Source organism: Pseudomonas sp. P7758 (genome assembly GCF_013386485.1).
GTDB lineage: Bacteria > Pseudomonadota > Gammaproteobacteria > Pseudomonadales > Pseudomonadaceae > Aquipseudomonas.
Map to the genome: position 1 here is coordinate 1 of NZ_JACARS010000048.1, position 53,486 is coordinate 53,486.

The following is a 53,486-nucleotide window of genomic DNA, read 5'->3' on the forward strand; positions in this document are numbered from 1 at the left end:
CATTCCGGGCGTTTGCCAAAAGTGACTCGCTGTAAGAGCGAAACCATAGGCGGCCGTTACCTAAATAATGGATATGTACCCCGAACAAAAACCTCAGAGCACCAAGCTCAAATCCAACCGCCCATCACGCACCGGCGGACACCAGTAATACCCCCCAGTCAACGGCTTGCTAATGCGATACAACCCATCAACAATCCCATCCTCAAGCCCACTCATCCGCCGCAGTTGCGCTTCAAACGCATCAAACGAATGCCCAAACGCCAGGAACATCAACCCCGCCTGACCATTCTCGGCCCATGGCATCGACCGCCGCACCACAAACGCCTCAGGGGTAAAACTCTCCTGAGCCGTACGCTTGGTGTGCGCCGACTCCGGCGCGTCCTCCAGCTCCTCGTTATCACCATGGCGCCGACCAATAATGTGGTCCCGCTCCAGAGCCGGCAACGCCGCAAACCCATCCAGATCATGCTGCCACTGCTGGATCGCCGCAAAACTCGCACCACCCTGCGCCACCGCAGCCTCCACCGCAGCATCATCATGCGGATTCTCAGTGCCATCCTCATAGTCGGTCAGATCAAACCCGGTCTTGTAGCGAAACCCCTCGGTCATCTGCACCAGACCAAACCCCGGCGCCAGGGCCTTCTCGAACGCCCGGCTGCGCAACAGCAACTCACCGCGATCCACACCGTGCAACCAGACCCACAGCGCCTGCTGGGTCGACGGATTCTCCGCCCCCGGCCCGCTCACATGAGGGAACGCCCGCAACCCGTCAATCCGGGCGCCAAGGGCATTGACCAGCGGCTCACCAAAACCGACCACCGCACTGGCGTCCACCAACTGCACCAGCGCATCCAGTGCGGCAGGCACGGCATCCAGCGACTCAATGGCAAAAAACAGATGGCGTGCCTGCAACGGCACCGGTGCGGCAAGAATGCCCGGCTGGTACTGACTCATGTGAACTCCTTCAAGAAAGCCGCGCAGTTTACCCGGCGAGCTCACGGTTGTGCTCAAGGTTTTCCAAGGTTCGCGGGTTAATGCGTCTAGCCCTTGCCACACGGGGCGTTGATGGGTGAATCTCTAGTCACGTTTTGCAACCACTCCAGGGGTAGCGACATGACCACCGACAACCTGCTCGCCCAGCTGTTTCCCACTGCCGCCGAGATTCCCGAGCAATTCCGGCTCGCGGCGCCCATCGAACAACGTGATTACCTGGTCGGCGGCCAGTTGCATGTGTGGAACGGCCCCTTGGCCGAAGTGCGCAGCCCGGTGCAGTTGCGCGGTGCCGACGGTGACACGCCGGTCATCATCGGCAGCACCCCGCTGCTGGACGCCGACACCGCCTTGACCGCCCTCGACGCTGCCGTGGCCGCCTACGACCGTGGCCAGGGCGCGTGGCCGACCATGCGCGTGGTGGATCGCATCCAGCATGTCGAAGCGTTTTTGCGGCGTATGCGCGAACAGCGTGATGCAGTGGTCAAGCTGCTGATGTGGGAGATTGGCAAGAACCTCAAGGACTCGCAGAAAGAGTTCGACCGCACTTGCGACTACATCACCGACACCATCAACGCCCTCAAGGAACTCGACCGCCGCTCCAGCCGCTTCGAGCTGGAACAGGACACCCTGGGGCAGATCCGCCGGGTGCCACTGGGCGTGGCGCTGTGCATGGGGCCCTACAACTACCCGCTGAACGAGACCTTCACCACGCTGATCCCGGCGCTGATCATGGGCAACACCGTGGTGTTCAAGCCGGCCAAGCTCGGCGTGCTGCTGATTCGCCCGTTGCTGGAGGCGTTCCGCGACAGCTTCCCGGCCGGCGTGATCAACGTGATCTACGGCAGCGGCCGCGAAACCGTCAGCGCGCTGATGGCCAGCGGCAAGATCGATATCTTTGCGTTTATCGGCACCAACAAGGCCGCCAGCGATTTGAAGAAACTGCACCCGAAACCGCACCGGCTACGCGCGGCGTTGGGCCTGGATGCAAAGAATCCCGGGATCGTGCTGCCGCAGGTCGACCTGGACAATGCGGTCAACGAAGCTGTCACCGGTTCGCTCTCGTTCAACGGCCAGCGTTGCACCGCGTTGAAGATCCTGTTTGTGCATGAGGACGTGGTCGACAGCTTTATCGAGAAATTCAACCGCAAGCTGGCGACCCTCAAGCCTGGCATGCCGTGGGAAGACGGTGTGTCGCTGACGCCACTGCCCGAGCAGGGCAAGGTGGATTACCTCGGCGGCCTGGTGACCGACGCACTGGCCCATGGCGCCAAGGTGGTGAACGAGAATGGCGGCGCCAGCCGTGGCTCGTTTTTCTACCCGGCGGTGCTGTACCCGGTGAACCCGCAGATGCGCGTGTACCACGAGGAGCAGTTCGGTCCGGTGGTGCCGATCGTGCCTTACCGCGACCTGGAGACGGTGATCGACTACGTGCTGGAGTCGGACTTCGGCCAGCAACTGAGTATCTTCGGCACCAGCCCGAGGGAAGTCGGGCGCCTGGTGGACGCGTTCGCCAACCAGGTGGGCCGGATCAACATCAATGCCCAGTGCCAGCGCGGGCCGGACAGTTTCCCGTTCAACGGGCGCAAGAACTCGGCCGAGGGCACGCTGTCGGTACATGATGCGTTGCGGGTGTTTTCGATCCGTACCCTGGTGGCGACCAAGTTCCAGGCGAGCAACAAGGAACTGGTCAGTGACATCCTGCAGGAACGCACGTCGAGCTTTCTGACCACTGACTATATTTTCTGAGCCCGAGCCCGCTCCCACATTGGAACTGAGTGAAGCCTGAACAACGAGGTTACCCTGATACCAATGAATCTCCCTCTCTTCGCCCGCCGCTTGCTGCGTCCGTTGTTGGACCCGTACCGGCGCTACCGTCACGCCAAGTTGATCCACGCGGTGCGGGTTTCCATTGGGTTGCTCGCAACGATCCTGCTCACCACCGGCATCAACCTGCCCCATGGTGAGTGGGCCTCGGTGACGATGCTGATCGTGATCGGCGGTTTGCAGCACCACGGCAATATCGGCAAGAAAGCCGTCGAGCGCGCCTACGGCACGTTGATCGGCGCCAGCGTCGGTTTGCTGCTGGTGCTGCAACAGGCGTATCTGGGGCAGCCACTTTTGACCTATTTGCTGATGTCGGTGGTGTGCGGGTTCTTTTCCTATCACGCCATCGGCAAGGGCGGATACATCGCGTTGCTGTCGGCCATCACCGTATTTATCGTTGCGGGCCATGGCGATAATCCGATATCGGACGGGTTGTGGCGCACGGTCGACATCCTGATCGGCATCGTCCTGGCCCTGGCGTTTTCCTTCGCCCTGCCGCTGTATGCGGTGTATTCCTGGCGCTACAACCTGGCCAGTGCCTTGCGCGATTGCGCGGCGATTTATAGCCGGATCATCAGCGGCCAATCGGTCACCGATGATGAACACCTCAAGCTGCTGAATCGCCTGAACGCCGCGATGCTGCAACTACGCTCGCTGATGCCATCGGTGTCCAAGGAAGTGCGGATTTCCATGACCGAGCTGGACACCCTGCAGCGGCATTTGCGGATGTGCATCAGCACCCTGGAGATCCTCGGCAACACCCGCCCCGACCCACGGGACAAGGAAGCCCTGGCGCGCATGCAGGTGGCGTTGAAAGCCGAGCACCGGCAGATTCGGGTGCAGTTGATCGGGATGGCGCGGGCGTTGCAATCCGGGGCCACCGACCGGCTGGAACGTCCGAGCACCACGCCGACCCACGAACAGACCTTTGAAGTGCCGGTGGTCAACGCGTTGGACGGTTACCGGTTATTGACCCTGCAACTGGCAGCCAATATTGACGCCATGCGCCAGCGCCTGGCCAAGAGCGCCAGCCACTGGAAAATCTGATCAGCCCCGGTGCAGCGCCTGTATCAACAGCTGCTGCAACGCCTGTAACCGGGGCGCGGGGCTGTCCTCGGCAAAGCGCAACACGTTCGCCACTTCGGGCAGCGGCATCCGCTGGTCGAAGGGGCGATACACTTCCACGCGCTTGTCGAGATGGTCACTGCTGAGCAGGCCGATGCCCAACCCGGCGGCGATGGCCGATACCACACCCTCCACCGACCCACATTCCACCACCACCTGCCAGCGAATGCCCAAGGCGCTCAGGCGTTCCTGGGCCAGTTGCCGGTAAAAACAGCCGGGGCCGAAGGTGATCAGCCGCACGCATTCGTCAGGCGCAGGCTGCCAGCCGGGCCGGGCGCACCAGCGCACCTGTTCGGTCCACAGCAATTGGTCCCGCGCTTCGATACGCGGGATGAAATCCTGGTGCAGCGCCAGGTCCAGCTCACGGTCCACCAGGGCCTGGCGAAGCGCGTGGCTCTGCTCCACCACAATTCGCACATCCAGTTGGCGGTGTTGCCGGGAAAACTGGCCGAGCAAGTTCGACAACTCGGCCATCGGCACCTGTTCGGTGGCGCCCAGGCGGATGGAACCTTGTAACTGCACCGGATTGAAATGCGTCAGCGCCGCGTCGTGGGCGCCTGCGCAACGACATCCGTGGGGCCGTGCTGCAGGTGGTGCAAAACGCCGGGCACTTTCTGATGGAGGATGCGCCGGAACGGGTGAGTGAGTACCTTGTAGACTTTATCGGCCAGGTTCACAGTAAACGCTGACTGCCATTTGTCGGGATTACACAAGCCAATAGACTTCACACTTTCTCTTACATATTTTTCACGTTTTATTCACATCCAGAGACGTAGGGTAAAGCCTCATCCGTTACAAACGTTGTAGTTAAAAACCCGCCGCCCCAGCGGGTTTTTTTTGCCCGGGATTTGAGTGGCCACACGGTTTCTGGAGAGAGGAGTCGAAGCAAACCGGCTCATTGCGAGCCGGTCTTGATGGGTCAACGAGCCACCTTGTTGACAGGCAACGCCGCTTGCTCACGTATCGCGCGCTGGGTATCGAGCACCCGCGCCAGGGCCGTTTCGGCTTCAGGACTTTGCTGCGGCACACGAATCGCCGCCGACACCAGGGTAATCAGCTTGGCCATGACCTCGGCATCCGTGGCCGGGCGTCCCAGGCTCATGGAGTTCATCAGCAAACGCAGCTCGGTACCGGCCATCACCCCGGAGATCGCCTTGAGGGCAAATTGCAGGCGCACCCCCAGCTCGTTGCGCGGCAAGTCCGGAAGCGCCAGGGCGAAGGCTTCGAAGAAGCGCTGGAACACCGGCTGGTAATGCACCTTGAGGTATTCCTGGATAAACGGCGACGTGTCGCTGTACACCCGCCCCAGGAACCGGATGAATGAACGCCCTTCCCCGCTGGCCGGGTCGCTGCGTTCCAGGCCCATGGCCGGGGCGAACAGCACCCCGAGCAAGGTGTCGCAATCCAGCGGGCCGTCGGATTCGGCTTCGCACCGGGCGAGCAACTCCAGGCGCTGCTCGTTGAGCGGCTCCAGGCGCTGCATCAGCAGGGTTTTCATCAGGGAGTCCTTGTCCCCGAAGTGGTAATTCACCGCAGCGAGATTGACCTGGGCCCTCTCGGTTATCTGCCGCAACAAAACAGCGTCATAGCCGTATTTGATGAAAAGAGCCTCTGTCGCATCCAGCAATCGGGTCTTGGTAACGTTTGGAGCGCTGAGTTTCTTCGCGACCATAGGGATTGGGGTTCCACTGCGGAAATATTGTTTTAAAAATTAATTTGATTTTTTATACCGGGGCCGCTGCCTGAAAGCAAGTAGTGACACAGCGCCATACTATTCAAAGCCAACAGCAACGGGCTCATTGAGGGTAGCTGATGGATTTTTTCAGCGCCGGAAACGTCCCTTTGAAGAATCGTTTCAAAGGGTAAAACCGCTCTATATCCATGGCTGGCGGAACGGCTGGATCGCGGTTAGTATTCAAACAATATTTTAAAAACAAGAAATAAAACCAGTCCGTGACGTGTACCAGGCAGCTCCTGAACTTGTTACAAGGATTTTCGGGGGAAGCACGGCGCTGTCGAGGCTGCAGGCGTAGTCATGATGACAGATACCCCCGCGCACCCAGGCTTTATCTCCTTGCAAGGCATCGGCAAAAGCTATCAGCTGGCCGGTCAACACCTGTCGATTCTCAATGATGTATGCCTGGCCATCGAAACCGGTGACAGCTGCGGCATCCTCGGCGCCTCCGGCTCCGGCAAAAGTACCCTGCTCAATATTCTCGGCCTGCTGGATTTGCCCGACTGCGGCCAGTACCGCTTTGCCGGCCATGACATCTTCAGCGCCAGCCCCGATCAACTGGCGGCGATCCGCAATCAGCAGATCGGTTTCGTCTTCCAGAGTTTCAACCTGCTGCCACGCCTCAGTGCCCTGGACAACGTCGCCCTGCCCCTGAGCTACCGCGGCGTGTCACGCCACGACTCGGTGGAACAGGCCCTGCGCATGCTCGACCAGGTGGGCCTGGCCGAGCGCGCCCACCATCGCCCGGCCGACCTTTCCGGCGGCCAGCGCCAACGGGTCGCCATCGCCCGGGCATTGGTCGGCAACCCGTCGGTGATCCTCGCCGACGAACCCACCGGCAACCTCGACAGCACCACCGCCCAGGAGATCATGGACCTGTTGCTGGCGCTCAATCGCGAGCAGCAGGTGACGCTGATCATCGTCACCCACGACCCGCACATTGCCGAACGCCTGAATCGCAAGATCCTGGTGCGCAATGGCGTGGTGCAAGAGGCCGGGCGCCTATGAGCCTGCGGGTCGAACAAAGCCTGAGCCAGTTGCTGCACGAGGCGTTTGTCAGCCTGCGCACCCTGGGCAAGCGCTCGATCCTGGCCTTGCTGGGCATCGTCATCGGCAGTTCCTCGGTGGTGGCGCTGATCAATATCGGGCACAACGCCGCCGAAGACGCGGCGATGATTTTCAAGGACATGGGCACCGACACCCTGGTGGCGCAATTCCCGCCCAGGGGTGCCAGCACTGCGCAAATGCCCGCCAGCCTGGACCTGGAAGCCGTGCGCCGCAGCGTTCCCGGCATTGCCCATATCGGTGCGGTCTCGCTGTTCAGCGGGCCAGTGGTGTTCCATGGCCGTACCTGGAACGCAAGCCTCGTCGGCAGTACGCCGGACCTCAAGGATGCCATGCGCCTGTCGGTGCGCGACGGGCGCTTCCTGTCGAGTTTCGATGCTGGGGAAACCTATGCGGTCGTCGGTGACCAGGTCGTTCAGGCCTTGAGCGTGCCCGGCGACCCGCTGCAACTGGGCGACCGGGTACGTATCAACGATTACCTGTTCCTGATCGTGGGCATTCTGCACAGCCAGCCCCGGGCAATGCTGATTCCCGTACAGGCCAACGAATCGCTGTTCGTCCCCGCCCCGGGCATGCGCCGGATCTACGCCAGCCCGCAAATCGGCAACGTGATCATCCGTGCCACCCCCGGCCAGGATATGGAACGCCTCGCCCAGGACTCAGCCGTGGCACTGCGAGCCCAGCTCACCGACCACGATGTCGACATTCAGGTGCCCCAGCAAATGATCGATGGCATGACCCGCCAAAGCCGGACCTTCGCCTACCTGCTGCTGGCCCTGGGCGCGATCTCCCTGGTGGGCGGCGGCGTCGGCGTGATGAACGTGATGCTGATGAACGTCTCGGAGCGGCGCCGGGAAATCGGGATTCGCATGGCCCTCGGGGCGCGCCAGCGCGACATTCGCAACCTGTTCCTGCTGGAAGCCGTGACCCTGACCGCCGTGGGTGCGGTATGCGGCGCGGTACTGGGCATGACCGCCGCGTACCTGTATGCCAGGCTGTCCGGCTGGCAGTTTTCCCTGGCGGTGGCCGCGCTGCCGCTCGGGGTCGGCAGCACGTTGCTGGTGGGGCTGTTTTTCGGGATCTATCCGGCGGTGTCGGCCTCGCGGCTGCAGCCGGTGGAGGCCCTGCGCGATGAATAAACGGCTGCTGTTGTTGACCGCCTTGGTAAGCCTGCACAGCGTGGCCGCCGACGTGGTGATTCGCCCCTCCGCACCCAGTACCACCCGCAGTGGCTATGAACGCAGCGTGTCGCTGAATGCCCAGTCCACCACCCTGACCCTGGGGGATGCGGTGTACCTGGGCCTGCGCAACAACCCGGCGATTCGCAGCGCGTACCTGCAACGGGTGGCGCAGAAATTCGACCTGCGGGTGGCTGAAGACACGTTCAACCCCAAGCTGACCCTGAACAGCTACTACCGCACGACTAAAGGCACTGAAGACAGCTCCCGCAACGCTAACCTCGCGCCTAATGCCACCTTGCTCGGTGAGTACGGCACGCGCCTGAGCATGAACTGGACCCAACAACTGAACAACGCCGATCGCGCCGGACGCTACCGCAGCGACGGCCTCGACCTGTCACTGATCCAACCGCTGATGCGCGGTGCCGGCTGGGACGCCACCACCGCCCCGCTGCGCCTGTCACGCCTGTCGGAACAGGCCAACCGCCTGAACCTCAAGGCCAACGTGGCGCAAACCATCAGCAACATCATCGCCACCTACCGCGAGTTGCTGCGGGCCCAGGAACAACTGAGCATCGTGCAGGACGCCCTCAAGCGCTCCGGCACCTTGCTTGAAGTGAACAAGGCACTGATCAGTGCCGGGCGCATGGCCGAGTTCGAGATTGTGCAGACCGAAGCCGATATCGCCACCCAGCAACTGGGGGTGGAAGAAGCCCAGAACCAACTGGACACCAGCCGCCTGGCCCTGCTGCGCCTGCTGGCCCTCGACCTGTCGACACCGATCCGCGCCACCGAGGCCCTTGAAGCCAGGCCCATGGACATCGATAAACGCCAGGCTTTCGTGCTGGCGCAGAACCAGCAGCCGGAATACCTCGCCACCCTGCTCGGCAGCCAGCAGGCCGACCTCAACCTGGTGATCGCCAAGGACTCCGGCCGCTGGCAAGTGGACCTGGTGGCCGGTGCCAACCAGATTCGGGCCGCCACCAATGACGATAACGGCTACAACAGCAATCGGCGCTGGGACAGCTACGCGGGCGTGCAGGTGCAGATTCCCATCGGCGACATCAGCACTCGCCAGGCCGAGGTGCACGCGCGGGTCGATGTGGAAAACCAGGAGATCATCATCGCCGACGCCCGCCAGCAACTGGAGCGCGACGTCAACGATGTGGTGCGCGACCTGGGCACTCGCTGGCGCCAGTATGAAATTTCCCAGCGGGCGGTAGAGTTGTCCAAGCGCAAGATCGAAATCGAACGGGAAAAACTCAGCGCCGGGCGCTCCACGAACTTCCAGGTATTGAGTTTCGAAACCGACCTGCGCAACGCCGAGAACTCGCGGCTCAATGCGCTGATTGCCTATTTGAACGCCCAGACTCAGCTCGACTTGACCTTGGGCATGACGCTGGAAAGTTGGGAAATCGCCCTCAATGACTACTAATAAGAAGCGCCTGTTGGGTGCCGTGTTGATTGTGCTGGTGGCTGGCGTCGGCATTTCGCTGCTCAGCCGTCAAAGCCCGGCCGCCAACCAGCCCGGCAACGCCGACCAGTGGCTGGCGGTGAAGGTCGACCCGCTGGTGCATCAGATCGGCCTGGTGGGCAAGATCGAGCCTGACACCACCATCACCCTCACCGCGCCGTTCGACGGTAATGTGCAGGCCAACCTGGTGGAACAGGGCCAGCGGGTCGAGGCCGGGCAGGTGCTGCTACGCATGGACCCGGCCACCCTCGAAGTGCAACTGCGCGACGCCCTCTCCGCCCAGCTCAAGGCCCGGCGCACGGTGCAGGAAATGCAGGACTGGGACAGCGGCCAGCAAGTCGGGCGCGCCCGCCGCACCCTGCGCACTGCCGAAATGACCGCCAGCAACACCCAGCGCAAACTCACCGAAAGCGAAAACCTGTTCAAGCGCGGCATCATCCCGCGCAACGAACTCGACGACCTGAAACAGCAGGCCACCCAGCAACAACTCGACCTGACGGCCGCCCGCGCTGAGCTGCAACAGACCGTTGAACAAGGCAAGGGCGAATACCGGCAGATCGCCGATATGGAGCTGACCAACGCCACGGTGAAATATGAAGCCCTGCGCACCCTGCTCGATGGCAAGGAGGTCAAGGCACCGTTCTCCGGCATTGTGGTGCCGGCGCCGGGCAGTAACTCATCGACCCAGGGCGGCGGGAGCAATAGCGCGCCGGTGCAGGCCGGGAGCAAGGTCAGCCAGGGCCAGGTGCTGTTTGGACTGGCGAATATCGAGAAACTGAAAATCGTCGCCAAGGTGTCGGAGCTGGACATCAACCAGTTGCACCAAGGGCAGGCGGTGGAGGTGATGGGCGACGGGTTTGATGGGGAACGGCTGACGGGATCGGTCAGCGTGGTCAGTGGCTTGGCGATTGCCAGCGACAGCCAGGGTAGCGCGCAGTTTCCGGTGACCCTGTCGATTCCCAAGCTGACCCCGCAACAGTTGCAACGGGTAAGGTTGGGGATGAGTGCGCGGTTGACCATTGTGACCTACAACAATGACCAGGCGATTGTCGTACCGGCCCAGGCGATCAGTCGCGGGGATGGGGTGATGACGGTGGAATATCGGGCAGCGATGGATAAACCGGTGGAGCGGGTGACGGTGACCACCGGGCAGTCGACGGCCCAGGGGGTTGAAGTGTTTGGGTTGAAGCCTGGGTTTGTGAAGGTCGGTCCATGAACCCGACCTGTAGGAGCTGGCTTGCCTGCGATAGCAATCTCTCAGTTGATAAAGATGCAGCGGACCCACCGCTATCGCAGGCAAGCCAGCTCCCACATTAGATTTAGAGGTGTGCCAACCTCGCGGCCAGCGCCTTGGCCTGAATCGCGACATCCGTCACTGCGGTACTTTCCCACCACATCCCGCGCAACGGCGGGCCCATGGCAAACAGCCGCCGGCTGACATTCCCGTGGGCATCCAGCACCGCCCCCGACACATCCGCCGCAATCCCCAACGCCAACGGCCCGGGCTGAATCAGCCCGCGCTTGAGCAACTGCCGGGGCAACGGCCGGGCCACGCGCCGCCAGTCATATTCAATCCCGCTGGAGTTGATCAGCGCTGCCCCCGACACCTGCACCACATCCTGCTCTCCACGATGACGCAGGCGGATCGTCACCTCACCTTGCGAAGGTACCAGCCCCTTGTACGAAGCCGCCCGGATCCGCAGCCGCCCTTCCCCATGCAACCGCGCCACCAACTCGGCACTCAACGGCGGCGAACGGTGGTGGTGGCTTTCCCACCAGGGCCGCACATGCCGCACGAACTGACGTTTCTCGCCCTCGCTGGCCTGGCTCCACAACCGCCCGATGTTGGCACGCACGGTGTCCAGCGGCGCTTGCCAGTCAATCCCCTGCTCCAGCGCGAGCCGGCATTGGCGCCGCACCTCCCGCAGCAATTGCCGGGGGCTGCGCAGGCTGTGGTCTTCTCCCAGGAAGTCGACCCAGGCCGGCGGCTGCCGACGGACATGGGGCAACAGGCCGTGGCGCGAAAAAATCTCGATGGGCCCGCGATGGCCGGCCTGTTCCAGGGACACCACGGCGTCCACCATGGTCAGCCCGGAACCGATGATCAGCACGGTAGATTGCGGGTCCAGTTGGGTCATGGCCGATACATCCCACGGGTCGACGGCAGCGGCATTCAAGCCGCTGGATTCGGTCTGTGGCGTGCGTGCCGCCGGGAACATGCCGGTGGCCAATACCGCACAGGCACCGCGCAGTTGCTGGCCGTCGCTCAAGGTCAGACGTGTGGCGTGTTCATCCACCTCAAGGTCTGTCACCTCGGCGCGAATGTGCTCGACGGTCGACGCGGAAATCGCCTTGGCCTCGGCCAGCCGCTGCTGCGCGTACAGGCCAAAAATCCCGCGGGGCGGAAACAGTTCGCTGATGGGCACGTGCTGCTGGTCCGACTCGGGCCAGCCGCCGCCGGCGATGTAGGCGGTCAGCCACTGGGTCAGGTCATCGGCGTTGTCCGGGTCGACGCTCATGCGCGCGGCGTTGCCGTTCAAGGTGTGCCCAAGCTCTACCGCACTGTAGGCCTCGCCGCGCCCCAGTTCCTGGCGCGGCTCGATCACCAGGATCTGCCGCGTGCCCGGCAGGCGCAGCAACTGCACCGCCAGCATCGTCCCGCTCAGGCCGCCGCCGACAATCAGCACATCGGCGTTGCGAATGGCGCTCGTCGCCTGTCCGCGTTCGGTTTCACTCATGAAATTGCGCCCTTACTGTCTGCCTGAATGGTTGTGGTAAAAATCGCCCCGTGCAGTATCCAGCACATCCACCCGGGACGCCTAGTTCAGCCCGACTGCGGGAAGCCCAGGCTCTGGCCGCTAATCAGCCATTGCTCCAGCACCGTCGCCAGGCCGCCTTGCCAATGGGTGCTTTCCCCGCTCCACAATTCGGTCTTGCCCGAAGGCTGCCACCAGCGACAGAGCCGTTGTGAGGTGTCCACAGGGTCGATCCGTCGCACCATCGCCAACGTCTGGAACCCAGGGGCATACGCGTGGGTAGGCCGGATGCGCCACACTTGTTGCTGCAGGGCAGCGGGCTCGAGGTCATCCGCCAGGGTCAGGATCTGGCCACCGATCACCTGGGCGGCCAGGGCCAGCAGCAATAGGCCGGGTTCGAAGGCACCGCTGAGGGCCAGCCGCGACTGCTCGGTAAAGCCCTGCTGACGCAAGCCATCAGCCAGGCGCTCGACATCCCGCAACGCATCGATCCAGCGCCAGGCATACCACTGGCCGTCACGCTTGTGGCGCAGGGCGCTGTGCAACGGGGTCACCTGTGCCCAATGGCGCAACTGCGCCAACGCCTCGGGCAACACCGTAACCCGTTCGGCGGGCCATTCCACATCCAGCGCAAGTTCAAGTTCATGCACGCTCATAGGGTGATGCTCCTATTGGTGAAACAAGCATGCGGTGGTCCGCTGGCCGGATTTATGTGGGCGGCGGTGGGACGGCTCGACTCGCTCGCGAAAACGGTGCGTCAGGCAACATCAATGCTGAATGTCAGTCCGCATTCGCGAGCAAGCCCGCTCCCACATTTGTTTTATGTACACCCGACAAATCACGATAGCTGGCCCCCGGATGGTTGTCCGCCAACCGCGCGCCGTCCCCAAACAATTTCTCCCGCAGGGTGCCCTGGGCATATTCGGTCTTGTACACGCCGCGCTTCTGCAACTCCGGCACCAGCAACTCGACCGCGTCGATAAAGGTCTCGTGGGTCAGTGCATAGGCCAGGTTGAAGCCGTCCACATCGGTCTCTTCAACCCATTCCTGCAACAGATCGGCCACGGTTTCCGGGCCGCCGACGAACAGCGGGCCGAAGCCGCCGATGCCGACCCAGTCTGCCAGTTCATTCGGGGTCCAGACCTTGTTCGGGTCGGCAGTGGAGAAGGCTTCCACCGCCGATTGAATGGCGTTGGTATGCACATGCTTGAGGGGTTCATCGGGCTTGAACTGGCTGAAGTCGATGCCGGTCCAGCCGGAGATCAGGGCCATCGCGCCTTCGTAGCTGACATAGGATTTGTATTCGTCGAACTTGGCCTTGGCCTTGGCATCGGTCTCGCCAACGATCACCGTCTGCAAGTTGAAGATCAGGATTTTCTTCGGGTCACGCCCCGCCTCGGCCGCACGGCGGCGGATATCGGCAACGGTTTTCTTCAGCAGCACTTTCGACGGTGCGGCAACGAACACGCATTCGGCCTGTTCGGCGGCGAACTGTTTGCCACGGCTCGACGCCCCGGCCTGGTACAGCACCGGCGTGCGTTGTGGCGACGGTTCGCACAGGTGAATGCCGGGCACCTGGAAGTGTTTGCCGACGTGGCGGATCTCGTGGATCTTGCTCGGGTCGCTGAAGATCCGCCGTTCGCGGTCGCGCAACACCGCGCCCTCTTCCCAGCTGCCTTCCCAGAGCTTGTAGCAAACCTCCAGGTATTCCTCGGCGTAGTCGTAGCGCGCATCGTGTTCGGTCTGGGCTTTCTGGCCGAGGTTCTTCGCGCCGCTTTCCAGGTACGAGGTGACGATGTTCCAGCCGACGCGGCCCTTGGTCAGGTGGTCGAGGGTGGAAAGGCGCCGGGCGAACGGGTACGGGTGTTCGAAGGACAGTGAAGCGGTGAGGCCAAAACCCAGGTGTTCGGTGACCAGCGCCATGGGTGCGATCAGCGACAGCGGGTCGTTGACCGGCACCTGGGTCGCCTGGCGAATCGCTGCGTCACCGTTGCCGTTATAGACGTCGTAGATGCCCAGCACGTCGGCGATGAACAGGCCGTCGAACTTGCCGCGCTCGAGAATTTTTGCCAGGTCGGTCCAATATTCCAGGTCCTTGTACTGCCATGAGCGGTCACGCGGGTGGGCCCACAGGCCCGGCGACTGGTGGCCGACACAGTTCATGTCGAAGGCATTCAAACGGATTTCACGAGGCATTAAACGTTACTCCGGGGGGCGACACCGTTGAGGTGGTAGTTGCCGACAATCTGGTATTTCCAGCGCAGGGGATCATCAAGGGTCGGCGGCAGCGCAGTACGCTGGCCGGTGAGTTCGAATTCGGCGTTGCTGACAGCGATGAGGGCCTCGGCAGCCGCTATCTGGGCTTCTGTGAGGGCCACCGGGCCTGGGTGGGTTTCGGCACGCTCAAACAAAGCAGCTGCTACCTCCACGCGAATCTGCAAATCGCCAAAGCGGCTGATCACGTAGGGGTCATCACTTTTCTCGACAAAGCGCCGGGTGCTTTCCAGCAGTTGGCGCGCCTGATTCAGTGCGGTCATGGATGCAGCTCCTCAGTTCCAGGCATGGCGTGCGGGCTTGACGCCGTTGAGCACGAAGTTGCCGATCAGGTGGTATTTCCAGCGGGCCGGGTCGTGCAGGGTGTGGGTACGTGCGTTGCGCCAGAAGCGGTCGAGGTTGTGCTTGCCGGACACCGAGCGGGTGCCGGCCAGTTCGAAGAGTTTGCTGCTGGCGAGCAAGGCGGTTTCCGCCGACAGCACTTTGGCCTGGGCGACGACCAACGAGGCATTGGCCACGGTGTCTTCGTTGGGGTTGGCCAGGGCCTGGTCGACGGCAATGCCGGCCTTGGCGAGGATCGCTTCGGTGCCGTGGACCCGCCATTCCAGGTCGCCGATGGCGGCGATGGTGAACGGGTCTTGCCAGCCGTGATCCTGCTGGCTGTCGATCCAGGGCCGGGCCTGGCGTGCATGAATCTTGGCTTGTTCCAGGGCCCCGAGGGCGATGCCGGTGTCGACGGCCGCCTGGATGATCTGCGAAATCGGGCCGTTGGCGGTGGGTTGGTCGAAGGCCTGGTGCGCGGGGATCACCGCACTCAGCGGCACCTTCACACCGTCGAGGGTCACGCCGCCGCTGGCGGTGGTGCGCTGGCCGAAGCCGTCCCAGCTGTCGATCACTTGCAGGCCCGGCGCGTCCCGTTCGACAAAGGCGATGAACGCCTGGTCTTTTTCGTTGACGCCCACCGTCGGCACGATATGGGCGAACAGTGCGCCGGTGCAGTAGAACTTCTCGCCGTTGATGTACGCACTGTCGCCGTCAAAGCGCACTTGTGTGTCAAACGTGCCGGCGTTCTTGCTCTTGGCTTCGGAGAAGGCATTGCCGAACCGATAGCCCAGCAGGACCTTGGCGAAGTAGTGCTGCTTTTGCTCCTCGCTGGCGGTTTGCAGGAGGATGTCGACGACGCCCAGGTGGTTCTGCGGAATCTGCCCCAGGGACGGGTCGGCGGCGGAGATCAGCTTGATCACCTCGGCCACCGTCACATAGGACACTTCCGCGCCGCCGTAGGCCTTGGGAATGGTGATGCCCCACAGGCCGCTGGCGGAAAATTCATCCAGCTCGGCCACCGGCAGGCGTCGCTCGCGGTCGCGCACGCCGGCGTCCACGGCAAAACGCTTGGCCAACTCGGTGGCAACCGCAATGGCCTCGGCGTCCGAACGGATGATGTGGGCAGGTTGTAGGGGTTGGGCTGACATGGGCCGACTCCAGGCTCCAGAGAGATACTGGAGTGATTGCAGGAGTCGTGCCCGAATGCAATGTGCAACGAAATCAGCGGGTTGCCGGTATATCAGGGAAATCGTTGGCGGGTCAAAACAGCAAAGTGTCCAACCACTGTTGCGCTGCCAACAGTTAAATCACCACGTTGCGCACAAACCGCACCGCCACGTCGCCGTCATTGCGATAGGCGTGAAGGTAGCGGCTGGCGAACATCAGGAACTCACCGGTGGCGACGTTTTTTTCCTCATCCCCCAGCACCAGCGTCAGGGTGCCTTCGAACACAAACAACTGCACGCTCCAACCCTCGGGGTCCGGTTCAGGCATGTAGCGATCGCCGGGCTCCAGGCGCATCTCCCATAGTTCCACTTCGCGACGCGCGGTGGCCTTGGCCAGCAGCACGGCTTTGCTGCCGGGGATGTCACCGGCCCAGGCCAGTTCGTTGATACGGCTGTGATCAGCGGCATCCGGGGCCTGGATCAAGTCGCTGAAGGCCACGTCCAGGGCTTCGGCCACCCGGTCGAGGGTCGACAGGCTGACGTTTTTCTCCCCCGCCTCGATTGCCACCAGCATGCGCCGGCTGACGCCGGATTTTTCGGACAGCGCCGTCTGGCTCAACTCAGCCGCATGGCGCAGGCGCCGAACGTTCTGGCTGACGTGTTGCAGGACCGAGGCCCGTTGCGGATTTTCTTTGTGCACTATATTGCTCACAGGGTGGGGTTGCGCAGTATACTGCCCAGCTTGCGGCGCATTGTGCGGTCCGCGCCCTTCCTGTGCAAGACCGAGCCGCCATGACCACCTCCCCATTGTTTTCCCGTTTCAGCAAAGCCGAATGTGTATTGGTGGTGATCACCATGTTTTGGGGCGGCACCTTTTTGCTGGTGCAGCACGCCATGGCGGTCAGCGGCCCGATGTTTTTCGTCGGCCTGCGTTTTGCTGCAGCGGCGCTCATCGTCGGGGCGTTCTCATTCCGCAGCCTGCGGAACCTGACGCTGTTTGAATTGAAGGCTGGCTGCTTTATCGGTGTGGCGATCATGTTCGGCTACGGTTTGCAGACCATTGGCTTGCAGACGATCCTGAGCAGCCAGTCGGCATTTATTACTGCGCTGTATGTGCCATTCGTGCCGCTGCTGCAATGGCTGGTACTGGGACGGCGGCCGGGGTTGATGCCGAGCATCGGCATCATGCTCGCCTTTACCGGGCTGATGCTGCTGACCGGCCCGGCCGGGGCATCATTGAATTTCAGCCCCGGTGAAATCGCCACGTTGATCGGTGCGGTAGCGATTGCCGCCGAGATCATCCTGATCAGCGCCTTTGCCGGGCAGGTGGATGTACGCCGGGTAACGGTGGTGCAACTGGCCACGGCGTCGGTGCTGTCGTTCCTGATGGTAGTGCCGATGGGCGAGGCGCTGCCGGGGTTTTCCTGGTTGCTGCTGTTCAGCGCGGTGGGCCTGGGGCTGACCAGCGCGGTGATTCAGGTGGCGATGAACTGGGCGCAGAAAAGCGTCTCGCCGACTCGCGCCACGCTGATTTATGCCGGGGAGCCGGTGTGGGCCGGCGTAGTCGGGCGGATTGCCGGGGAGCGCTTCCCGCCGATTGCCATGGTGGGCGCGGCGTTGATCGTGGCGGCGGTGATTGTCAGTGAGATGAAAACCCGCCGGCAGCGGCTCGCCGAGCCCCAGGCCGAACTGGAACATGAAAACCAGGGTTAAGCGGCCTCAGAGGCGCAACTCACCGTCCAGGTTAATGGCCTGCAGGAACGCCTCGTCATGGGACACCACGATCAGCGCGCCCTGGTACTGATTGAGCATTTGCTCCAGGGCAATCCGGCTGGGCAAATCCAGATGGTTGTCGGGTTCGTCCAGCAACAACAATTGCGGCGGATGCTCGGCGTAGAGCTGTGCGGCCAGGGCAATTTTCAGACGCTCGCCGCCGCTCAGTTGGCAGGTGTCGAGCATCGCGCGGTCAGCATCAATGCCCATTTGCGCCAGCCGTGTACGCGCTTCGCTTTGCGCCAGTAGCGGATTACTTTCGTAAAGCCATTGCACCGCCGTGCGCTCGGGGTGCTCCAGCCCGGCGTGTTGGTCCAGCCAGCCGATATGGCAACTGCGCGCCAACTCACCGGCAGCCACCGGCAACTGGCCGGCAATCACCCGCAGCAGGGTCGACTTGCCACTGCCATTGGCTCCCAGGATCGCCATGCGCGTCGGGCCGGTCAGGGTGAGATTGATCGGCGCCGGGCTGCCAAACGGCAACACCACGTCGTTCAACTGCAGCACCAGCTTGCCCTGGGGCACCACGCTTTCCGGCGACAGCATCATGCGCTGGATCTCGGGCGCACACCGCGCACGCGCCTCGGCGATCCGTTGCTGTTGCTGCTCACGCGCCAGCTGCTGGTTGAGGCGCAACTTGCCCTGGCTGTTTTCACTGCGCTCTTTCTGGGCGTTGGTGATCAGTTTGGTCTGGTTGCCATCCCGGGCCTGGCGGTCGCCCCGGGCATTGCGGCGCTGCTGACGCTCCATCTGGATAACCGCTTCACGCTGCTCACGTTTGGCGTGCGCGCGCTCCCCCTGCAACGCCGACTGGAACGCCTGCTGCTCTTGCTCCCGTGTCGCCGCGTAGTGGCTGTAGTTACCGCCGTACACCGCCAAGCCCTTGGGCGACAGTTCGACAATCTCGTCCATGTGCTCCAGCAGCCCGCGATCATGGCTGATCAGCACCAGGCCGCCGGGCCACCGATCAATCTGCTGGGCAAGCTTGTGCTGCTGATCAATGTCCAGGTGGTTGCTGGGCTCATCGAGGATCAACCAGTCTGCCCTCGACAACCAGGCGCCCAGCAAAGCAACGCGCTGGCGTTCGCCGCCACTGAGGGCCGCGGTTGGCGAGTCGGCAGTCAAGTGCCCCAGGCCGATTTGCTCCAGGGCCGCCGCCAGTCGAGGCGCGCAATCCCATTGATCAACGGCCAGTGCATGGTCGTGTTCGTCCACGCTGCCCTCGGCGATGCGCGCCAACGCCGCCAGCACTTGGTCGACACCCGCCAACGCCGCCACGCTGGGATAGTGTTCGGGCTCCAGCAGTTGCGTCACCGCGTACACACTGCCCTCGCGGCGCACATGCCCGCGGGTGGGCTGCAGGGTGCCCGCGAGCATTGCGCCCAGCAAGGACTTGCCAGTCCCGTTGGCCCCCACGAGGCCGGTCGCCCGGGCGCTGAAGGCATGGTTCAGGTTGTCGAACAGGCTGCGTCCATCCGGCAGGCTGCAGGCGACATGGTCAAGGTGGAGCAATCGCTGGGTCATCACACGTCCTTATGCAACAGGCTGAAAAAAACCTTTGAACAGCATACCTGTCCTGGATACGGGCACTGAAACAATGCCAAACAGCCTTTTTCAGCCTACCTTGTAGGATCCTGCCACATCTTGCCGTTTGGTGATCAAGATTCCGGCACGTATGATGCATCCCAAACTCCCGCAGATTAGAAGCCTATGTCCCTGATAGTTCTACTGCTTCTGCCTTTTATCGGCAGCTGTCTGGCGGCCTTGCTGCCGCACAACGCACGCAACACAGAGTCCCTGCTGGCCGGCCTTGTGGCCCTGGTCGGGACGGTTCAAGTCGCCCTGCTCTACCCCCAGATCGCCCATGGTGGCGTGATACGTGAAGAATTCATGTGGTTGCCCAGCCTCGGGCTGAACTTCGTATTGCGCATGGACGGTTTTGCCTGGTTGTTCTCGATGCTGGTGCTGGGCATCGGGACCCTGGTGTCGCTGTACGCCCGGTATTACATGTCGCCGGAAGACCCGGTGCCGCGCTTCTTCGCGTTTTTCCTGGCCTTCATGGGTGCGATGCTCGGCCTGGTGATCTCCGGCAACCTGATCCAGATCGTGTTTTTCTGGGAGCTCACCAGCCTGTTCTCGTTCCTGCTGATCGGCTACTGGCACCACCGCGCCGATGCCCGGCGTGGCGCCTATATGGCGCTGATGGTCACCGGCGCGGGCGGTTTGTGCCTGCTGGCGGGGGTGATGCTGCTCGGGCATATCGTCGGCAGCTACGACCTGGACCAGGTCCTGGCTGCCGGTGATCAGATCCGTGCCCATTCGTTGTACCCGATCATGCTCGCCCTGGTGCTGATCGGCGCCCTGAGCAAAAGCGCGCAATTCCCCTTCCACTTCTGGCTGCCCCACGCCATGGCTGCACCGACGCCGGTGTCGGCCTACCTGCACTCGGCAACGATGGTGAAGGCCGGCGTGTTCCTGCTGGCCCGCCTGTGGCCGTCGCTGTCCGGCAGCGAAGAGTGGTTCTGGATTGTCGGCGGTGCCGGTGCCATTACCCTGCTGCTCGGCGCTTATTGCGCCATGTTCCAGAACGATCTCAAAGGCCTGCTGGCCTACTCCACCATCAGCCACCTCGGGCTGATCACCTTGCTGCTGGGCCTCAACAGCCCGCTGGCCGCTGTCGCCGCCGTATTCCATATCCTTAACCACGCCACTTTCAAGGCGTCGCTGTTCATGGCGGCGGGGATCATCGACCACGAAAGCGGCACCCGTGACATCCGCAAGCTCAGCGGCCTGTTCAAGCTGATTCCGTTTACCGCCACCCTGGCGATGGTCGCCAGTGCGTCCATGGCCGGCGTGCCGCTGCTCAACGGTTTCCTGTCCAAGGAAATGTTCTTCGCCGAGACCGTGTTCATCTCCGCCACCGCCTGGGTGGAAATCGCCCTGCCGGTCATCGCGACTATCGCCGGTACCTTCAGCGTGGCCTATGCCCTGCGCTTTACCGTGGATGTGTTCTTCGGCCCTAAAGCCACCAACTTGCCTCACACCCCGCACGAGCCACCACGCTGGATGCGTGCGCCGGTGGAGTTGCTGGTGTTTACCTGCCTGCTGGTGGGGATTTTCCCGGCCCAGGTGGTCGGTTCGATCCTCGCCGCAGCGGCCCTGCCGGTGGTCGGCGGCGAACTGCCGGAATACAGCCTCGCCATCTGGCACGGCTGGAACGCGCCGATGATCATGAGCCTGGTGGCGATGTCCGGCGGCGTGGTGCTCTATCTGCTGCTGCGCAAGCAACTCAAGTTGGGCCGCTTCAAATACCCGCCGATCATCAGCTACTTCAATGGCAAGCGCGGCTTCGAGCGCTGCCTGGTGGTGATGATGCGCGGGGTGCGCAAGATCGAAAAACGCATCAGCACCAAACGCCTGCAAACCCAGCTGTTCCTGCTGGTGCTGGCGGCGGTGATCGCCGGGTTGATCCCGATGCTCTACAGCGGCATCAGTTGGGGCGACCGGCCGAAGATCCCGGGCTCCATCGTGTTCGTCACCCTGTGGCTGCTGGCAATCGCCTGCGCCCTGGGCGCCGCCTGGCAAGCCAAGTACCACCGGCTGGCAGCCCTGACCATGGTCAGCGTGTGCGGGATGGTGACCTGCGTGACCTTCGTCTGGTTCTCGGCGCCAGACCTGGCGCTGACGCAACTGGTGGTGGAAGTGGTCACCACCGTGCTGATCCTGCTGGGCCTGCGATGGCTGCCACGGCGGATCGAAGAAGTTTCCCCACTGCCCAGCTCGCTGCGCAAGGCACGCATCCGCCGCCTGCGGGACTTCCTGCTGTCCACCGTGGTCGGTGGCGGCATGGCGCTGCTCTCCTACGCGATGCTGACCCGCCAGACGCCCAACGACATCTCCTCCTTCTACCTCAGCCGTGCCCTGCCAGAAGGCGGTGGCAGCAATGTGGTGAACGTGATGCTGGTGGACTTCCGGGGCTTCGACACTCTCGGTGAAATCACCGTGCTCGGCGCCGTGGCGCTGACCGTCTACGCCCTGCTGCGCCGCTTCCGCCCGTCGAAGGAAAGCATGGAATTGCCCGCGCAACAGCGCCAACTGGCACCCGACGTGGCCACAGACCTGATCAACCCGCGCCAGGCCAGCGACACCGCCCTGGGCTTCATGATGGTGCCGGCGGTGCTGGTGCGCCTGCTGCTGCCGATTGCGCTGGTTGTCTCGTTCTACCTGTTCATGCGTGGGCACAACCAACCGGGCGGCGGGTTTGTCGCCGGCCTGGTGATGTCCGTCGCGTTCATCCTGCAATACATGGTCGCCGGTACCCAGTGGGTCGAGGCACAGATGAGCCTGCGGCCGATGCGCTGGATGGGCTTTGGCTTGTTGTCGGCAACCCTGACCGGGCTGGGCGCACTGCTCGCCGGCTACCCGTTCCTCACCACGCACACCTGGCACTTCAGCCTGCCGGTGCTGGGGGACATCCACGTCGCCAGCGCGCTGTTCTTCGACGTCGGTGTGTACGCCATGGTGGTCGGCTCGACCTTGCTGATGCTCACCGCCCTCGGCCACCAATCGGTGCGCGCCCATAAACCCAGTAACCAGGCGAAAGCCGTTGCCAGCCCAGGAGGAGCCGCCTGATGGAAGAAGTCATCGCAATTGCCATTGGGGTCCTGGCGGCCTCCGGCGTCTGGCTGATCCTGCGGCCACGGACGTTCCAGGTGGTGATGGGCCTGTGCCTGCTCTCCTACGGGGTCAACCTGTTCATCTTCAGCATGGGCAGCCTGTTTATCGGCAAGGAGCCGATCATCAAGGATGGCGTGCCGCAAGACTTGCTCAACTACACCGATCCGCTGCCCCAGGCCCTGGTGCTGACGGCAATCGTGATCAGCTTCGCCATGACCGCACTGTTCCTGGTGGTGCTGCTGGCATCCCGGGGCCTGACCGGCACTGACCATGTGGACGGCCGGGAGCCCAAGGAATGACCTGGATGAATCAACTGATCATCGCGCCGATCCTGCTGCCGTTGCTGACCGCCGCGCTGATGCTGATGCTCGGCGAGAAGCACCGCCCGCTCAAGGCGCGGATCAACCTGTTCTCCAGCATGGTGGGCCTGGGCATCGCCGTGCTGTTGCTGTACTGGACCCAGAAAGGCGGCCCCGGCTCCATCGGTGTGTACCTGCCGGGCAACTGGCAGGTGCCGTTCGGCATCGTGCTGGTGGTGGACCAACTCTCGGCGATGATGCTGGTGCTCACCGGGATCATTGGCGTCAGCGCCCTGCTGTTCGCCATGGCCCGTTGGGATCGGGCCGGCACCAGTTTCCATGCGCTGTTCCAGATTCAGCTGATGGGCCTGTATGGCGCCTTTCTGACCGCCGACCTGTTCAACCTGTTCGTGTTTTTCGAAGTGCTGCTGGCGGCGTCCTACGGCCTGATGCTCCACGGTTCCGGCCGGGCGCGGGTGTCGGCGGGGCTGCATTACATCTCGATCAACCTGCTGGCCTCGACCTTGTTCCTGATTGGCGCGGCGCTGATCTATGGCGTCACCGGTACCCTGAACTTTGCCGACCTGGCACTGAAAATCCCCCTGGTGCCGGAAGCCGATCGCGGCCTGCTGCATGCCGGTGCGGGCATCCTCGCCGTCGCCTTCCTGGCCAAGGCCGGAATGTGGCCGCTGAACTTCTGGCTGGCGCCTGCCTACTCCTCGGCCAGTGCGCCAGTGGCGGCGATGTTTGCGATCATGACCAAGGTCGGCGTGTACACCGTGCTGCGTCTGTGGAACCTGCTGTTCTCCGGCCAGGCGTGTGCCTCGGCACTGTTTGGCGGCGACTGGCTGATCTACGGCGGCATGGCAACCATCGTCTGCGCGGCGCTGGCGATGATCGCGGCGCAACGCCTGGAACGCATGGCCAGCCTGAGCATCCTGGTGTCCGCCGGGATCCTGCTGTCGGCGGTGGGTTTTGCCCAGCCAAGCCTGACCGCCGGGGCGCTGTTTTATCTGGTCAGCTCCACCCTGGCGCTGAGTGCGCTGTTCCTGCTGGCCGAATTGATCGAGCGTTCGCGCTCGGCCAACGACATGCCCCTGGACGACGAAATCGAAGCCCTGCCCAAGGCCATGGAATCCCTGCATCCACCGCCCGGCACCAACCTCGACGATGAACAGAAAGCCGTGGTCGGCCAGGTGATTCCCTGGACGGTGGCGTTCCTCGGCCTGAGTTTTATCGCCTGCGCCCTGCTGATCATCGGCATGCCGCCGCTGTCCGGGTTTATCGGCAAGCTCAGCCTGCTCAGCGCCTTGATCAACCCGATGGGCCTGGGCAATGCCATCGACGAACCGGTGCGTCCGGCCGCCTGGGGCCTGGTGGCACTGCTGATCTTCTCCGGCCTGGCTTCGCTGATCGCCTTCGCCCGCCTCGGCATCCAGCGTTTCTGGACCCCGGAAGAACGTCCATCGCCGCTGCTGCGCCGCTTCGAATGCGTGCCGATTTTCTTCCTGCTGGGCCTGAGCATCGCCCTGACGTTCAAGGCCGAGCCGCTGATGCGCTATACCCAGGCGGCCGCCGAGAGCCTGAACAACCCGGAACACTATGTGATGGCGGTCATGGCGACGCGTCCGGTGCCGAGCCCTGAAGCCAAGGCCGCCGCCCTGGAGGTGCAGCCATGAAGCGCCTGTTCCCTGCCCCGTGGCTGTCATTGGCATTGTGGTTGTTGTGGCTGGTGCTGAACCTGTCCGTCAGCCCCGGCAACCTGCTGCTGGGGGCAATCCTCGGCTTTGCCGCACCGCTGATGATGGCGCCGTTGCGCCCGCTGCCGATCCGCATCCGCCGCCCGGGGGTGATCATCCGGTTGTTCTTCCTGGTGGGGCGTGACGTGATCATCTCCAACCTCGCCGTGGCCTGGGGCATCCTGACCTGCGGCTCGCGCCCACCGCGTTCGCGCTTTATCAAGATCCCCCTGGACCTGCGGGATGCCAACGGCCTGGCCGTGCTGGCGATGATCACCAGCGTGACGCCGGGCACCGTATGGTCGGAACTGGCCCTGGACCGCAGCGTCCTGCTGATCCACGTGTTCGACCTGGATGACGAAGCGCAGTTTATCGAGCACTTCAAACACGCCTACGAACGGCCCCTGATGGAGATCTTCGAATGAGCGCCCTGCTCTCCAATGCGATCCTGTTCAGCCTGTTCCTGTTCTCCCTGGCCATGGTGCTGACCCTGGTGCGCCTGTTCAAAGGCCCGTCGGCCCAGGACCGGGTGCTGGCGCTGGATTACCTGTACATCCTGGCCATGCTGATGATGCTGGTGCTGGGTATTCGGTATGCCAGTGACACGTATTTTGAAGCGGCGCTGTTGATTGCGCTGTTTGGCTTTGTGGGGTCGTTTGCCCTGGCGAAATTCCTGCTGCGTGGGGAGGTGATCGAATGATCAATGTCGATGTGTTGCCGCTGTGGGTTGAAGTGATCGTCGCGGTATTGTTGGTGCTTAGCAGCCTGTTTGCGCTGATTGGGGCGATTGGGTTGTTGCGGATGAAAGACTTCTTCCAGCGCATGCACCCGCCGGCGTTGGCCTCGACCTTGGGCGCCTGGTGTGTGGCGCTGGCCTCGATCATCTACTTTTCGGTGCTCAAGTCCGGGCCGGTGTTGCACGGTTGGTTGATCCCGATCCTGCTGTCGATCACAGTGCCGGTGACCACATTGCTGCTGGCACGCACCGCGTTGTTCCGCAAGCGCATGGCCGGGGATGATGTGCCGGCTGAAGTCAGTAGCCGTCGCACTGACAGCGGCAGCTGATCCCCACAGGCGCCGCAGTGGTGAAATTCGTTCTCCAATAGAATCCTTAAAATAGAACCTCAATCGCTAATCCCGGTATCGGGATCACTTTATGAGGTTCTCCCCCATGGCATTCACTCCCCTTGTCCAGGCCCATCTCGACGCGTGGGTTGCCTGCGCCGCTGACTTCGGCCCATTTCTCACGGGCCAGGAAACCACCCTCACCCTCAATGAGCAGCGCAAGGCTTATGAGCAGGTGCTTTGTTCCCATCCGATTCCCGCCGGTGTCAGCTTTTGTGACGTCGATATGGGTGGCTTACCGGGCATGATGGTCGTGCCGGATGGGTTTGAGGGTGACCGGGTGCTGCTTTACATCCACGGCGGTGGTTATGTCGGCGGCAGCCCGCGGGGCTACCTGGGCCTTGCCGGCCACTTCGCAAAACTGCTGGGTGCAAAAGTCTACCTGCCCGACTACCGCCTGGCGCCCGAGCATCCGTTCCCCGTACCTATTGATGACACGTTGCAGGCTTATCGCTGGCTGCTCGACCAGGGCAATGACCCCAGGTCCATCGTGTTCTCGGGCGATTCGGCCGGCGGCGCAATGGTGGTGTCGGTGATGGTCAAGGCCCGCAACGCAGGCCTGCCACTGCCCGCCGGGGGCGCCGCCTTGTCGCCGTGGGCCAACCTGGAACACACCGGCGCCTCCATCGACAACCGTGACGGCCTCGACCCGCAAGCCTCACGACTGGGGCTGACGCTGCTTGCAAAAGCGTTTCTCAATGGCGCGCTGCCGAATGATCCCGATGCATCGCCGGTGTTCGCGGACGTCCGGGGATTGCCGCCCATTCTGGTGCAGATCGGCGAAAACGAAGTCATGCTCAGCGACGCCATGCGCCTGGCCACCCACCTGGGGGAAAACCGGGTACGCGTGTCGCTGGAGGTTTGGCCCGGGATGTTTCATGTCTGGCATTTGTTTGCGGCAATCTTGCCCGAAGGCATGCAGGCCGTGGCGAATGCGGCGTTGTTTCTGGACCAGGCAATACGTGGCAGCCGTAGCGCTTGAGGGGTTGCCCAGAGCGCGGGAAAGGCAGCGCTCCTGCCGATAACTATCTGTCACCTGGGGCCCCACCGCCCCACCTACCTTTATCGGACAACGTATCCCGATACAGGTAATGATCATGTATACCCATTCCGATGCACTGACCACGCTGTTTGATTTGCTCAACTCGCTGAACGCGCTGATTTCACATTTGACGAGCCAGCAACAGGCAGCCAAACAGCGGGGCCTCGAGTTGTATCAACTCGGTGAATTCGAAGAGTGCGAAACCCATTTGACCATCTCTGCCTCGGCCGGCGATGCGCCGTCCCAATACGCCCTGGGCGAAGCCATCCGGCGCCGGGTCGGCAGTGTCGACCCCGAGGCCCAGGCGTGGTACCGCCTGGCCGCTGCCCAGGATCATGTGTACGCCCTGATGCGCCTGGGTGGCGAAACCAACCTGGCCAAGGCCAAGGCCCTCGCCCAGGCAGGTGCCGATGCTGGCGACGGCGCAGCGATGCTGCAGCTGTATGAACTGACCAAAGATCGCTCGTGGCTGAGAAAGGCAGGTGATGCCGGCTGCGCCGAGGCCTATTACATTGCGGCGCTGTTGTACGACAAAAACCCGGAGGCCAGTGACAACCGCGACTCCATGCTCAGGTATGCGGCCTTCAAGGGCTTCCCGCCAGCGATGAAGTGGCTGGCCAACATGCAGACCTACTACCGCAACCTCTCGTACCAGCGCATACACCTGGAAAAACGGCTGGCGCTGAATGACCTTGATGGCGTCATGACCTATGCCGGTGCGCTCGGCGGGTTCGATATCGATGAAAGTGGCACCAACCGCTATCACTACCCCGAGAACAAAATCCACGCCTATGGGCTCTACTGGCTGGTCATGGACAGTACCCGGCAAAACCCACGGCACGCCGATGCCGCAGGCTACCTGCAACAACTGGCCAGCGCGCTGACTGCCGAAGAAATGGAAACAGCCAAGGCGTATGGCCGCCAGTGGAAAACCGAGCACCCGGCGCTGTCGGAGTTCAGGTTGACCTACAGCGACCTGAAATGACCGGCGTCTGATGAAGGATTCGAGAGCACATCCGGCAGTTAAAGATTAATTAATCCAAAAACAGCTTGGCTAAGTATTTCCAGGCTGGTACGGTTTAGTGGATTATTTAATCCACTAAACTTCAGGCCTCCCCCATGACAGCTCACACCCCTCGCATCAACCACAAAGTCGCCCTGGTCACCGGCGGTTCCCGCGGTATCGGCGAAGCGATTGTCCGCCGGCTTGCAGCTGAAGGTGCAGCGGTCGCGTTTACCTATTCCTCCTCTGCCGACAAGGCGCAAGCGCTGGTTGGCCTGATCGAAAGCAAGGGCGGAAAAGCCTTGGCGATTCAGGCCGACAGCGCCGATGTGGCGGCAATAGATCGGGCGGTCGCGGCCACTGTCGAGCATTTCGGCGCCTTGAATATCCTGGTCAACAACGCCGGGATCCTGCTGATGGGCACCGTCGACACCTTCAGCCTGGAAGACTTCGACCGAATGTTTGCGGTCAATGTGCGGGCCACGTTTGCGGCGGCCAAGGCCAGCTCGGCGGTGATGCACGCGGGTGACCGAATAATCACCGTCGGCAGCGTGGTCGCCCAACGTTCGGGCTTCCCGGGCTCCAGCGTCTATAGCATGACGAAGTCGGCGATCGCCGGTATGATTCGCGGCCTGGCGATTGATTTCGCGCCGCGCGGCATCACCGTCAACAACGTGCAGCCGGGCCCCACCAGCACCGACATGAACCCGGCAGACGGGCCCCATGCGGACATGATCAAAAGCCTGATCCCCTTGGGCCGCGTAGGTACCGCCGACGATGTTGCCGGCATGGTTGCTTATCTCGCGTCCGAAGAAGCGGCATTTGTCACCGGCACAAGCATGACCATCGATGGCGGCTACCTGGCCTGAGCCTTCACCTGCAATTTCCCCCGAGGTAACCATGGCAAGACCCAGAGCATTCGACCGCGACCAGGTGCTGCGCGAGGCCATCCGGGTTTTCTGCGACAAGGGTTTTGCCGCGGCCTCGACTGAAGAACTGATGCAGGCCATGGGACTGAGCCGCCAGAGCATGTACAACACCTTTGGCGACAAACGTCAGTTGTACCTGCTGGCGATGGCCGAGTATCAGCGCACCGGCGTCGACGACTTGATCGAGCGCCTGAACCAGGGCCCGACCCCGCTGCAGGCACTGCACGACACCCTGCAATCCTTCGCCACCCGCGCCCTGCGGGAAGGAACGGCGGGTTGCATGGGCGTCAATGCCATCTGCGAGTTCGGCCTGGAAGATGATGAGATCAATCAACTCACCGCCCACAGCGCCGAACGCTTGCGCAATGCATTCGAACAGACGCTGGAGCGTGCGCAGGAACAAGGCGAATTGACCGTCGGCACCGATCGCTCGGGCGCGTGTGATTTTCTGATGGCCACCCTCAGCGGCATGAAAGTCGCCAGCAAGGGCGGCGCCACCACTGAGCAGCTGGAGCGCATTGCGGGTTTTGCACTGCGGGCGCTCAGCGCAAACGCGTGATCAGCCCACTACAGGATCGGCGCGCCAAATCGACCCAATCGTGGCATCCAATGGTCCAGGATCTGCGCTGACGCCAGGATATGGTGCGCATGCCCGATCAACAGCCGACGCGGCACGAACCCGATATAACGGGAGTCATCGCTGTTATCGCGATTGTCGCCCAGCATGAAGTAACTGTCGGCAGGCACCACCACCGGGCCGAAATTGCGCAGCGCCCGTACTGTCAGCATGAACTGCACCGTGCGCTGGCTGCTGTTCGCACGCTCCGTCACCTTGATCCCCGGAACTGTTTGGCCAGGCGCGATGGGCTCGCTGATGTCCTGCCCATTACTGTAGGTGGCCGGCGTACCGTTGACCCACAACACCTCGTCGCGCATTTCCAGGGTATCGCCGGGGATACCGACAATGCGTTTGATCAAGCGCGTGCCGTCCTTGGGCGAAGAGAACGTGACGACATCTCCGCGCTGGGGGTTATCCAGTCTCGCCAGGGAAATATCGGTGAGGGGCAATTTGAGGTCGTACGCGACGCGGTTGACCAGCACCACATCGCCCTCAAGTAACGTCGGGCGCATGGAACCGGACGGGATGGGATTCCAGTCAGCCAGGGAGGTGCGGAAAACCCCGAAGCACAGCCAGAAAATGATCGCGTAACGGTAGCGGATTAACCAACGGCGCATAGATCCTCGCAATACGAAAAGGCACACCGGCCTGCGCCGGGTACCCACGGTGATTTTTGGCAATGCTCGCTTATTGCATCGCAAGATTAAATTAACATTAGCGTTGCCGACCCATGACAGTCGATATTTTCAAGCACACGGAAAAGGAGTTTCACGCCCCATGGATAGCAAATGTTCGGTCTTTATCGCAGCCAGCGTCGACGGCTTTATTGCCCGGCCAGACGGTGATATCGAGTGGCTTCATCGCCCTGAGTACGAAGGCGCCGAATTGAACGGCGTGACCTATGAACACTTCATCGCCACCGTGGATGCGCTAGTGATGGGCCGCAAGACCCTGGAAAAAGTGTTGTCCTTTCCGGAGTGGCCCTATGAGGGCACGCCGGTCATAGCACTCTCTCACCAATCGGTTGAGCTACCTGCAGCTTTGAAGGGCAAGGTTGAGGTGGTGAGCCAGGATGTCACCAGCCTCGTGGCAGCGTTGGCCGAGCGCGGGATGAAACACCTGTATATCGACGGAGGCCAGACGATTCAGGCGTTTCTTGAGGCGGGTTTGATCGACGAGATGATCATCACGCGTATTCCGGTTGTGCTGGGCCAGGGGATCCCCTTGTTCAGCCAGTTGGGTGGCGAGCATGAGCTTCGGCATATCGGCACGTATGCGTCGGATAATGGGTTTGTTCAAAGCCGGTATGAGGTCGGTGGCAAGCGCTGATGCTCATTGAGTAATTGGGTTAAATCGAGGTGTCTGTATCGCAGGCAAGCCAGCTCCCACATTAAGCAGCTATGCGCTTGATCCTGAACCGGCCTGATCTGTCCTTGAATGTGTCAACTATGTCCCCGCACAGGCGTCCGGCCCGTGGTCCGCTGCAAGCGCGGTCGCCATAGCCGCCAATACCCGAATAACGGATAGACAGGCCAAAAAAAACGCCCCGAACCAGTCGGGGCGTTTTTCATTCAGCAATCACCAATCAAGCCTGATCAGCCAACCGCCACGTCGTCCCGCCCTTCCCGTCTTCCAACACCACACCCATCGCGGTCAGTTGGTCACGGATACGGTCAGACTCCGCCCAGTCCTTGTTGGCCCGGGCAGTCAAACGTGCCTGGATCAGCGCATCAACTTCAGCGGCATCCACACGCCCTTCAGCGCCCGCCTGCAGGAAGTCATCGGCTTCCATCTGCAATACGCCCAGCACGCTCGCCAGCTCTTTCAAACGTGCGGCAAGCCCCGCCGCTGCGTCGAGATCGCTCTCGCGCAGGCGGTTGATCTCGCGCACCATTTCAAACAGCACCGCGCAGGCTTCAGGCGTACCGAAGTCGTCGTTCATCACTTCGGTGAACCGCGCAACAAACGCTTCGCCGCCCGCAGGCGCCACGGAGGGCAGGCCTTTCAACGCGTGGTAGAAACGCTCCAGGGCGCCCTTGGCATCCTTGAGGTTGTCTTCCGAATAGTTGATCGCGCTGCGGTAATGGCTCGACACCAACAGGTAGCGCACCACTTCCGGGTGATACTTTTCCAGCACGTCGCGAATGGTGAAGAAGTTGTTCAAGGACTTGGACATCTTCTCGCCATTGATGCGAATCATGCCGCAGTGCATCCACGCGTTGGCGTAGGTCTTGCCGGTGGCCGCTTCGCTCTGGGCGATTTCGTTTTCGTGGTGCGGGAACTCAAGGTCGCTGCCGCCGCCATGAATGTCGAAGGTCTCGCCCAGGCAGCAGGTGGACATCACCGAGCATTCGATGTGCCAGCCCGGGCGCCCGGCGCCCCATGGCGACTCCCAGCTCGGCTCGCCGGGCTTGGTGCCTTTCCACAGGACGAAGTCCAGCGGGTCTTGCTTGGCTTCGTCGACTTCGATCCGCGCACCGATGCGCAGGTCTTCGATTTTCTTGCGCGACAGCTTGCCGTAGCCCATGAACTTGGCGACGCGGTAGTACACGTCGCCATTGCCCGGGGCGTAGGCGTAACCCTTGTCGATCAGGGTCTGGATCATCGCGTGCATGCCCGGGATATGGTCCGTGGCGCGCGGTTCCATGTCCGGCTTGAGGATGTTGAGGCGTGCCTCGTCCTCGTGCATCGCAGCAATCATGCGCTCGGTCAGCGCGTCGAACGACTCGCCGTTTTCGTTGGCGCGATTGATGATCTTGTCGTCGATGTCGGTGATGTTGCGCACATACGTCAGGTCATAACCGCTGAAACGCAACCAGCGGGTCACCAGGTCGAAGGCAACCATGCTGCGGCCGTGGCCGATGTGGCAGTAGTCGTACACGGTCATGCCGCACACGTACATGCGCACCTTGTTGCCATCCAGCGGCTTGAAGACTTCTTTGGTCTTGCTGAGTGTGTTGTAGATCGTTAGCACGACAGTTCCTTAAAACAGAATCACTGGCCCCACGAATCACGCAAGGTCACGGTACGGTTGAATACCGGAGCACCGGGTTTCGAGTCCTTGATATCCGCGCAGAAGTAACCTTCGCGCTCGAACTGGAAACGGTCTTCCGGCTGTGCGTCGCCAAGCGATGGCTCGGCACGACAACCCGTGAGAACTTGCAGCGAGTCAGGGTTGATGTTGTCCAGGAAACTGGCACTGTCTTCGGCCTTCTCGGGATTCGGCGAGCGGAACAGGCGATCGTACAGGCGCACTTCGCACTCGACGCTGGCCGCCGCCGGCACCCAGTGCACCACACCTTTGACCTTGCGGCCTTCCGGGTTCTTGCCCAGGGTGTCCGGGTCGTAGGAGCAACGCAGTTCGACGATGTTGCCATCGGCGTCCTTGATCGCTTCGTCGGCACGGATCACGTAGCTGCCGCGCAGGCGCACTTCGCCGTTCGGCTCCAGCCGCTTGTAGCCTTTTGGCGGCTCTTCCATGAAGTCATCGCGGTCGATGTAGATTTCACGGGCGAACGGCAGCTTGCGCACGCCGAGTTCTTCTTTCTGCGGATGACGTGGCAGTTCGAGGTTTTCGACCTGGCCTTCCGGGTAGTTGGTGATCACCACCTTCAACGGACGCAGCACGCACATGGCGCGCGGGGCGTTCGCGTCGAGGTCCTGACGGATGCTGAATTCGAGCATGCCGTAGTCGACCACGCCGTCGGAGCGGTTGGTGCCGACCATCTCGCAGAAATTGCGGATCGATGCCGGGGTGTATCCACGGCGGCGGAAGCCCGACAGCGTCGACATGCGCGGGTCGTCCCAGCCAAACACGTGCTTTTCATCGACCAGTTGCTTGAGCTTGCGCTTGCTGGTGATGGTGTAGTTCAGGTTCAGGCGGCTGAACTCGTACTGACGCGGGTGCGCCGGTACCGGCAGGCTGTCGAGGAACCATTCGTACAGAGGACGGTGGCTTTCGAACTCCAGGGTGCAGATGGAGTGGGTGATGCCTTCGATGGCGTCCGACTGACCGTGGGTGAAGTCGTAGTTCGGGTAGATGCACCACTTGTCACCGGTCTGGTGGTGATGGGCGTGGCGGATGCGGTACATGATCGGGTCGCGCAGGTTCATGTTCGGCGAGGCCATGTCGATCTTGGCACGCAGTACACGGGCGCCGTCCGGGAACTCACCGGCGCGCATGCGGTTGAACCAGTCCAGGTTCTCTTCCACCGAACGGTCGCGGAACGGGCTGTTCTTGCCCGGCTCGGTCAGGGTGCCACGGTATTCCTTGGCTTGCTCCGGGGTCAGGTCGTCTACGTAGGCCTTGCCGGCCTTGATCAACTCGACGGCCCAGTCGAACAACTGGTCGAAATACTTGGAGGCATAGCGCACTTCACCGGACCATTCGAAGCCCAGCCACTTGATGTCGCTCTCGATGGCGTCGATGTATTCCTGGTCTTCCTTGGCCGGGTTGGTGTCGTCGAAACGCAGGTGCGTGACGCCACCGAACTCCTGGGCCAGGCCGAAGTTCACACAGATCGACTTGGCGTGGCCGATGTGCAGGTAACCGTTGGGCTCAGGCGGGAAGCGGGTGACGATCTGCGTGTGCTTGCCCGAATCCAGGTCCGCCTGGATGATCGGGCGCAGGAAATTGACCGGGACGGCAGGTCCGGCCTTGGAATTCGAGGTAGGGTCGACAGTGGGCTTGCTCATAGGATCCTTGAACAGACGAAGTACTTGGCCGGGTGAGGCCGACAAACAAAGGGCTTATCATAGCCGATGCTGTCAAGGCCCTGACAGAGCGTGGCCAAAAACTGCTGCATTTATTGCATGGGCGGTAAAAAACCACCTCGAAATTCCCGCAGGTCACGCTAAACTGCGCGCCTTGGCTGCCGTTTTTGCCAAGCAGGTAAGGCGCAAAACGCCCAAACCCACGAATTCCTTGAAAGAGTAGTGAACATGACTCAAGTCAAACTGACCACCAACCACGGTGACATCGTCATCGAGCTGAACGCCGAGAAAGCGCCGATCACCGTCGCCAACTTCATCGAGTACGTTAAAGCCGGCCACTACGAAAACACTGTTTTCCACCGTGTCATCGGCAACTTCATGGTCCAGGGCGGCGGTTTCGAGCCTGGCATGAAAGAAAAGAAAGACAAGCGTCCAAGCATCCAGAACGAAGCGGACAACGGCCTTTCCAACGACAAGTACACCGTCGCCATGGCCCGTACCATGGAGCCGCATTCGGCCTCCGCGCAGTTCTTCATCAACGTCGCCGACAACACCTTCCTGAACCACAGCGGCAAGAACGTGCAGGGCTGGGGCTACGCGGTATTCGGTAAAGTCACCGAAGGCCAGGACGTTGTCGACAAGATCAAGGGTGTGCAAACCACCGGCAAGGCAGGTCACCAGGACGTTCCGGTAGAAGACGTTATCGTCGAGAAAGCCGAGATCGTTGAGTGATATTGCTGATTTCAGATTTGCATCTGGAAGAGGAGCGCCCGGACATAACCCGGGCGTTTCTGGATTTACTGCACGGCCGCGCCCGTTCTGCCCAAGCGTTGTACATTCTGGGGGACTTCTTTGAAGCCTGGATTGGCGACGATGGGATGACGCCCTTCCAGCGTTCGATTTGCCAGGCTCTGCGCGAGCTGAGCGACAGCGGCACCCAGATTTTCATCATGCATGGCAACCGGGATTTCCTGATCGGCAAGGCGTTCTGCAAAGCCGCAGGCGCAACCTTGCTCAAGGACCCGAGTGTGGTGCAACTCGCAGGCGAGCCCGTGCTGTTGATGCACGGCGACAGCCTGTGTACCCGCGACCTTGGCTATATGAAGCTGCGGCGCATCCTGCGTAACCCCATCACGCTGTTCATCCTGCGCCACCTGCCCTTGCGCACGCGGCACAAGCTGGCGCGCAAGCTGCGCAGTGAAAGCCGCGCGCAGACGCGGATGAAGACCAACGACATTGTCGATGTAACGCCCGAGGAAGTGCCGAGGGTGATGCAGCAGTTCGGCGTGCGTACGTTGGTGCATGGCCACACCCACCGCCCGGCGATTCACAAGTTGCAGATTGGCGAGCAAGCGGCCAAGCGCATTGTGCTGGGGGATTGGGACAAGCAAGGGTGGGCGTTGCAGGTGGATGAGCAAGGGTTTCAACTGGCGGCGTTTGACTTCGTCAATCCGCAGTTGGCACTGCCCGGCGCTTGACCCAGATCGTTCCCACGCTCTGCGCGGGAATGCATCCTGTGACGCTCTGCGTCACGACCTTCAAAAGCGGACGCAGAGCGTCCAGAGCGGCGTTCCCACGCAGAGCGTGGGAACGATCATCAAAGCGGCATTCCCACGCGGAGCGTGGGAATGATCATGGATTGAGGCTTAGTGGCCAGAAGCCTCCGGCCCCGCCTTCGCTGCAAACGGCGGTTTCGCCAGCCATACAATCACGATCAACGCCATGAACATCCAGCCCAGCAACGTGAAGTAATCCACGGTGGACATCATGTACGCCTGGCTCGTCAGTATCTGGTCCAACTGCGCATACGCCTTGTGCCCTGCCCCGCCGAGCGCCTGCAAGGCGTCCCGGGTGGCCGAGTCGTAGGTGGTCATGTTTTCGCTCATGTAGGCATGGTGCTGGTCCGCCCGGCGAATCCAGATCCAGGTGGTCAACGAGGCCGCAAAGCTGCCGCCCAGGGTCCGCAGGAAGGTCGCCAGGCCAGCGCCGTCGGCGATTTGCGCCGGCGGCAGGTCGGACATCAGGATGCTCAAGGTCGGCATGAAGAACAGCGCTACGCCGATCCCCATGAACAACTGCACCAGGGCGATGTGCGTGAAGTCCACTTCATTGGTAAACCCGGCGCGCATGAAGCAACTCAAGCCAATCGCCAGGAACGCCAGCCCGGCCAGCAGGCGCAGGTCGAACTTGTGCGCATATTTGCCCACGAACGGCGACATCAACACCGGCAGAATCCCGATCGGCGCCACCGCCAGGCCCGCCCAGGTGGCGGTGTAGCCCATCTGGGTTTGCAGCCATTGCGGCAGGATCAGGTTGATCCCGAAGAAACCCGCGTACCCGAGTACCAACACAATCGTGCCGATGCGAAAGTTGCGATAGGCGAACAGCCGCAGGTTGACCACCGGGTGCTCGTCGGTCATTTCCCAGATCACGAACACCGCCAGGGCGACAGCCGAGATCACCGCGCCGATGATGATGAAGTTCGACTCGAACCAGTCCAGGTCGTTGCCCTTGTCGAGGATGATCTGCAAGGCGCCGACGCCGACGATCAGGCTCAGCAAGCCGACGTAGTCCATCGGTTGGTAGCTGGTGACCACCGGGCGTTTCTTCAGTTGCGAGCGCACCACCATCACGGCAAAGATGCCGATGGGTACGTTGATAAAGAAGATCCACGGCCAGCTGTAGCTGTCGGTAATCCAGCCGCCGAGGATCGGCCCGGCAATCGGCGCCACCACCGTGACCATCGCCAGCAACGCCAGGGCCATGCCACGCCTGGCGGGGGGATAGACCGCGATGAGCAGCGTCTGGGTCATCGGGTACAACGGGCCGGCAACCAGGCCTTGCAATACCCGAAAGCCGATCAGCTCGGGCATCGAGGTGGAAATACCGCAGAGAAACGAGGCCAGCACAAACAGGATGGTGGCCCACAGAAACAGCTTCACCTCGCCGAAGCGACGGCTCAGCCAACCGGTGAGCGGCAGCGCGATGGCGTTGCTCACGGCAAACGAGGTGATGACCCAGGTGCCCTGCTCCGAACTCACGCCGAGGTTGCCGGAAATCGTCGGCAATGCCACGTTGGCGATGGTGGTGTCGAGCACCTGCATGAAGGTCGCCAGGGACAGGCCGATGGTGGCCATCAGCAAGCTGGGCGGCGTGAAGGAGGCGTTAGCGTTACTCATCGCGAATCCTGTGCAACATGATTGGCGCTACGGCCGCCGGGGCCGCAGCTGATGGATTGGCGAATCAGCGCTGGGCAGCCTTGGGAGCGGCGACGCTGTTGTCATGGATCAATTGGGTGATCATCGCATCGGCTTCGGCCAACTGGCGGTCGTAAACGTTGGTGGTGAACGACGCCTTCTGCGGCGCCTGCTGGGCCAGTACCGGGCCGCTCTGGTCGTGCAGGTCGACGTTGACCACGGTGGACAAGCCCACCCGCAGCGGGTGCTTGGCCAACTCATCGGCGTTCACATGGATACGCACCGGCACCCGTTGCACGATCTTGATCCAGTTACCGGTGGCGTTCTGCGCCGGCAGCAAGGCAAACGCGCTGCCCGTGCCCGCGCCGAGGCTGTCGACGGTGCCACTGAATTTCACGTCGCTGCCGTAGATGTCGGATTCGATATCCACCGGCTGGCCGATACGCATATTGCGCAGCTGGGTTTCCTTGAAGTTGGCGTCGATCCACAGTTGATCCAGCGGAATCACGGCCATCAGTGCAGTACCCGGCTGGACCCGCTGGCCCAGTTGCACGGTACGCTTGGCCACATAGCCGGTCACCGGTGCGATCAGGGTGCTGCGGGCGTTGGTCAGGTAAGCCTGGCGCAACTGTGCGGCGGCAGCCTGCACGTCCGGGTGGGACGAAATCACCGTGTCATCCACCAGGGCGCTGCTGGTCTTGAACTGTTGCTGCACGTTGGCCAGGGCGTTTTGCGCCGAGGTCAGGTCGTCACGGGCGTGGGACAGTTCTTCCTGGGAAATCGCCCCGCCGGCAGCGAGGTTCTTGCGTCGGTTGTAGTTGTCCTGGGCCTTTTGCACGTTGGCTTGTTGCGCCAGCACCTGGGCTTTCATGCCATCGACGTTGCTGTACAAACCACGCACCTGGCGCACGGTGCGGGCCAGGTTGGCCTGGGCACTTTGCAGGCCGACGGCCGCGTCGTTGGGGTCGAAGTTGATCAGCACCTGGCCTTCATGCACCAGGTCGCCGTCGTCGGCGCCGATGCTCACCACGGTGCCGGTCACCAGCGGGGTGATTTCCACCACGTTGCCATTGACGTAGGCGTCGTCGGTGCTTTCGCTGAAGCGGCCATACAATTCGTACCAACCCCACACGCCCAGGGCGCCGAGGATGACGATCAGCGCCAGCACAAACAGCATGACTTTGCGTTTGCGCGGGTTGCTGTTGTTGGGTTGTTCAGCCTTGTTTGTTTCAGGAGCGTTGTTGCTGGTTTCGGCAGTGGCCATGACAAGTACCTTGAATTATTCAGTGCGCGTGGCTGGGGTGGTCGAGGCCACGTTATCGGCGTGGAAACCGCCGCCCAGGGCCTGCATCAGTTGAATCGAAAGATCGATTTGCTCGGCATTCAGGGTGGCCAACTGACGCTGGGCCTGGAGCAGTTGCTGTTCGATGCTGAGCACGTCCAGGTAATTGCCGATACCTGAGCTGTAACGCTGGACGCCGGTGTCGTAGGACTGCTGGGCAATGTCAGCGGCGTGTTGCTGGGCCTGGATCTGGCGGCCGGTCTCGCGCAATTGCGAGAGTGTGTTGCCGATATCGCCCAAGGCTTGCACCAGGGTTTTGTTGTACTGGGCCACGGCCAGGTCGTAGTCGGCGTCGCGAGCGTCGAGGTCGGCGCGCAGGCGGCCGCCGTCGAAGATCGGCAGCGAGACGGTCGGCGCAATGCTGAAGAAGCGGCTGGCCGAACCAAACATCGCATCCCCCAGCAACGACTCGGCCCCGGCGCTCGCGCTCAGGTTGAGGTTGGGGTAGAAACGGGTCTTGCTGGCCGCGATGTTCTTGCTCGCCGCCTCCACCCGCCAGCGTGCGGCGATCAGGTCCGGGCGACGGCCCACCAGCTCGGCAGGCAACACCGAAGGCACCGCAACCGCGCTCGGCTTGAGCACGTTGGGGCGTACCAGTTCGCTGCCACGGTCCGGGCCTTTGCCGAGCAACACCGCGAGGGCGATCTTCGCGCTCTGCAGTTGCTTTTCCGCATCGATCAGTTGCGACTGGGAGCTGGCTTCCAGGCTTTCGGTTTGCTGGTACTGGTACTGGCTGTCGATCCCGGAATTCAGGCGACGCTGGCCCAGGTCGAGCATCTGCCGGGTGCGCTTGAGGTCATCATTGGCCAGGTCACGCACGATATGGGCCTGGCCCAGGTCGCTGTAGGCCTTGGCGACGTTGGCCGCCAGGGTCAGGCGCGCGGCCTGTTGGTCGACTTCGGCGGCGCGGGCCTGGCCCAGCGCGGCTTCCCAGGCGGCGCGCTGGCCGCCCCACAGGTCAAAGTTGTAATTGAAGCTGGCACCGATGTTACGCACGGTGGCGTAGGCATCGCCCTGGCCCAACGGGTCCTGGTCCTTGGCCAGGCGCGAACGGCTGACACCGGCGCTGGCATCCAGGGTTGGCATGCGCTCGGCGTCGGCAGCATAGGCAGCGGCTTCGGCCTGGTGGGCGCGGGCGCTGGCCACTTGCATGTCGGGGCTGTTCTGCAGGGCTTCCTGGATCAGGCCGTCGAGCTGTGGATCGCCAAGGCCTTTCCACCAGTCGGCGGTGGGCCAGGCGGCGGTGGACAGGGTCACGCCGCTGAGGGATTTGCCGGTTTGCAGGTTATTGGCTTCGAGGCGTTTGCCTTCTGTGTTCAAGCCGCTGAAATTGGCACAACCGGCCATAGTCATGGCCACCAGCACAAGGCTGAGGCCGGCACGCAAGGAGCGATTGTTCATGCACTACCTACCCGCTGAATGGTGATGGGGTCACCCGCAGCTATCAGAATTTTCTTCAGGATTTTTTCCAGGGTTTGCAATTCACCCGGCTCCAGGGCGCCCGCCAACTGGTTCAGGGCCTGGGCACCGATGTGCGGCAGCATGTCGGCCACGCGCTGGCCTTCGGCGGTCAGCACCAACTGCACCTGGCGCCGGTCCTGCTCGGAACGCTTGCGCGCCAGCAGGTCCTTTTGTTCCAGGCGGTCGAGCATGCGGGTCATGGAGCCGCTGTCCAACGACAGGTTGCGGCACAGCTCGGCGGGGGTGTCGACGCCGTACTGGGCCATGATGATCAACACCTTGAACTGCGCGGCCGTGATGCCGTGGGGTTCCATGTGGGTGTCGATGATCTTGTCTTTGAGCAGCGCAGCCCGGCCCAGCAGCAGGCCGAGGTGGCAGTTGTGGAAGTTTTCGGGGGTGAAGTGCTTCATCGTGACCAGCCTATTAACTGCCTAAGCAGTGAATGTGTGACACGATGTTACTGCCTAGGCAGCGAATGTCAAACGAATAGTTAGGTTGCTTACTAATTAGCGGATAAATGGTGGGAGCCAGGCTCCCACCATTACCGTGGACGGATCAGAAATCGCGCTTGTAGAAAATATCCAGGGAGCTGGCCACGCCGCTGGCCACTTCCAGGTACACCTTCTTGCTCAGCAAATAGCGCAAGGCGATGGTGTTGGCCGGCTCGAACACCCCAACGCCATAACGCAGGCTGAGCTTCTCGGAGATCTTGCCGCTGGCCACCACGGCGGTGTTGTTGCCGCTGCCCTGGGTGTCCAGTTCAAAGTCCTGGATGCCCAGGTTCTTGGCGATGTCCGACGTGACCCCGGCACTGCCCATCAACCCAAGACCCAGCGCCGCTTCGGCCAGCATGTTGTTGTCCTCACCGTTGGTGGTGCGCGAACGCCCCAACACCAGGTACGACAATGCATCCTCTTGGGCCATGGCCGGCTCCGAGAAAATTTGCGTAGTCGGCTGCTCGGCACTGCCGCTCAGACGAATACCGGCGGTGACGGTCCGGGACGGCTCGGTGGTGATCCGCACCGCTTCGATATCCAGGAACGGCTGGTCAATCGGCCCGGCAAACAACAATCGCGCGCGGCGCACAGTCAGGCGTTGGCCGTAGGCCCGGTAGCGGCCGTCGTTGAGCCACAGTTCACCACGGGTGTCCATGTTGTCGCCGATGTGCACATGGCCTTGCAGGTTGGCGGTAAGGCCAAACCCGGCGAAGCTCAGCTTGTCCTTGCCTACCTCCACATCGATGTCCATCGCCATGGCCATCGGCGGCTTGCCCTCTTCGGTCTGGCTGCCGACGATCACCGTGTCATCCGAGACCTTGACCGTCGATGGGGGCAATTCCCGCACGGTGATCTCGCCCTTGGGAATCTGCACCTTGCCGGAGATCGCCAGCTTGTCGTTCTTCATGCTGATCTTCAGGTCAGGCGCCACCTCCAGGGCCGCGTACGGTTCCACGGTGACCGGCAGTTGCGTGCCTTGCAGCGCGATATCCACCGCCAGGGCCTGGCCCCAGTCGATCTGCCCCTTGATAGTGCCCTGCCCGGCCTTGCCGCTGCGCCAGCCGCCATTGAGCTGCACGCTTTCGCCGGCAATCAACGCCTGGATATTCAGGCCTTCAATGCTGGTGGGCAGTTCCGGGCCGGAGATTTCACCCCCCACCAGGTTGATGCTGCCGTTGACCTGAGGCGCCAGCAGGCTGCCGCCAATTCGCCCGTTACCGTTGAGCTTGCCGTTGAGCTTCTCGACCATGGGTACAAAGGGGCGGGCCACCGCGAGGTCGAGGCCGGTCAGGGTGAAGTTGCCGGTGATCGGCTTGTTCTTTGCCAGCGGATTGAGCTGCGCCTGCAACAGCAACTCGCCGAGCTTGCCGCCACGGAAATTGAGCTGGGTGTCGATGCGCGTGGGGTTGAGGGTGGTTTCCAGCTTCAGCGTGTCATAGGGGAAATCCAGCCACTGGTCTTTGTCCTTGACCCGCAGGGTGCCACCGCTGGCGTCCACCGAGACCACACCTTTAGGGCCGCTGGCCGGCAGGTCGAGTTGCACGTCGGCATTGAGCTTGCCCTGCCAGGCGAAATCCTTGGGCAACCACTGCGCGAGGCTGTCGATCGGGAACTGTTTGAGGTGGTAACGCAGCTTCGGCTCGGGCATCAGGCGCTGGTCTTCGCCGCACAGGCTCGCCGGGCCGGAGACCCAGCAGTGCGCCGCAAAGGTCAGCTTGCCATCGGCCAGGCGCTCGATCTTCGCCGGCGCTTGCAGCTTCCAGTCCTGGCCACCGGCTTGCACATCGCCGCTGGCCAGGCGCCCGCGCCAGTTGCCTTTGTCGAGGTTGCCGTCCAGGGCCAGGGCCAGCTTGAGCAACGGGCCGGCCAGGTCGAGCTGGACTTTCTGGCTTTTGATATCGCCCTGGGCGCTGGCACTGAAGGTGCCGAGCTGGGTTTCACCGGCCTGGATGCCACTGCCTTTCAGGTCGACTTTGGCGCGCTGGGCATTATCCAGGTTCGCGTCCAGGGTCAGGTTTTGCAGGCGGTTATCTTCAAACGCCAGTTGCTGGCCAACCAGGTTGAGCTTGCCTTGCGGCGCTTTCAGGGTGCCGGCGACGTCGAGGCGACCATTCATCTGCCCGCGCAGTTGCGGCCAGAGCTGGGCGAGGCGCGTCAGCTTGATGTCGATCTGCCCGGCAAGGCGCTGTTGCAGGCTGCCGCTGCCATAGATGCGGTTGTCGCCGAGGCGAATGTCCAGGGTGCCGAGGGTCCATTGCTCGCCTGCGCCTTCGGCCTTGGCCTGGAGCACGGCAGGTTGGCCACGCAGACGGCCCTTGAGGTCGAGGTCGGCATTGAGCTTGAGTTGCTCGTTCTTCATTTCGCCCTTGCTGCGCAACGGGCCCGCGAGGGTGCCGGGCAACTCCGCGACCCAATACGCCGGGTTGATCGCCGACAGGTCCAGCGCCGTGTCCCAGGCGATGCCATCGGCAAATTGCAGGTTCAGGTGGCCTTCGGCCTTGCCCTGACCAGCCGCGAGTTTCAACTCGGGGAGGAACACTTGCTTGAGGTCGCCACTGAACGGGCTGGCCAGGCTGAACTTGCCCGCAGGGCCGTCGAGGTCGGCCTTGAAGTTGCCCAGATAGTTGCCGTCCTTGTAGGAAACTTCACCATTGAAGGTACGCAAGGCCACCTGGGGTTCGTCGATCACGGGGTACAGGCGATGCCACGGGAAATCCAGCCAGTCGATTTTCGCGTCGGCGCTGAAGCCTTGCTGCCAGTCCAGATTGGCACTGAGCTTGAGGCTTTGTTTGTCACCGGCATTCAAATCCAGCCCGGCGATCTGCGCGCCCTTGGCGTCGACCTTGCCTTGCAGCAGCAGGTCCACCGGGCCTTTTTCCGCGGGCAGTACGGCTTTGCCCAGCAACTGGTAACCGTTGCTCAGGTCGCCCTTGGCGGTCAGGTCCAGCTGATTGAGTTGCAGGGTATCGGGCAAATCGGCGCTGGGTTTGAAGCCGTCGGCGGTGATGTGCAACTGCGCCGGCAGGTTTTCCACCAGCGGTTGCAATTCGCCGCTGAGCTTGGCCGGCAGGTAGCCGCTGCTGTCGGCGTCGAGCTTGAGGGTCTTGAGCAAATCGCCATCGACCTTGAGCGCCAGTGTCCAGGGCGCGCCGCCCGGGGCGTAAGGCAGGCTCAGGTTGCCGCTGGCGGCCAGCGGCCAGTTGCCGGTGGGTTGCAGCAGGCCGGACAGGTCAAGGACCAAACCGTCCCGTTGCAGGTGCACCGAATCGATCTGCATCCCGGCGGCAGTCCAGTGCGCCGCCAGCTGCAGGCCCTGGAGCTCTTCGCTGCCATTGAACAGCAGGCTGCCAACGCGGATGTCACCCAACTGAAGGGCGACCGGCAGTTTCAGGTCCGGCAGGGTAATCGGGCCGCTGCGTTCTTCGGTGCCGGGTGGAAATTGCAGGCTCACCTGCTCCACATCCAGTTGGTTGATGCACAAGGTCATGCGCATCAAACACGCGGGCGACCAGTCGAACTTTGGCGCCTGAAGCTCCACGCGGCTGCTGTCCTGCTGCCATAACAGATGGTCGGCACTCCACTGCCCGCCCAGGCGACCCTGGAAATTCTCCACGGTCAAACCCGGCACCTGGCCCAGCACCCACCGGCTGCCGGCTTGGGTACCCAGCACCGTCCACAGTGCCAGCACTATCACCGCGAGGACCGCCAGAATGGCCAGCCCCGCTATTTTCAAACCACGCATCACAGCTCAGGCCCCATGGAAAAGTGCAAACGAATGCCGCCCGGATCTTCGAGGGCATGGGCCAGGTCGAGGCGGATCGGGCCAACCGGCGACACCCAGCGCACACCCACACCCACGCCGGTTTTCAGGCTTGGCATTTCCAGGGTGTTGAACGAGTTGCCTTGGTCGATAAAGGTCGCGATCCGCCATTTTTCGGCGATGGAATATTGGTACTCGGCGCTCAGGGCCACCATGTAGCGGCCACCGATGCGGTCGCCGCGATCATTTTCCGGGGACAGGGTCTGGTACTCGTAACCCCGCACGCTCTGGTCGCCACCGGCAAAAAAGCGTAACGACGGTGGCACGGATTTGTAGCCGTTGGTGGCACTGCCACCAAACTGCGCCCTCGCCAGGAAGCGGTGGTTGTCCCACAGGGTGGTCAAGCCCTTGATGGTCGCCGTGCCGTAAAGCAGGTTGGTGTCGGAACCCAGGCCTTCCTTGGCGACCTTGGCGTCGAACAGCAGGCGATAGCCATTGTGCGGGTCGATGCGGTTGTCGCTGCGCAGGTAGGAATAACTGATGCCGGGCATCAGCAGCGTACTCAGGCCCGAGTCGTTGCCCAGGCGATATTCTTCACGCTGCCATTTGAGCGAGATCACCCGCGTCCAGCCGCTGGGCAACTTGCTGTGCCACTCGGGGCCGAGGGTGAGCAGTTTACTCAGGGTGTCGGTGTTGGCGATTTCTTCATTCTGGTAGCCGCCGGCAAAGCGCAATTTGTCGGTCAGTGGCGGGTCCATGGGAATGTCGTACCACAACCCGACGTTCTGCCGAGGCGCGGAAAGCTCGGCTTCCCAGCCATAACTGTGGCCCTGGGGGTTGACCCAGTGGCGCGTCCAGTTGGCCTTGCCCCGCGGGCCGACGTCGGTCGAGTAACCGAGGCCCAGGCCCATGGTGCGCGGCTTGCGGGTTTCAAGTTGCACGGCCACCGGGATCACGTCATTGGTCGAGGCCGCCGGAGCGGCGTCCACGCGCACGCCTTCGAAAAAGCCGCTGGATTGCAGGTTCTGGTTGAGTTCGGCGATCAGTTCGGAGTCGTAAGGCGTGCCGCTCTTGAACGGCACCATGCGTTGCAGCAGGTCTTCATCAAACGGCGTATCGCCGGCAAAGCTGACCTTGCCCAAGGTGTAGCGTGGGCCACTGTCATAAATCAGTTCGATATCGGCCACACCCGCCTTGGGGTCGACCGAGAGTTTCTGGCTGGTAAAGCGCCCGCTGAAAAAGCCGTAGCGTGACGCCTGGTTCTGGATGACGCGCTTGGCGTCTTCGTAGTTGCCGTGGTTGAGCACGGCGCCGGATTTGAGTTGGTCGCTGGCGGGCACGCGAAAGGCCTTGAGGTCGGCGGCCTGGCCGTCGACCCGAATGGTCACATTGCGCAAATGCACCGGTTCGCCGGGGTCGATGGTGAGGATCAGGCGCGGGTTCTTGCCGCCCTTCACATCGCTGGCAATCTGCGGTTGGTAGTAGCCCAGCGCCTGGGCGGCCTTGCGGGCCTGCTCCTCGGCGCCCCGGCTGAACCGCAGCAGGGCTTCTTCGTCACGATCGCCGACCCCGCCGATATAGCCTTCGATGTTGGCTTTCAACGCGTCGTTTGAAGGCTTGATGCGCACATCCAATTCGCTTTGCGCCAAGGCGCCGCAGCTCGTGAACAGCAGAATCAAGCCGCTGGTAAATCTTCCTGGAAACTTCATAGGCCGGGATGCTACACGAGCTTGGGAGCGAGTTAGAACCCGGATTTGTCTGAATAATTCTGTCTTAAACCGTTGCAGCCTGTAACACCTGCGGATTTGCGTGAAAGAACACGTGTTCCAGTACCGGTCCTACAGCGACCTCGCCGATCTCTTCATAGCCCTGGCGCTTATAGAATTCCAGATAGCGAGAATTCCCCGTGTCCAGCACCACGCCCGAGGAATGCGGGTCTTCGGCGCACCAGTTGTGCACCGCTTCCAGCAGTTGCTCACCGTAGTGCTTGCCCTGGAATTGCGGGTGAATCCCCAGCAACGGCAGCACATGCACCGAATCCGAGGGCAGGCACGCCAGCACTGCCTGATGGTATTCCAGGTAACGCCGGGTACCGCGCACACCGGTACTCAGCCACATGCGCAACTGCCAGGCCCAGCTTTCGGTGATGCCCAGGCGGCGGGTCGGTGGCGCGATCAGGGCGATGCCGATCAGCCGGTCGTTGACCAACAGGCCAATCGCCGGAAGTTTCTGGAAGAAGTGCTGTTTGACCAGCTCACGCACCGTGGCGCGCACCCGCTGTTCGTAACCGGGACGTTCGGCTTCGAAGATGTAGGCGAACGTCGGCTCATGGCGATAGGCCTGGTACAACAGCGAACGGGCTTCGCGGGAATAGCCGCTGTCGAGCATGTGGATCTGGGCGATGGCAGTCGAGGTGTCAGGCATAACAGTGAATCTCCCCTGGGCGCTGACTCAAAAGGTCGCGCTCTTGTTATTACGAACGTCTGCGGCACTGTTTCGTTCAGTGTAGCCACCGGACGCCGCTTCGTAGCCCAACGCAGCCTTGTGCCTCGGCAGCTGCTACAAGGCTGGCTCCCGTCCTACATTGTCGGCTAGCATCGCCCTTTTGCCAGACTGGACCGCCGACCATGAAAATCGTGTCTTTCAATATCAACGGGCTGCGCGCCCGCCCTCATCAGCTGGCGGCACTGATCGAGAAACATCAGCCGGACGTGATCGGCCTGCAGGAAACCAAGGTCCACGACGACCAGTTCCCGCTGGATGAGATCAAGGCCCTCGGCTATCACGTGTATTACCACGGGCAGAAAGGCCACTACGGTGTTGCCCTGCTCTCGCGCCAGGAACCGCTGGCGCTGCACAAAGGCTTTGCCAGTGACGAAGAAGACGCCCAGCGCCGGTTTATCTGGGGCACCTTCGCCGACGCCAACGGCAACCCGATTACCATCATGAACGGCTATTTCCCACAGGGCGAAAGCCGCGACCACCCCACCAAGTTCCCGGCCAAGCAGCGCTTCTACGAGGACCTGCAAACCCTCCTGGAGTCGCAGTTCAGCAATGACCAGGCCGTGGTGGTGATGGGTGATGTGAATATTTCCCCGGAAGACTGCGACATCGGCATCGGTGCCGACAACGCCAAGCGCTGGCTGAAGACCGGCAAGTGCAGCTTCCTGCCGGAAGAACGCGAGTGGATGGCCCGCCTGAAGAACTGGGGCCTGGTGGACAGCTTCCGCCACCTCAACCCGGATGTGGCAGACCGCTTCAGCTGGTTCGATTACCGCAGCCGTGGTTTTGAAGACGAGCCAAAGCGCGGGCTGCGGATCGACGTGATCCTGGCTTCCCAGGGCTTGTTGCCCCGGGTAAAGGATGCCGGTGTGGACTACGACCTGCGCGGCATGGAAAAACCCTCCGATCATGCACCGATCTGGCTGGAATTGAGCTGACTTCTTAACAGCAGCGCCGTTAAATGTGGGAGCGGGCTTGCTCGCGAATACGGAGTGTCAGTCACCGGATACGTCGACTGACACTCCGTATTCGCGAGCAAGCCCGCTCCCACACTTTTTGACGGCGTGATGCCGGTCATATTGCTGAAACCTCTCTGACTTAATCTCGCGGCACTCCCTTTGGCTTGAGAAGGTGCCGGCATGATGCTGCGCGTTCTATCCCTGCTGGCCCTGCTCAGCGCATTTCCCCTCGCCGCTTTTTCCACCCCACTGCCCTTCCCCGAACATGGCCCGGCCTTGCGCATCCAGGGTTCCAATACCATCGGCGCGGCACTTGGCCCGGCGCTGGTCAAGGGGCTGATGGAGCAACAGGGGTTGCAAGCGGTGCACAGCGAGCCATCTGACCAGGCCAACGAACAGCACATCGTCGGCAAGACTCGCCAGGGCCAGAAGGTGACGGTGGAAGTGGCGGCCCATGGCTCCAGCACCGGGTTCGCAGCCCTGAAAAACGCCAGCGCCGACCTCGCGGCGTCTTCCCGGCCGATCAAGGACAGCGAACTGGTGGACCTCGAAGCCCTCGGCGACCTGAAAAGCCCCGACGCCGAACAGGTCATCGCCATTGACGGGCTGGCGATCATCCTCAACCCACGCAACCCGCTGGGGACGTTGAATACCGCGCAACTGGCGCAGATCTTCAGCGGCGAAGTCTCGACCTGGGAACAACTGGGCGGCATCGGTGGCCAAATTCACCTGTACGCGCGGGATGATCAATCCGGCACCTATGACACCTTCAAGGAACTGGTGCTCAGCCGGCGCGGCAAGTCGTTGGATGGCAGCGCCAAGCGCTTCGAATCCAGCGAGCAGTTGTCGGATGCTGTCAGCCATGACCCCCAGGGCATCGGTTTTATCGGATTGCCCTATGTGCGCCAGGCCAAGGCGGTGGCCATCGTCGATGGCGACTCGCAGCCGATGTTGCCGCTGAACAGTTTGATCGCCACCGAGGACTACCCACTGTCACGCCGGTTGTTCTTCTACCTGCCACCTGTTGCACAAAACCCCTGGGCCAAGGCCCTGGTGGACTTTGCACAAAGCAGCAAGGGCCAGGCGATCGTCGCCGCCAACGGTTTTATCGCACAGCAGGTGCAGGCCATGGCGGTGGAACCACGGGCGCCGATGCCCGGGGATTACCAGGCGATTGCCCGACAAGCGCAGCGCCTGACGGTGAATTTCCGGTTTGAGGAAGGCAGTGCCAGCCTCGACAACAAGGCGCGCCAGGACCTGATGCGGGTAGTGGCTTATATAAAGAGCCACGGCAAGCTGGACAAGCAGGTGACGCTGGTGGGGTTTGGGGATGCCAAGAGTGATGCGCAGCGGGCGGCGCTATTGTCGAAGTTGCGGGCGATGGCGGTGCGCCGGGAACTGGTTAAAAGCGGCGTGGTGCTGAGGGACATTCAGGGGTTCGGTGCCGAGATGCCAGTGGCGGCAAATACGGCGGATGAGGGACGGATCAAGAACCGGCGGGTGGAGGTCTGGGTGTATTGAGGACGCGGAGCGTCCGGGGCAGCATTCCCACGCAGAGCGTGGGAACGATCAACTGGCCTCATCGCGGCAAGCCCGGCTCCCACAGTTGGCTGCATTCCCCTGTGGGAGCTGGCTTGCCTGCGATGAAGACACCTCGGTTTTACTGCCCGCTGCGCATCATTTCCCGCGGCACATACTTGCCGATCTCGAATTTGCCGATTGCTGCGCGGTGCACTTCGTCCGGGCCATCGGCCAGGCGCAGGGTGCGCTGCATGGCGTACATGTAGGCCAGCGGGAAGTCATTGGATACGCCGGCGCCACCGTGGATCTGGATGGCGCGATCGATCACCCTCAACGCCACGTTCGGCGCCACCACCTTGATCTGGGCGATTTCGCTTTTCGCGACCTTGTTGCCCACGGTGTCCATCATGTAGGCAGCTTTCAGGGTCAGCAGGCGCGCCATGTCGATTTCCATCCGCGAGTCGGCGATCTTGTCGATATTGCCACCCAGGCGGGCCAGCGGCTTGCCGAAGGCGGTACGGCTGACGGAACGCTTGCACATCAGTTCCAGCGCGCGCTCGGCCATGCCGATGGAACGCATGCAGTGGTGAATACGGCCCGGACCAAGGCGCCCCTGGGCAATTTCAAAGCCCCGGCCTTCGCCCAGCAGGACGTTTTCGTACGGCACGCGGACGTTTTCAAACAGCACTTCGGCGTGGCCATGGGGTGCGTCGTCGTAGCCGAACACCGGCAGCGGGCGCACGATCTTCACACCGGGCGCATCCACCGGTACCAGGATCATCGAGTGCTGCTGGTGACGCGGCGCATCCGGGTTGCTCAGGCCCATGAAGATCAGGATCTTGCAGCGCGGGTCACAGGCGCCGGAGGTCCACCATTTTTTACCGTTGATCACCCACTCGTCGCCGTCGCGTTCTGCACGGGCGGCCATGTTGGTGGCGTCGGAGGAAGCCACGTCCGGCTCGGTCATGGCAAATGCCGAGCGGATTTCGCCGCGCAGCAGCGGTTCGAGCCAGCGCTGTTTTTGCTCTTCGTTGGCGTAGCGCACCAGCACTTCCATGTTGCCGGTATCCGGTGCCGAGCAATTGAACGGCTCCGGCCCCAGCAAGGAGCGGCCCATGATTTCGGCCAGGGGTGCGTATTCCAGGTTGGTGAGGCCGGCGCCCAATTCGGATTCCGGCAGGAACAGGTTCCACAGGCCTTCGGCTTTAGCCTTGAGCTTCAACTCTTCCATGATGGCGGTGGGCTGCCAGCGGTCACCTTCGGCAACCTGGCGTTCGAACACAGGCTCGGCCGGGTAGACGTAGGCATCCATGAACGCGGTGACGCGTTCACGCAGTTCCTGAACCTTGGGCGAATAGGCGAAATCCATGGGCAGCACCTTCTCAATGGAGGTTGTTGAGGTCATGAATCGATGCTAGAACAGCGTTGATAATTTACCTAGCCTATTCTCGGCGTGTATTAACATTCATCACCGATATATGATCGGCGTATGGACACCTAACAATAAGAGCGCAGCGAAATGAATCTGAGCAAGGTCGACCTCAACCTCTTCATCGTCTTTGACGCGATCTACACCGAAGCCAACCTGACCCGCGCCGGGCAGATTGTCGGGATTACTCAACCTGCGGTGTCGAACGCTCTGGCCCGCCTGCGGGAGACCTTCAACGACCCGCTGTTCGTGCGCACAGCCCAAGGCATGGTGCCCACACCCATGGCCCAGAACATCATTGGCCCGGTGCGTAACGCGCTGTCGCTGCTGCGGGTGTCGGTACAGGAAAGCCGGATCTTCAACCCGCAACAGGCGGCCAAGACCTACCGCATCAGCATGACCGACCTCACCGAAGCGGTGATTCTGCCGCCGCTGTTCCAGCGCCTGCGCCGCCTGGCACCGACGGTGGTAATCGAGAGCTTCCTGTCCAAGCGCCGGGAAACCACCAAAGAACTGGCGGCCGGTCGCCTGGACTTTGCCGTGGATGCGCCGCTCAACACCGACCCGCAAGTGCGCCACGTCAAGCTCATGGAAGACCGCTACGTGTGCGCCATGCGCAAGGGCCATCCGATGGCGGGCAAGGACAAACTGACGCTGGATGACTACCTGTCGCTGACCCACATTCATATCTCCAGCCGGCGCAACGGCCTGGGCCATGTCGACCTGGCGCTGGGCAAGATGGGCCTGCAACGCAAGATCGCCCTGCGCTCCCAGCACTACCTGATGGCCTCGCAGGTGCTGCAGCAAACCGACATGGTAATGACCGTGCCGGAGCGCTTCGCACGGCGCCATGAACTGCACTGGTTCAACCTGCCGGTGAATGATGTGCCGATGGTGGAAACCCATCTGTACTGGCATGAAAGCACCGACCAGGATCCGGCCAACCGCTGGATGCGCGAGCAGATGATCGAGTTGTGCCAGCAGGTGACGGCCCATGAGAAGAAGCTGGACAAACTGTAGGAGCGAGCTTGACGTTAACGTCAACCAGCCATTAGCTTAACGCTCAAGACACTCCTTGAGCGCCCTCATGAGCACGACCTACAGCATCTCCGACCTCGCCCGCGAGCTCGACATCACCACCCGCGCCATTCGCTTCTATGAAGAACAAGGCCTGCTGTCCCCGGAACGCCGGGGCCAGGAGCGCATTTATTCGCCCCGCGACAAAGTCAGCCTGAAGCTGATCCTGCGGGGCAAGCGCATCGGTTTTTCCCTGGCCGAGTGCCGGGAACTGATCGAACTCTACGACCCTACCAGCGGCAACCAGAAACAGCTGCACAGCATGCTGGCGAAAATCGCCGAGCGCCGCGAGCAGCTGGAACAACAGTTGCTCGACATCGAACAGATGAAGCTCGAACTGGACACCGCCGAAGAACGTTGCATCCAGGCGCTGGAACAGACCATTCAGGGCCAGGTTGGCCATTCATAAAAGGTAGCTGCCATGTCCCTCCCCTCTCATGTGCGCCTGGTGGAAGTGGGCCCCCGCGACGGCCTGCAGAATGAAGCGCAACCCATCAGCGTCGCCGACAAGGTGCAATTGGTGGACGCCCTGAGTGCCGCCGGCCTGGGTTACATCGAAGTCGGCAGTTTTGTGTCGCCCAAATGGGTACCGCAGATGGCCGGGTCGGCCGAGGTGTTTGCGCAGATCCAGCGCAAGCCGGGCGTGACCTATGGCGCGCTGGCGCCAAACCTGCGGGGTTTTGAAGATGCACTGGCGGCGGGCGTAAAAGAAGTGGCCGTATTTGCGGCGGCTTCCGAGGCGTTTTCCCAGCGCAATATCAACTGCTCCATCAGCGAAAGCCTGGAACGCTTCGTGCCGATCATGGACGCGGCCAGGCAGAATGGTGTGAGTGTGCGGGGTTATGTGTCGTGTGTGTTGGGTTGCCCTTATGAAGGTCAGGTCGCGCCGGAACAGGTCGCGGCAGTCGCTCGCGAGCTGTTCGCCATGGGCTGCTATGAGGTGTCCCTGGGCGACACGATTGGCACCGGCACTGCAGGCGCAACACGCCGGATGTTCGAGGTGGTCGGCGCGCAGGTGCCACGGGACAAGCTGGCCGGGCACTTCCATGACACCTATGGCCAGGCCATCGCCAATATCTACGCCAGCCTTGAGGAAGGTATCCAGGTGTTCGACAGCTCTATTGCGGGCCTCGGCGGGTGCCCCTATGCCAAGGGGGCCAGCGGTAACGTTGCCACTGAAGATGTGTTGTACCTGCTGAATGGCTTGGGCATCGAGACGGGTATCGACATGGACAAGCTGATTCTGGCGGGTCAGCAGACTTGTACGGTACTCGGCCGCCCCACCGGTTCGCGCGTGGCGAAGGCTCGCAGCGCCGGTTGAGTAGTGCGCTTGTGACGATGTGTTACCTCGCGGCTACACATCGGGTAACACGGGAACATATTTTGTCGCATTTCCTGAAGGAAATTTCTCGCCAAAAAATCAAGGCATTGATTTTAAAGGACTTTATAAAGTTGGCACGGCTTCTGCTATCTCTATTGCATAACAAGAATAAAAAGCACCAAACCTAATAAAAATAAGACGTAACGACTCTGACATAACAAAAACAACACGGCAGAGACGCAGCTAACAGATTTTTTTGGAGAAGATGTGCTTCGCAGGGTACGGCTTGCCGAAACCCGCAACCGGATAGAGAAGAACAAAAAACTACCTCAAGGTAGCTACCCACTGGTTGGATCGCGTGCGAAGAAGCAGATCAGCGCTCAAAAAAATACGTTTGCTCTTGACCCCGGATGGGGGTCGCCAAAAACAGCGGTAAAGGGCCACGGTTGCCAAAAACAACAATAGACCGCCCCTCAATAATAAAAAAAGAGCACGCAACGACAAATTAAAGGGGACCTTCGGGTCCCCTTTGTGCTTTCTCGGGGAAGGTGATTTGCGTGTATATCCGTTTTTTGGGTGATGGCTGA

Annotated in this window: 46 protein-coding genes; 25 read left to right on the top strand and 21 right to left on the bottom strand. The window is 61.9% G+C overall.

Annotated features, from left to right (window positions below; genetic code table 11):
- Positions 1–93: 93 nt before the first annotated feature.
- Positions 94–954: a Dyp-type peroxidase gene (locus HX873_RS10385; RefSeq protein ID WP_177041912.1), complete on the bottom strand. Its 861-nt coding sequence runs from the start codon at positions 952–954 to the stop codon at positions 94–96.
- 159 nt (positions 955–1,113) lie between these two features.
- Between HX873_RS10385 and HX873_RS10390 the strand changes: the two genes are divergently transcribed.
- Both HX873_RS10390 and HX873_RS10395 read left to right on the top strand, forming a co-directional pair.
- The gene (locus HX873_RS10390; protein ID WP_008432465.1) at positions 1,114–2,739 is read left to right on the top strand and encodes an NADP-dependent glyceraldehyde-3-phosphate dehydrogenase; all 1,626 of its coding nucleotides are present in this window, start codon (positions 1,114–1,116) and stop codon (positions 2,737–2,739) included.
- Between the two features lie 63 nt (positions 2,740–2,802).
- Positions 2,803–3,864, top strand: coding sequence for an FUSC family protein (locus HX873_RS10395; RefSeq protein WP_003211716.1), 1,062 nt, complete (start codon positions 2,803–2,805; stop codon positions 3,862–3,864).
- Here the strand turns inward: HX873_RS10395 and HX873_RS10400 are convergent, their stop codons facing one another.
- Positions 3,865–4,464 (bottom strand): LysR family transcriptional regulator substrate-binding protein, encoded by a 600-nt coding sequence (locus HX873_RS10400; RefSeq protein WP_371318394.1) that lies wholly within the window; start codon positions 4,462–4,464, stop codon positions 3,865–3,867.
- Positions 4,465–4,861: 397 nt separating this feature from the next.
- Positions 4,862–5,614 (bottom strand): TetR/AcrR family transcriptional regulator, encoded by a 753-nt coding sequence (locus HX873_RS10405; RefSeq protein WP_177122647.1) that lies wholly within the window; start codon positions 5,612–5,614, stop codon positions 4,862–4,864.
- Positions 5,615–5,977: 363 nt separating this feature from the next.
- Here HX873_RS10405 and HX873_RS10410 point away from each other — a divergent pair, with 363 nt between their 5' ends.
- Genes HX873_RS10410 through HX873_RS10425 form a run of 4 tightly spaced genes read left to right on the top strand, consistent with a single transcriptional unit; the run spans position 5,978 to position 10,610 of the window.
- Entirely contained in the window at positions 5,978–6,685 is a 708-nt protein-coding gene (locus HX873_RS10410; protein ID WP_023658970.1) for an ABC transporter ATP-binding protein, read from the top strand.
- Positions 6,682–7,881 (top strand): ABC transporter permease, encoded by a 1,200-nt coding sequence (locus HX873_RS10415; RefSeq protein ID WP_003211725.1) that lies wholly within the window; start codon positions 6,682–6,684, stop codon positions 7,879–7,881. The genes HX873_RS10410 and HX873_RS10415 overlap by 4 nt, the downstream gene beginning before the upstream one ends.
- Positions 7,874–9,355, top strand: a complete 1,482-nt coding sequence (locus HX873_RS10420) for a TolC family protein (protein WP_008432459.1) — start codon at positions 7,874–7,876, stop codon at positions 9,353–9,355. Before HX873_RS10415 ends, HX873_RS10420 begins: the two co-directional genes overlap by 8 nt.
- Positions 9,345–10,610, top strand: coding sequence for an efflux RND transporter periplasmic adaptor subunit (locus tag HX873_RS10425; protein ID WP_177122648.1), 1,266 nt, complete (start codon positions 9,345–9,347; stop codon positions 10,608–10,610). The genes HX873_RS10420 and HX873_RS10425 overlap by 11 nt, the downstream gene beginning before the upstream one ends.
- Before the next feature lie 103 nt (positions 10,611–10,713).
- On the opposite strand, the gene HX873_RS10430 is transcribed toward HX873_RS10425, so the two are convergent.
- From HX873_RS10430 to HX873_RS10455, 6 genes are all read right to left on the bottom strand, one after another.
- Positions 10,714–12,132, bottom strand: a complete 1,419-nt coding sequence (locus HX873_RS10430) for an FAD/NAD(P)-binding protein (RefSeq protein WP_102605522.1) — start codon at positions 12,130–12,132, stop codon at positions 10,714–10,716.
- A gap of 86 nt (positions 12,133–12,218) precedes the next feature.
- Entirely contained in the window at positions 12,219–12,806 is a 588-nt protein-coding gene (locus tag HX873_RS10435; protein ID WP_003211733.1) for an AMP-binding protein, read from the bottom strand.
- Between the two features lie 124 nt (positions 12,807–12,930).
- Complete coding sequence (locus tag HX873_RS10440; RefSeq protein WP_003211735.1) at positions 12,931–14,346, bottom strand: LLM class flavin-dependent oxidoreductase; 1,416 nt, start codon at positions 14,344–14,346, stop codon at positions 12,931–12,933.
- Positions 14,346–14,687, bottom strand: coding sequence for a hypothetical protein (locus HX873_RS10445; RefSeq protein ID WP_003211737.1), 342 nt, complete (start codon positions 14,685–14,687; stop codon positions 14,346–14,348). Before HX873_RS10445 ends, HX873_RS10440 begins: the two co-directional genes overlap by 1 nt.
- Positions 14,688–14,699: 12 nt before the next feature.
- Positions 14,700–15,896, bottom strand: a complete 1,197-nt coding sequence (locus tag HX873_RS10450) for an SfnB family sulfur acquisition oxidoreductase (protein ID WP_087694804.1) — start codon at positions 15,894–15,896, stop codon at positions 14,700–14,702.
- A gap of 154 nt (positions 15,897–16,050) precedes the next feature.
- Complete coding sequence (locus HX873_RS10455; protein ID WP_003211741.1) at positions 16,051–16,614, bottom strand: helix-turn-helix domain-containing protein; 564 nt, start codon at positions 16,612–16,614, stop codon at positions 16,051–16,053.
- Between the two features lie 92 nt (positions 16,615–16,706).
- On the opposite strand from HX873_RS10455, the gene HX873_RS10460 reads away from it, so the two are divergent.
- Positions 16,707–17,627, top strand: coding sequence for a DMT family transporter (locus HX873_RS10460; RefSeq protein ID WP_008432448.1), 921 nt, complete (start codon positions 16,707–16,709; stop codon positions 17,625–17,627).
- A 6-nt stretch (positions 17,628–17,633) separates the two neighbouring features.
- On the opposite strand, the gene HX873_RS10465 is transcribed toward HX873_RS10460, so the two are convergent.
- Complete coding sequence (locus tag HX873_RS10465) at positions 17,634–19,211, bottom strand: ABC-F family ATP-binding cassette domain-containing protein (RefSeq protein WP_177122649.1); 1,578 nt, start codon at positions 19,209–19,211, stop codon at positions 17,634–17,636.
- 186 nt (positions 19,212–19,397) lie between these two features.
- Between HX873_RS10465 and HX873_RS10470 the strand changes: the two genes are divergently transcribed.
- The 10 genes from HX873_RS10470 to HX873_RS10515 all read left to right on the top strand — a co-directional run bounded on the left by HX873_RS10470 (position 19,398) and on the right by HX873_RS10515 (position 29,060).
- Positions 19,398–22,319, top strand: coding sequence for a monovalent cation/H+ antiporter subunit A (locus HX873_RS10470; protein WP_003211746.1), 2,922 nt, complete (start codon positions 19,398–19,400; stop codon positions 22,317–22,319).
- Positions 22,319–22,663, top strand: coding sequence for a Na+/H+ antiporter subunit C (locus tag HX873_RS10475; RefSeq protein ID WP_003192163.1), 345 nt, complete (start codon positions 22,319–22,321; stop codon positions 22,661–22,663). Before HX873_RS10470 ends, HX873_RS10475 begins: the two co-directional genes overlap by 1 nt.
- A complete protein-coding gene (locus HX873_RS10480; RefSeq protein WP_177122650.1) occupies positions 22,660–24,342 on the top strand; it encodes a monovalent cation/H+ antiporter subunit D in 1,683 nt (560 codons plus the stop codon). The genes HX873_RS10475 and HX873_RS10480 overlap by 4 nt, the downstream gene beginning before the upstream one ends.
- The gene (locus HX873_RS10485; protein WP_003211750.1) at positions 24,339–24,827 is read left to right on the top strand and encodes a Na+/H+ antiporter subunit E; all 489 of its coding nucleotides are present in this window, start codon (positions 24,339–24,341) and stop codon (positions 24,825–24,827) included. Before HX873_RS10480 ends, HX873_RS10485 begins: the two co-directional genes overlap by 4 nt.
- Positions 24,824–25,102, top strand: a complete 279-nt coding sequence (locus tag HX873_RS10490) for a K+/H+ antiporter subunit F (RefSeq protein WP_003211751.1) — start codon at positions 24,824–24,826, stop codon at positions 25,100–25,102. Before HX873_RS10485 ends, HX873_RS10490 begins: the two co-directional genes overlap by 4 nt.
- A complete protein-coding gene (locus tag HX873_RS10495) occupies positions 25,099–25,467 on the top strand; it encodes a Na+/H+ antiporter subunit G (RefSeq protein WP_003211753.1) in 369 nt (122 codons plus the stop codon). Before HX873_RS10490 ends, HX873_RS10495 begins: the two co-directional genes overlap by 4 nt.
- Positions 25,468–25,573: 106 nt before the next feature.
- A complete protein-coding gene (locus HX873_RS10500) occupies positions 25,574–26,509 on the top strand; it encodes an alpha/beta hydrolase (protein ID WP_177122651.1) in 936 nt (311 codons plus the stop codon).
- A gap of 115 nt (positions 26,510–26,624) precedes the next feature.
- Positions 26,625–27,554, top strand: coding sequence for a sel1 repeat family protein (locus HX873_RS10505; protein ID WP_177023298.1), 930 nt, complete (start codon positions 26,625–26,627; stop codon positions 27,552–27,554).
- A 134-nt stretch (positions 27,555–27,688) separates the two neighbouring features.
- A complete protein-coding gene (locus tag HX873_RS10510; protein WP_177122652.1) occupies positions 27,689–28,441 on the top strand; it encodes a 3-oxoacyl-ACP reductase family protein in 753 nt (250 codons plus the stop codon).
- A gap of 31 nt (positions 28,442–28,472) precedes the next feature.
- On the top strand, positions 28,473–29,060 hold the full coding sequence (locus HX873_RS10515; protein ID WP_023658972.1) for a TetR/AcrR family transcriptional regulator: 588 nt from the start codon (positions 28,473–28,475) through the stop codon (positions 29,058–29,060).
- Between the two features lie 8 nt (positions 29,061–29,068).
- On the opposite strand, the gene lepB is transcribed toward HX873_RS10515, so the two are convergent.
- Positions 29,069–29,737, bottom strand: a complete 669-nt coding sequence (lepB, locus tag HX873_RS10520; RefSeq protein WP_177122653.1) for a signal peptidase I — start codon at positions 29,735–29,737, stop codon at positions 29,069–29,071.
- 160 nt (positions 29,738–29,897) lie between these two features.
- Between lepB and HX873_RS10525 the strand changes: the two genes are divergently transcribed.
- Positions 29,898–30,449, top strand: coding sequence for a dihydrofolate reductase family protein (locus HX873_RS10525; protein ID WP_177054857.1), 552 nt, complete (start codon positions 29,898–29,900; stop codon positions 30,447–30,449).
- Positions 30,450–30,705: 256 nt separating this feature from the next.
- On the opposite strand, the gene cysS is transcribed toward HX873_RS10525, so the two are convergent.
- Together cysS and HX873_RS10535 are read right to left on the bottom strand one after the other, a co-directional pair.
- Positions 30,706–32,094 (bottom strand): cysteine--tRNA ligase, encoded by a 1,389-nt coding sequence (gene cysS, locus HX873_RS10530; protein ID WP_008432427.1) that lies wholly within the window; start codon positions 32,092–32,094, stop codon positions 30,706–30,708.
- A gap of 20 nt (positions 32,095–32,114) precedes the next feature.
- Positions 32,115–33,815: a glutamine--tRNA ligase/YqeY domain fusion protein gene (locus HX873_RS10535; protein WP_008432425.1), complete on the bottom strand. Its 1,701-nt coding sequence runs from the start codon at positions 33,813–33,815 to the stop codon at positions 32,115–32,117.
- A 246-nt stretch (positions 33,816–34,061) separates the two neighbouring features.
- On the opposite strand from HX873_RS10535, the gene HX873_RS10540 reads away from it, so the two are divergent.
- The gene (locus HX873_RS10540; protein ID WP_003211783.1) at positions 34,062–34,565 is read left to right on the top strand and encodes a peptidylprolyl isomerase; all 504 of its coding nucleotides are present in this window, start codon (positions 34,062–34,064) and stop codon (positions 34,563–34,565) included.
- Positions 34,562–35,311 carry a UDP-2,3-diacylglucosamine diphosphatase gene (gene lpxH / locus HX873_RS10545; protein WP_003211785.1) on the top strand — a complete coding sequence of 250 codons (750 nt, stop codon included), beginning with the start codon at positions 34,562–34,564 and terminating at the stop codon, positions 35,309–35,311. The genes HX873_RS10540 and lpxH overlap by 4 nt, the downstream gene beginning before the upstream one ends.
- A 168-nt stretch (positions 35,312–35,479) precedes the next feature.
- Here the strand turns inward: lpxH and HX873_RS10550 are convergent, their stop codons facing one another.
- The 7 genes from HX873_RS10550 to HX873_RS10580 form a co-directional block, all read right to left on the bottom strand.
- A complete protein-coding gene (locus tag HX873_RS10550) occupies positions 35,480–37,012 on the bottom strand; it encodes a DHA2 family efflux MFS transporter permease subunit (protein ID WP_003211786.1) in 1,533 nt (510 codons plus the stop codon).
- A gap of 64 nt (positions 37,013–37,076) precedes the next feature.
- Positions 37,077–38,294 carry an efflux RND transporter periplasmic adaptor subunit gene (locus tag HX873_RS10555; RefSeq protein ID WP_087694799.1) on the bottom strand — a complete coding sequence of 406 codons (1,218 nt, stop codon included), beginning with the start codon at positions 38,292–38,294 and terminating at the stop codon, positions 37,077–37,079.
- 15 nt (positions 38,295–38,309) lie between these two features.
- On the bottom strand, positions 38,310–39,773 hold the full coding sequence (locus tag HX873_RS10560) for an efflux transporter outer membrane subunit (RefSeq protein ID WP_102605511.1): 1,464 nt from the start codon (positions 39,771–39,773) through the stop codon (positions 38,310–38,312).
- Positions 39,770–40,243 (bottom strand): MarR family winged helix-turn-helix transcriptional regulator, encoded by a 474-nt coding sequence (locus HX873_RS10565; protein WP_003211792.1) that lies wholly within the window; start codon positions 40,241–40,243, stop codon positions 39,770–39,772. Before HX873_RS10565 ends, HX873_RS10560 begins: the two co-directional genes overlap by 4 nt.
- A 145-nt stretch (positions 40,244–40,388) precedes the next feature.
- Positions 40,389–44,072, bottom strand: a complete 3,684-nt coding sequence (locus tag HX873_RS10570; protein WP_177122654.1) for a translocation/assembly module TamB domain-containing protein — start codon at positions 44,070–44,072, stop codon at positions 40,389–40,391.
- Positions 44,072–45,799, bottom strand: a complete 1,728-nt coding sequence (locus HX873_RS10575; protein ID WP_008432416.1) for an autotransporter assembly complex family protein — start codon at positions 45,797–45,799, stop codon at positions 44,072–44,074. Before HX873_RS10575 ends, HX873_RS10570 begins: the two co-directional genes overlap by 1 nt.
- Positions 45,800–45,863: 64 nt before the next feature.
- Positions 45,864–46,514 (bottom strand): N-acetyltransferase, encoded by a 651-nt coding sequence (locus HX873_RS10580; protein ID WP_003211798.1) that lies wholly within the window; start codon positions 46,512–46,514, stop codon positions 45,864–45,866.
- A 203-nt stretch (positions 46,515–46,717) separates the two neighbouring features.
- On the opposite strand from HX873_RS10580, the gene xthA reads away from it, so the two are divergent.
- The gene (gene xthA, locus HX873_RS10585) at positions 46,718–47,530 is read left to right on the top strand and encodes an exodeoxyribonuclease III (protein ID WP_003211800.1); all 813 of its coding nucleotides are present in this window, start codon (positions 46,718–46,720) and stop codon (positions 47,528–47,530) included.
- A gap of 201 nt (positions 47,531–47,731) precedes the next feature.
- Positions 47,732–49,072, top strand: a complete 1,341-nt coding sequence (locus HX873_RS10590) for a substrate-binding domain-containing protein (RefSeq protein ID WP_003211801.1) — start codon at positions 47,732–47,734, stop codon at positions 49,070–49,072.
- A gap of 139 nt (positions 49,073–49,211) precedes the next feature.
- On the opposite strand, the gene HX873_RS10595 is transcribed toward HX873_RS10590, so the two are convergent.
- On the bottom strand, positions 49,212–50,441 hold the full coding sequence (locus tag HX873_RS10595; RefSeq protein ID WP_003211803.1) for an acyl-CoA dehydrogenase: 1,230 nt from the start codon (positions 50,439–50,441) through the stop codon (positions 49,212–49,214).
- 150 nt (positions 50,442–50,591) lie between these two features.
- On the opposite strand from HX873_RS10595, the gene HX873_RS10600 reads away from it, so the two are divergent.
- The 3 genes from HX873_RS10600 to HX873_RS10610 all read left to right on the top strand — a co-directional run bounded on the left by HX873_RS10600 (position 50,592) and on the right by HX873_RS10610 (position 52,899).
- Positions 50,592–51,521 carry a LysR family transcriptional regulator gene (locus tag HX873_RS10600; protein WP_003211805.1) on the top strand — a complete coding sequence of 310 codons (930 nt, stop codon included), beginning with the start codon at positions 50,592–50,594 and terminating at the stop codon, positions 51,519–51,521.
- Between the two features lie 67 nt (positions 51,522–51,588).
- Positions 51,589–51,987, top strand: coding sequence for a MerR family DNA-binding transcriptional regulator (locus HX873_RS10605; RefSeq protein ID WP_102369517.1), 399 nt, complete (start codon positions 51,589–51,591; stop codon positions 51,985–51,987).
- Between the two features lie 12 nt (positions 51,988–51,999).
- On the top strand, positions 52,000–52,899 hold the full coding sequence (locus HX873_RS10610; protein WP_177122655.1) for a hydroxymethylglutaryl-CoA lyase: 900 nt from the start codon (positions 52,000–52,002) through the stop codon (positions 52,897–52,899).
- Positions 52,900–53,486: the final 587 nt, after the last annotated feature.

What these genes read in the sequence shown, in the direction of transcription:
- HX873_RS10490 (WP_003211751.1), top strand. Translation starts at nt 24,824, where the DNA reads ATGAGCGCCCTGCTCTCCAATGCGATCCTGTTCAGCCTGTTCCTGTTC.
- HX873_RS10435 (WP_003211733.1), bottom strand. Translation starts at nt 12,806, where the DNA reads ATGAGCGTGCATGAACTTGAACTTGCGCTGGATGTGGAATGGCCCGCC.
- HX873_RS10405 (WP_177122647.1), bottom strand. Translation starts at nt 5,614, where the DNA reads ATGGTCGCGAAGAAACTCAGCGCTCCAAACGTTACCAAGACCCGATTG.
- HX873_RS10415 (WP_003211725.1), top strand. Translation starts at nt 6,682, where the DNA reads ATGAGCCTGCGGGTCGAACAAAGCCTGAGCCAGTTGCTGCACGAGGCG.
- HX873_RS10610 (WP_177122655.1), top strand. Translation starts at nt 52,000, where the DNA reads ATGTCCCTCCCCTCTCATGTGCGCCTGGTGGAAGTGGGCCCCCGCGAC.
- HX873_RS10475 (WP_003192163.1), top strand. Translation starts at nt 22,319, where the DNA reads ATGGAAGAAGTCATCGCAATTGCCATTGGGGTCCTGGCGGCCTCCGGC.
- HX873_RS10440 (WP_003211735.1), bottom strand. Translation starts at nt 14,346, where the DNA reads ATGCCTCGTGAAATCCGTTTGAATGCCTTCGACATGAACTGTGTCGGC.
- HX873_RS10525 (WP_177054857.1), top strand. Translation starts at nt 29,898, where the DNA reads ATGGATAGCAAATGTTCGGTCTTTATCGCAGCCAGCGTCGACGGCTTT.
- HX873_RS10560 (WP_102605511.1), bottom strand. Translation starts at nt 39,773, where the DNA reads ATGAACAATCGCTCCTTGCGTGCCGGCCTCAGCCTTGTGCTGGTGGCC.
- HX873_RS10570 (WP_177122654.1), bottom strand. Translation starts at nt 44,072, where the DNA reads ATGCGTGGTTTGAAAATAGCGGGGCTGGCCATTCTGGCGGTCCTCGCG.
- HX873_RS10385 (WP_177041912.1), bottom strand. Translation starts at nt 954, where the DNA reads ATGAGTCAGTACCAGCCGGGCATTCTTGCCGCACCGGTGCCGTTGCAG.
- HX873_RS10540 (WP_003211783.1), top strand. Translation starts at nt 34,062, where the DNA reads ATGACTCAAGTCAAACTGACCACCAACCACGGTGACATCGTCATCGAG.
- lepB (WP_177122653.1), bottom strand. Translation starts at nt 29,737, where the DNA reads ATGCGCCGTTGGTTAATCCGCTACCGTTACGCGATCATTTTCTGGCTG.
- HX873_RS10480 (WP_177122650.1), top strand. Translation starts at nt 22,660, where the DNA reads ATGACCTGGATGAATCAACTGATCATCGCGCCGATCCTGCTGCCGTTG.
- HX873_RS10535 (WP_008432425.1), bottom strand. Translation starts at nt 33,815, where the DNA reads ATGAGCAAGCCCACTGTCGACCCTACCTCGAATTCCAAGGCCGGACCT.
- HX873_RS10600 (WP_003211805.1), top strand. Translation starts at nt 50,592, where the DNA reads ATGAATCTGAGCAAGGTCGACCTCAACCTCTTCATCGTCTTTGACGCG.
- HX873_RS10590 (WP_003211801.1), top strand. Translation starts at nt 47,732, where the DNA reads ATGATGCTGCGCGTTCTATCCCTGCTGGCCCTGCTCAGCGCATTTCCC.
- HX873_RS10390 (WP_008432465.1), top strand. Translation starts at nt 1,114, where the DNA reads ATGACCACCGACAACCTGCTCGCCCAGCTGTTTCCCACTGCCGCCGAG.
- xthA (WP_003211800.1), top strand. Translation starts at nt 46,718, where the DNA reads ATGAAAATCGTGTCTTTCAATATCAACGGGCTGCGCGCCCGCCCTCAT.
- HX873_RS10495 (WP_003211753.1), top strand. Translation starts at nt 25,099, where the DNA reads ATGATCAATGTCGATGTGTTGCCGCTGTGGGTTGAAGTGATCGTCGCG.
- HX873_RS10605 (WP_102369517.1), top strand. Translation starts at nt 51,589, where the DNA reads ATGAGCACGACCTACAGCATCTCCGACCTCGCCCGCGAGCTCGACATC.
- HX873_RS10410 (WP_023658970.1), top strand. Translation starts at nt 5,978, where the DNA reads ATGATGACAGATACCCCCGCGCACCCAGGCTTTATCTCCTTGCAAGGC.
- HX873_RS10485 (WP_003211750.1), top strand. Translation starts at nt 24,339, where the DNA reads ATGAAGCGCCTGTTCCCTGCCCCGTGGCTGTCATTGGCATTGTGGTTG.
- HX873_RS10430 (WP_102605522.1), bottom strand. Translation starts at nt 12,132, where the DNA reads ATGAGTGAAACCGAACGCGGACAGGCGACGAGCGCCATTCGCAACGCC.
- HX873_RS10505 (WP_177023298.1), top strand. Translation starts at nt 26,625, where the DNA reads ATGTATACCCATTCCGATGCACTGACCACGCTGTTTGATTTGCTCAAC.
- HX873_RS10565 (WP_003211792.1), bottom strand. Translation starts at nt 40,243, where the DNA reads ATGAAGCACTTCACCCCCGAAAACTTCCACAACTGCCACCTCGGCCTG.
- HX873_RS10445 (WP_003211737.1), bottom strand. Translation starts at nt 14,687, where the DNA reads ATGACCGCACTGAATCAGGCGCGCCAACTGCTGGAAAGCACCCGGCGC.
- HX873_RS10465 (WP_177122649.1), bottom strand. Translation starts at nt 19,211, where the DNA reads ATGACCCAGCGATTGCTCCACCTTGACCATGTCGCCTGCAGCCTGCCG.
- HX873_RS10510 (WP_177122652.1), top strand. Translation starts at nt 27,689, where the DNA reads ATGACAGCTCACACCCCTCGCATCAACCACAAAGTCGCCCTGGTCACC.
- HX873_RS10425 (WP_177122648.1), top strand. Translation starts at nt 9,345, where the DNA reads ATGACTACTAATAAGAAGCGCCTGTTGGGTGCCGTGTTGATTGTGCTG.
- HX873_RS10420 (WP_008432459.1), top strand. Translation starts at nt 7,874, where the DNA reads ATGAATAAACGGCTGCTGTTGTTGACCGCCTTGGTAAGCCTGCACAGC.
- HX873_RS10515 (WP_023658972.1), top strand. Translation starts at nt 28,473, where the DNA reads ATGGCAAGACCCAGAGCATTCGACCGCGACCAGGTGCTGCGCGAGGCC.
- HX873_RS10580 (WP_003211798.1), bottom strand. Translation starts at nt 46,514, where the DNA reads ATGCCTGACACCTCGACTGCCATCGCCCAGATCCACATGCTCGACAGC.
- HX873_RS10555 (WP_087694799.1), bottom strand. Translation starts at nt 38,294, where the DNA reads ATGGCCACTGCCGAAACCAGCAACAACGCTCCTGAAACAAACAAGGCT.
- HX873_RS10595 (WP_003211803.1), bottom strand. Translation starts at nt 50,441, where the DNA reads ATGGATTTCGCCTATTCGCCCAAGGTTCAGGAACTGCGTGAACGCGTC.
- HX873_RS10470 (WP_003211746.1), top strand. Translation starts at nt 19,398, where the DNA reads ATGTCCCTGATAGTTCTACTGCTTCTGCCTTTTATCGGCAGCTGTCTG.
- HX873_RS10460 (WP_008432448.1), top strand. Translation starts at nt 16,707, where the DNA reads ATGACCACCTCCCCATTGTTTTCCCGTTTCAGCAAAGCCGAATGTGTA.
- HX873_RS10395 (WP_003211716.1), top strand. Translation starts at nt 2,803, where the DNA reads ATGAATCTCCCTCTCTTCGCCCGCCGCTTGCTGCGTCCGTTGTTGGAC.
- HX873_RS10575 (WP_008432416.1), bottom strand. Translation starts at nt 45,799, where the DNA reads ATGAAGTTTCCAGGAAGATTTACCAGCGGCTTGATTCTGCTGTTCACG.
- HX873_RS10550 (WP_003211786.1), bottom strand. Translation starts at nt 37,012, where the DNA reads ATGAGTAACGCTAACGCCTCCTTCACGCCGCCCAGCTTGCTGATGGCC.
- HX873_RS10500 (WP_177122651.1), top strand. Translation starts at nt 25,574, where the DNA reads ATGGCATTCACTCCCCTTGTCCAGGCCCATCTCGACGCGTGGGTTGCC.
- HX873_RS10450 (WP_087694804.1), bottom strand. Translation starts at nt 15,896, where the DNA reads ATGTCAGCCCAACCCCTACAACCTGCCCACATCATCCGTTCGGACGCC.